The following is a 57,671-nucleotide window of genomic DNA, read 5'->3' on the forward strand; positions in this document are numbered from 1 at the left end:
CGCGCTCTGTTCCAGCAATTCCATGCACTTCTGCCGCATTTCCGGGTCGCGTTCCTCGGCCAGCAGTTCCAGCCCGTTGGTAAGCGCGCCCACCGGGCTCAACAGGTCGTGGCAAAGCCGCGAGCAGAGCAGGCTGGCGAGATCAAGCGTGGCAATGGTCATGGCAGATTGGGAAGCCTTCCGGGGTATGCAATGCGTCGGGATCGGCTGCTGCTGCATCCTCTCCCCAGCAATGCGCCTTAACCGTCTGCGACGTGATAGGAAAGCGCCTGAAATACAGATGGCGCATCGCGCCACAGGCTCACCTGTCCCTGCGCCACGATTGCCCATATCCTGCCATCGCCCGCCGCCTGGGCAGAATCAGTGGCAGAAGGACGCGCCAAACCATTGGGATGCGAATGAAAATAGCCGATCAATGCCGGCCCACCGGCACGCGCGGCGCGGTGCGCGGCGATCAATCCGGCCGGATCGATCTCGAAATGATGCGACGGATCTGGTGCCACATTGGTGCATTCCTGCGCCAAGGCGATATGATTTCCATGGCCGAACAAGAGCCCGCATGCCTCAAGCGGGTGCGCCCGCGCCGCTGCGTCGAGCATGGCGGTAAGGGCGGCGGGGGATAGGGTCATATCAAGCGTTGCGCTGGCGCCCTTCGACAAGCTCAGGGCGAACGGCGTTTGGGTGACAACAACTTCATTATCCCCCCCTCCGTTCGGGCTGAGCCTGTCGAAGCCCCCTGGCTGAACCCCACTGCCTTGCCGATTGCGCGCCAAAATCTTCAACCGATCCCAGTCACCGTCGATCAAGGCCTGTTTCTTTGCGCGAGACCATCTTTTGATTCGCAACTCAGCCGACAACGCCTCGTCCCGTGTGGCAAAGTCCTGCTGCCAGACCAGTCGGACTGGGCGGCGCTTTGCCGTATAGCCGCTTATGCCGTGTTGGTGCTGCGCCATGCGCGCCTCCAGATCGTCTGTATGCCCAGCATAAAACGATCCGTCGGCGCAGAGCAGCAGGTAGGCATGAAAGGCCATAGCGCTGTGAGATAAGGGGCCAACCATACTTGGTCTATCCCTATCGCCTACCCCCTTGTTCCCATGCCAAAGAATACCCATATCCTCAATCCAATGGGGGAATTAGACGACATTCTGACCGGCACGATCGCCGCGCCCGGCCGCCTTGACAAGGCTCTGGCCGACGCCAGCGGCCTGTCGCGCGAGCGGGTCAAGGCGCTGCTCGACGAGGGGCGCATTACGCTGGATGGGCAGGGCGTTCGCCAGGCCTCGCTCAAGGTTGCCGCTGGCGCTGCATTCGTCGTGCGCGTTCCCGCCGCGGTCCCGGCAGAGGCGGTGGCGCAGGATATTCCGCTATCGGTCACCTACGAAGACGATGCCTTGATCGTGGTGGACAAGCCGGCCGGGCTGGTCGTTCACCCGGCCGCCGGCAATCCCGATGGCACGCTGGTCAACGCGCTGCTGCATCATTGCCGCGGGCAGCTTTCGGGTATCGGCGGTGTGGCACGGCCAGGCATCGTACACCGGATCGACAAGGATACCTCGGGCTTGCTCGTCGTGGCAAAGAGCGATGCCGCGCACGAGGGGCTGGCCCGCCAGTTTGCCGATCACTCGATCGTGCGCGCCTACAAGGCGGTTACCGCCGGCCGGCCCATGCCCGCTGCTGGCACGATCCGTGGCGCGATTGCGCGTTCGGTGCATGATCGCAAGAAGATGGCCCTGGTCGATGATGGTCGCGGCAAGCATGCGGTAACGCACTATCGGACGCTGTCGCCCCTTGATGGCGCGGCCTTGGTCGAATGCCGCCTGGAAACGGGGAGAACCCACCAGGTCCGCGTTCACCTTGCATCAATCGGCCATTCGCTATTGGGTGATCCTGTCTATGGACGCGCACCCGCACGAATTCGCCCCATTCTGGCCCGGATCGGCTTTGCCCGGCAGGCACTGCACGCGGCAGAATTGGGTTTCATTCACCCCATTAGCGGTGAAGCGCTCCATTTCACCAGCTCGACGCCCGTCGATATGACGGAACTGATTGTCGAACTGGGCGGTTCTTGAGCTTGATCATGGTATAAATCGATTACTGTGTACCAAAAGGATGTGTGGCCCCACCGGGGAATGCTCGCTAGAGGTTCTTCATCGGGGAACTGACGCGACGAAAGGATGTGTTCAGGTGAGCAACAAGACAGCAGTGGCCAAAGCCCCCGCGACCGTTCCGGCCTTGGGCGGGGAAGCTAGCCTCAACCGCTATCTCTCTGAGATTCGCAAATTTCCGGTGCTTACGGCTGAGCAGGAATACATGCTCGCCAAGCGCTATCAGGAACATGCCGATCCTGAAGCCGCAGCGCAGCTGGTGACCAGCCATCTGCGACTCGTGGCCAAGATCGCCATGGGCTATCGCGGATATGGCCTGCCCGTGTCCGAGCTGATTTCCGAAGGGAACATCGGCCTGATGCAGGGCGTCAAGAAGTTCGAGCCCGATCGCGGCTTCCGTCTGGCAACCTATGCCATGTGGTGGATCAAGGCCTCGATGCAGGAGTTCATTCTGCGCTCGTGGAGCCTCGTCAAGATGGGCACCACCGCTGCGCAGAAGAAGCTGTTCTTCAACCTGCGCCGCATGAAGAAGAACCTCGAGGCGTTCGAAGACACCGACCTGTCGCCCGAAGACGTCAAGAAGATCGCCACCGACTTGGGCGTGCCCGAGCAGGAAGTGATCAACATGAACCGGCGCATGATCATGGGTGGCGATGCCAGCCTGAACGTGCCGCTGCGCGAAGACGGCGAGGGCACTTGGCAGGATTGGTTGACCGACGATCGCCCCTTGCAGGACGAGACGGTGGCCGACGCCGAGGAAGCGCACTATCGCCACGACATGCTGGTCGAAGCGATGGGCAGCCTCAATGATCGCGAGCGTCACATCCTGACCGATCGCCGCCTGGTAGATGACCCCAAGACGCTGGAAGAACTGAGCCAGGTCTATAACGTCAGCCGCGAACGCGTGCGCCAGATCGAGGTGCGCGCCTTTGAAAAGCTGCAAAAGGCGATGCAGCGCATCGCCGGCGAACGGCACTTGCTGCCGGCAAGCTGATTGATTTGAGTATGATGGAAAAGCCCGGTTGTCCAAAGGGATGGCCGGGCTTTTTTGTTGGCATTCGAGGTTGCGTGGGGCCGCGGATCAAGTCCGGGGCGACGATTGTTGGATCGTTCGTCAGTTTAAAGTCTCCCGTCGCCCCGGACTTGATCCGGGGCCCTACGCGAGGTTTGCCCCTCAATGAAAATCCCGTGATCTCGGCAACACCCGCACCTGTCGCGGATGCCGTGCCATGGCGGGATCGGGCGCTGGCACTCCACCATCCTCTTGCAACTGTGCCAAAGCAGCACTGGCATCATGAACGCAAGACACCATCAGGTGCACCACGCCTTCCTTGCTGCGTTGCACTTCTCCATCGATCACCATGAGCCGCGCCGCCATGACGGGGCGCCGCTGCTTCTCGAAATCGCGGGCCCACATCAGGGCATTGACCACGGCGGTTTCGTCTTCGATCGTAATGAAAATGGCGTTGCCCTTGCCGGGCCGTTGCCGCACCAGCACCACGCCGGCCACACGCACCTTGTGCCCGTCACGCGCGGCGTTGACGTCGGCACAGGATATCGCGCCGCGCGCGGCAAAGCTGTCGCGCAAAAACTGCATCGGATGGCCTTTGAGCGAAAGCCGCTGGGTCTGGTAATCGGCCACGACTTCTTCGGCCAGGGGCATGGCGGGTAAGGCCGCATCGGGTTCGGCCGCCAGTTCGGGCGCATCCAGCGCGGCAAACAGGGGCAGTTGCCTGGGCGGCACGCGGCGCACGTCCCAGCCCGCCTGGCGCCGATCGCGGCCCAGGGAGACCATGGCATCGGCATCGGCCAAAAGCGCCAGCGCGCGCGGCGGCAGTTCGGCACGGCGCGCCAAGTCTTCGGGAGAGCCGAACACGCCAGCCAGACGGGCGCGCACGATCGCGGCGGCCCATTCTTCCTTGAAGCCATCGATCATCCGCAGGCCAAGGCGCAGGGTGCGGGCATCGTCCAGCGTGCAATCCCACCAACTGCGGTTCACATCGGGCCCGTGCACCACCACGCCGTGTTCGCGCGCATCGCGCACCAGTTGGGCCGGGGCATAGAACCCCATGGGCTGACTGTTGAGCAGGGCGCAGGTAAAAACCCCGGGATAGTGGCATTTCAGCCATGACGAAACATAGGCCAGCCAGCCAAAGGCCTGGGCGTGGCTTTCGGGAAAACCGTATTCGCCAAAACCCTTGATCTGTTCAAAGCAGCGCTCGGCAAAATCCGGCGGATAGCCGCGCGAAACCATGCCGGTGATGAACTTCTCCTGGTAATTGGTGACCGTGCCATGGTTGCGGAACGTGGCCATGGCACGGCGCAGGCCATCGGCCTCGGGCGGGGAGAAGCCGGCGGCCACGATGGCCAGCTTCATCGCCTGCTCCTGAAACAGCGGCACGCCCAGGGTCTTTTCCAGAACCTCTTGCAATTCACCTTTCGGGCCGGGGTACTCCACCTTCTCTTCGCCATTGCGGCGGCGCAGATAGGGATGAACCATGCCGCCCTGGATCGGCCCCGGTCGCACGATCGCCACCTGGATCACCAGGTCATAGAGCTTGCGCGGTTTCATCCGGGGCAGCATCGCCATCTGCGCGCGGCTCTCCACCTGGAACGTGCCCACGCTGTCTCCCCGGCACAGCATGTCGAACGTCGGCACGTCGTTGCGAGGCACGGTGGCCAACGCATAGCGCCCCAGGTTCAGCCGCTCCATCAGGTCAAAGCTCTTGCGGATGCAGGTGAGCATGCCCAGCGCCAGCACGTCCACCTTCATCAGCTTGAGAACGTCGATGTCGTCCTTGTCCCATTCGATGAACGTGCGATCGGGCATGGCGGCATTGTGGATCGGCACCAGTTCATCCAGCCGGCTCTGGCACAGCACAAAGCCGCCGACATGCTGCGAAAGGTGGCGCGGGAACGTCAGCAACCGATCGACCATGTCGCGTAGGCGGGCGATCTCGCGGTTTTCAGGGTCGAACCCGGCCTGCGACAGGCGCTCTTCGGGCAGCGAGCCGCGCCCCCAACTGCCCCACACCGTGCCGGAAAGCCGCGCCGTGACATCTTCCGACAGGCCCAGCGCCTTGCCCACGTCACGAATGGCGCTGCGCTGGCGATAGCGGATCACCGTGGCGACGATCCCGGCGCGCTCGCGGGTGTAGCGGTGGTAGATATATTGCATCACCTCTTCGCGCCGCTCATGCTCGAAATCCACGTCGATATCGGGCGGCTCATGGCGCTCTTCGGAAAGGAAGCGAGAGAACAGCAGCTTTTCCTGAACCGGATCGATCGGCGTGATGCCGAGCAGATAACAGACGAGGGAATTGGCCGCAGATCCACGACCCTGGCACAGGATCGGCGGGGAAAGACTGCGCGCATAGCGCACCACATCGTGCACCGTCAGAAAATAATAAGCATAATTTTTTGAAGAGATTAGGCGAAACTCTTCATCCAGAACCTCTTGGTATCCAGGCGGCAGGCCATGGGGGAACTGGCGTGCTGCATTCTCCCGCACCAGATGTTCGAGCCAAGCCTGCGGGTTCCAGCCTTCCGGTACCGGCTCGTGCGGGTATTCATATACGATCTGGTCCAGCGTGAAATCGATGCAATCCAGCCAGTCGCGTGTCGCTTCCAGGGCCTCTGGGCACAGGGTGAAAAGACGGGCCATTTCGGCCGGCGGCTTGATATGCCGCTCGCCATTGGCGGCAAGGCGGCGCCCGGCGGCATGCACGGTGGTGCCAAGCCGCGTGGCCGTCAGCACGTCATGCAGGGGGCGGTCTTCGGGCACGGCATAGCGCGGATCATTGCTGGCAATCAGCGGCACGCCGGCGCTTTGCGCCAAGGCCATCCGCCGGGCAAGATCGCGGCCATCGGCCCCGGCACGCGGCATCGTGGCCGCCAGCCAGAGGTGGGGCGCAGCCTCGGCCAGGCGGGCGAGCAGATCGGCACTGCCGTCCATCGCGATCAGGGCCACGCCATCGGTATGGTCCAGCAGATCGGGCAGGGTAAGGTGGCACTCGCCTTTCTCCACGCGGCGATTGCCCATGGTGAGCAGGCGCGTCAGCCGCCCCCATGCCGCGCGCGTGGTGGGATAGGCGGCGATATCGGGCGTGCCATCGGCAAAGCACAGCCGCGCGCCAACCTTGAGGGCAAAGCCACCTGCCTTGCCGCCAATCTCTTGCCACGCGGCATGGGCACGCACCACACCGGCCACGCTGTTGCGATCGGCGATGCCGATGCCTTTGAGGCGCAGTCCATGCGCGCGCGCCACCATTTCCGCCGGATGGGCCGCCCCGCGCAGGAAGCTGAAATTGGTGGCAGCGACAGGTTCTGCAAAGAACGGAACCCCGGTCATGGAAACAGCCCGTGGACATACCAGGCCGGCGTGGTTTGCGTGCCATAGAGGCCGCGCCGGAACACCCACAGGCGGCGGCCGCGCCCATCCTCGATCCGGTAATAATCGCGCGTGGTGCGGTCTGCGCCGGTGCCCATATGCCCGCCGCGCTGGCGCCACCATTCTGGCGCGATGCGCTCGGGCCCTTCGGCGTGGACCACTTCATGCACCGTGCCGCGCCAGCGCAGCCGCAGCGGCGGGCCATCAGGCACTCCGGCGATCACCTCGATCCCCTGCGGCGGATCGAACAGCAGCAGGGGGCGGGGCATGGCGGCAAGGGAAAACGAAACGGTTCCGTTCCATTTGGCGGCCGGCGTCTGAACCTGTGCCTGCTCGGGCATGTGGCGATCGGCCGGGATCAGGCGCAACACGGAATCCTGGCCCAACCGCACACCCAGCCGATCGATCAGCGCCTGCAGATTGTCCTGGTTTTCCTCCGCCTGGTCCAGTCCGGTCTGTCGCGCAGCCAGGGGTTCGGCCCGCTTGACCGCCAGGGTAATGGCATCGAACCCGAAGCCGGGATCGATCGGATCAGCCAGGTTGTCGATCCGCTCGCGCAGCAGGCGCACCACGAGTGGCGGATCGCGCGTGGGCTGGCCGGTTTCCACCGTCAGCACCCGCCGCGCGCCATCGCTGCGATGCAGGGTCAGGACAAAGCGCCGCCCGCCCAGCCCGCGCTGTTCCATCTGCGCGGCAACCTGGCGCAAGAGATTTTCGGCCACCTCGAGCACGTCATCGGTGCGGGCGATAGGTTCGGCAAAGCGGGCCTCGGCCCGGATCGGAGCCTGCATGGGTTGCGGGGCCAAGGGGGCGGCAACGTCTCCGGTCAACTGGCGCAGGCGCAGCACCACTCCTTCGCCAAAGCGGGCAGCCAGGGCTGGGGCCGGGCGTGTGGCCAGATCGCCCAGACGCTTGAGCCCGGCGCGGCGCAGTGCGCTGGCGGCCTCCTCGCTCAGGTCCAGCGCGGCCACTGGCAGGGCCGCCACGTCCTCCGCGCGGCGTTGCGCCGGGGTGCCGTGGCGGGCCAGCGCGCGCGCCGCAACTGGATTGCAGGCGAGTGCATGGATCGTGGAAAGTGCTGTTATTTCATAAGCTTTTTCCACCATGTTGGCTTCCGATCCAAAGAGGTGCGCGCAGCCACTGATATCCAGCAGCAAGCCATCGGGGGGATCGGGCATGACGCTGGGGGTCAGCGCGTGCATCGCTGTGGCCAGGTGCGCCAGCAGCGTGGCATCGGCGGCCGGATCATGGGGCAGGGTGAGCAGATCGGGGCAGCGGGCGCGCGCATCAGCCAGGGTCATGCCAGGGGCGAGGCCGTGTCGAGCGGCGTCGCGCTCTACCGCCATCAGGCGCAAGGCCTGGCCACTGCGCGCCACCAGGGCCAGCGGCACGCCTGCGGGCAGCGGGTCTGCCGATGTGGCCCTAACCCGCTCGCAGGGCAGCCAGGGGAAGTACAGCGCCAGATGGCGCCGCCTGTCCGTTTTCGCTCCGGTTGGAGGTGCCGGTGGTGTCCCGGAAACCGCCATGTTGTTCATCCCATTGCAAATGCCACGTTTGCCCCGCCGGCCCACCCCGCCAGCGCAGCGCCTCTACCGCCAAAGCCGGCAAGCCGGGCGGACGCACTTGCGCACCCGGTGGCGCTGCGAGGGGTTGGGATGGCGCACTGGCAACCTGCCAGCGGGTATGTGCGGCGCTGGGCTGCGCCTTGGCGGCATGGCGCAACAGCACGACCGGCGTTTGCGTGCGTTCGGCAGCCAGCACGAAGCGCCGGCTGGCCGTCAGGTCATAGCCTTTCAAGGGCCCCTCGCTTTCCAGCAAGACCAGCGCCAGGCCAGGGCAGCGTGCGCCCTCCAGCCCGGCGCGCAGCAGAGTGGCAGCGTCGCCTGCCTCTACCAGCAGCAGCCGCGCCGGATCGATACCCAGCAACATCAGTCCTTCACCGTAAAGCGCCAGTGACGGGCGCCCGCCACTGCGCACCATCAGCACGGTGCCACTGCGATTCGCCGCGCCCAGCCCCAAGGCAAAGGCAAGCCCCGCCGCGCGATCATCACCTTGCCCATGCACTTCATGCACTTGGCCCGCCGCCAGCACAGGCACGGGACGCTGCAAGGCCGGGCGCAGGCGCCAGGCCGGGGTGGTGAGGATCGAGGCGGAAACACTTTCCATGTTCCTATTATGTTCCATTTCTCACTCCCTGTCGAGGCTGGCCGTTGGAACAGGTGGGGATAGGGTTGCGATTGTATTGACATTGTACATACAAAGGCGGATATTCACGCCATGGACCAGTCTCCCCAAATGATCCCAAGCAAGGGCAGCATCAATCTGCGGATCGAGGCTGCCACCCGCCAGCTTATTGACGAAGCAGCGGCCATTCTGGGCAAGACCCGCACCGAATTCATGATCGAAAGCGCGCGCCAACAAGCGATCGACGTCTTGCTCGATCAGCGATTGTTCGCACTGGAAAGCCAGGACCATGCGGCCTTCATGGCCGCGCTGGACAATCCGCCCGAGCCTGGCCCGAGGCTGAAGGCACTGATGCGGCGGGTGCCGACATGGCAACGGGAAGACTGACTGCGCCAGTCCCTCTGGCCGATGACCATGATGTTGACGAGTTCGATTGCGGAGAGCCGGCGCTCAATGCCTGGTTGCAACAGAGGGCGCGTCGCAACGAGGGGCGCTTCGCGCGTACCTATGTGGTATGCGATGATCGCAGAGTGGCGGCCTATGTGTGTATCCTGGCAGGTGCAGTAGAGCGGCGGGAAGCACCATCCCGCCTGCGCCGAAACGCGCCTGATCTGATCCCGGTATCGATCATCGGGCGCCTTGCGGTGAATCGGCGCCATGCCGGCCAGGGCTTGGGAAGCGATTTGCTGGCCGATGCCCTGCGCCGCATAGCCTTGGCGGCACAAAGCATCGGCATCGGCGCGGTGATGGTTCACGCCAAGAATGAGCAGGCTCGGCGCTTTTACCTGAAATGCGCCGACTTCCTGGAATATCCGGCCGATAGCCGAACCCTGTTCCTGCCCATAGAGACGCTGATCGCGGCTCTACCGTGATGCTTCACTTCATCGTCGGGATCACGAAGCTCTGGTCCACCACATCGCCCGAGGTGCTGGGCCAGCGCTGGGTCACGGTCTTGGTGCGGGTGTAGAAGCGCACGCCGTCCATGCCGTATTGGTTGAGATCGCCAAAGCCTGAGCGCTTCCACCCGCCAAAGCTGTGATAGGCGACCGGCACCGGGATCGGCACGTTGATGCCAACCATGCCCACTTCCACCTTGGCGGCAAAGTTGCGGGCGGCGGCGCCATTGCGGGTGAACATGGCCACGCCATTGCCATAGGCGTGGTTGGTGGCTAGCGCGATGGCTTCATCGACATCTTGCGCACGCACGATCTGCAGCACCGGGCCGAAGATTTCCTCCTGGTAGCTGCGCATTTCCGGCGTCACGCGGTCAAACAACGTAGGCGCCAGGAAATTGCCGTTTTCATAGCCTTGCAGCGAGAAGCCGCGGCCATCGACGACCAGTTCGGCGCCTTCGTCCACGCCCATCTGGATATAGCTTTCGATCCGCGCCTTGTGCTGGGCGGTGACGACCGGGCCATAGTGGGCGGCTTCGTCGGTGGAAATGCCCACCTTGAGGCCGGCGATCCCGTCGATCAGGCGGGCGCGCAACTCGTCGGCGGTCTTGTCACCCACCGGCACCACCACGGGCAGAGCCATGCAGCGTTCGCCTGCCGAGCCATAGGCGGCGCCGAGAATGTCGCTGACTACCTGGTCGAAATCGGCGTCGGGCAGCACGATGCCGTGGTTCTTGGCGCCGCCCATGCACTGCATGCGCTTGCCCGCCTGGGCACCGCGCTGATAGACATAGTTGGCGATGTCGGACGAGCCCACGAAGCTGACCGCCTTGATGCGCGGGTGATCGAGCACGGCATCGACCGCCACCTTGTCACCATGCACCACGTTGAACAGGCCGGCTGGGCCGCCCGCCTCGATGAACAGTTCCGCCAGCATTACCGGCACCGAGGGATCGCGTTCCGACGGCTTGAGAATGAAGGCGTTGCCGGTGGCGAGCGCCGGACCGCACATCCACAGCGGGATCATCGCGGGGAAATTGAACGGAGTGATGCCGGCGACCACGCCCAGCGGCTGACGCATCGAGAACACGTCGATCCCCGGCCCGGCGCCTTCGGTATATTCGCCCTTGAGCAGGTGGGGAATGGCGCAGACGAACTCGATCACTTCCAGCCCGCGCTGCACATCACCCTTGGCGTCGGCGATCACCTTGCCATGTTCGGCGGAGAGAGCATGGGCGAGCTTGTCCATGTCACGTTCGATCAGGCGCTTGAATTCGAACATCACGCGGGCACGGCGCTGCGGATTGAGCGCGGCCCATTCCGGCTGCACGGCGGCAGCGAGGGCAACGGCCTGATCCACATCGGCTTCGCTCGCCAGGCCAACCTGGGCCTGCACTTCGCCGGTGTTGGGATCGAAAACGTCGCTCTTGCGGCCAGAGGTGGCGGCAACGGCGGCACCGTTCAGGAAATGGTCGATCTGGCGCATGGCAACACTCCTGGGAAAAGTCTGATGCCTGGTTGTAGAACGTGCAGGAATATCCTGATACAGGCAATTTTGCCAAACAGGCCGTGCAAATTTACAGGAACACCATGCGCATTCGCCAGTGGGACGATTTAAGGATTTTTCTGGAAGTGGCCCGCCACGGCCGCCTGACCGGGGCGGCGCGGGCGCTGGGGCTGGATCATTCCACCGTCTCGCGCCGGCTCGATGGCCTGGAAAGCGGGCTGGGCGCACGCCTGGTCGATCGTTCCCCCAGCGGCGCACGGCTGACCGAGGCGGGCCGGGCGCTGCTGCTGCATGCCGAGCGGATCGAGGCAGAAACCCATGCGGCAGACAGCGCGCTGGGCGGGGTGGATACCGAATTGACCGGGACAGTGCGGGTAGCGACCCCGGCCGCCTTTGGCACCTATCTGGTGGCGCCGCGCATTCCGCTGTTCATGGCCCGCCATCCCCGGATCGAGCTGGAACTGGCGCCCGAAACCCGCGCGGTCAGCCTGTCCCAGCGCGAGGCGGATCTGGCCGTGACGCTCAAGCGACCACCGCGTGGGCGGCTCTATGCCCGGCAACTCGCTGCGTTCACGGTGGGGTTCTATGCTGCGCCAGCCTATCTGGAGCAGCATGGTGTGCCCAGCAGCGTGGCTGAGCTGTCACAGCACCGGCTGATTTCCTATATCGACGATCTGATCGATTGGCCCGAACTGCGCTATCTCGATGAAGTGGCGCCGGGCGTGCAGGCACAGTTCCGCTGCACATCGGCCACGGTGCAACTGGCCGCCGTCCAGGCCGGCGGGGGTATCGGCCTGCTGCACACCTTTGCCGCCGATGGCGATCCTGGCCTGGTGCGGGTCTTGCCCGAGGTGGCCGTGCCGCGCGCCTACTGGCTGGTGGTGCATGCCGAACTGCGGCGCCTGCCGCGTGTGCGGGCGGTGGCGGAATTCCTGGAAGAAGCCGCACATGCTGCCGGATACGGGGCCGCGCGCAACGCAAAATAAGCAGGTGCCGGGGCAGACAAGCGCAGATGGCCTTCCTATCTAGGCCGCAAGACACCTTGCCGGAGCGCACCTTTGACCGATACTGCCACGCTCGACGCTGCCTTTCCCCTGCTGGCCACGCATGGCCAACCGCGCTTTGCGCAAATCCACGCCGATGACATCGTGCCGGCCGTAACCGCCGCGATCGCCGATCACCAAGCCGCCATGGCCGCGTGCGTGGCACGGGCCGGCGATCCAGCCATGCTGGCGTTCAAGGAAGAGGCCGATCGCCGCATCAGCGAGGCGTGGGGCGTGGTCGGCCATCTGCTGGCGGTGACCAACACCTCGGAGTTGCGTGCCGCGCAGGCACAGGCGCAGCCGCTGATCGCCGCGCATTTTGCCGCCGTGGGCCAGGATCGCGCGCTCTATGAAGCGATCCGCGCGATCGATCCTACGGCGCTTGATCCGCTGGCGGCACGCGCCTGCGAACTGGCGCTGCGCGATTTCGAGCTTTCGGGCGTGGCGCTGGATGGCGATGACGCGCGCGACTTTGCCGAAAACCAGGTGGAGCAGGGCCGCCTGGCGACCGAATATGCCAATGCCGTGATGGACGCGACCGAGGCTTGGAGCCTGCACGTGACCGATGCCAGCCGCCTGGCCGGCATTCCGGAGGCTGACCTTGCCGGCATGGCAGCAGCGGCGCGGGCGAAGGGCCATGACGAGGGCTGGCTGATCACGCTGCATGCCCCGGTGGTGGTGGCGGTGCTGACCTATGCCCAGGATCGCGCGCTGCGCCACGAGGTACAGCAAGCCTATGCCACGCGCGCATCGGACCAGGGGCCCAACGCCGGCGAGTTTGACAACGGGCCGCGCATGGCCGCGCTGCTGGCCTTGCGCGCCAAGGCGGCGCAGCTGCTGGGCCAGGGCGATGCCGCAAGCCTGTCGCTGGCCACCAAGATGGCCGAAAGCCCCGATGCAGTGGAAGCGTTCCTGACCGACCTGGCCGCGCGCACCCGCCCGCTGGCCCAGGCCGAACTGGCCGATCTGGCCGAATTTGCCCGTAGCGAGCTGGGCATCGAGACGCTCGAACCCTGGGATATGGGCTTTGCCACCGAGCGCGCGCGCCTTGCCCGCCATGCGCTCGATCAGTCCGAGGTGCGCCGCTACCTGCCGCTCGACAGGGTATTGCCGGCGCTGTTCGGCCATGTGGAGCGGCTGTTCGGCGTGGTGTTCAAGGAAGTGCCGGGCAGCGGCCTGTGGCATGATGACGTGCGCCAGTTCGACCTGTTTTGCGCCGGCGCGGATGCTCCGTTTGCCCGGCTCTATGCCGATTTCTTTGCGCGCGAGGGCAAGCGCGGCGGCGCCTGGATGAACGTGTGCCGCTCGCCCAGCCGGGCCGCCGATGGGGCGCAGATGCCGGTGGCCTACCTCATCACCAATTTCGCCCAGGCCGCGCCGGGCAAGCCGGCGTTGCTCCAGCATGCCGACGTGGTGACCCTGTTCCACGAGATGGGGCACTGCCTGCATCATCTGCTGGGCGAGGGCGACATGCCCTCAATCGGCGGGATCAGCGGGGTGGAATGGGATGCGGTTGAACTGCCCAGCCAGTTCCTGGAAAACTTTGCCTATGATCCTGCCGTGCTCAAGGCGGCATCCGCGCACGAGGAAACCGGCGAACCGCTGCCCGATGCCTTGATCGAGCGCCTCAACGCCGCGCGCGGTTTCATGGGCGCGCTGGCGGTGCTGCGCCAGATCGAGTTCGCGCTGTTCGATATCCGCCTGCACCGCGCCGCTGCCGATGCGCCCGATGTGCAGGGCCTGCTCGATGCCGTGCGGGCCGAGGTGGCGGTGATGCGCTATCCGGCGTGGAACCGCTTTGCCCATGCCTTCAGCCATATCTTTGCCGGCGGCTATGCGGCGGGGTATTATTCCTACCTCTGGGCCGAACTGCTCTCGTCCGACGCCTACGAGCAGTTTGCAGCGGCGCCAGAGCGGCAGGCTGAACTGGGCGCCGCGTTCCGGCGCGAAGTGCTGTCGCAAGGCGGTGGCCGCCCGGCGATGGACAACTACGTGGCGTTTCGCGGCGGCGCGCCCGATCCTGGCGCGCTGCTGCGGGTGCGTGGCTTGGCGGCTTGAGCGATTGATTTGTAAGTAATTATCGTCGCCCCGGGCTTGACCCGGGGTCCCGCTTCTTTGGACGGTGGAATAGTAAAGCGGGACCCCGGATCAAGTCCGGGGTGACGAAGAATAAAGTTATCGCAAAGGCCGCTTTTCCAGCTTTCTTGCCAGGGTGCGGCGGTGCATGCCCAGGCGCCGGGCGGCTTCGGAAATGTTGAAATCGCATTCCACCAGGGTGGAGTGAATATATTCCCATTCCACCGTCTTGATCGAGGTCTTGCGCGTATCGAGCGGCACGGTGGGATCGCCGCCGACGCGGCCAAAGGCTTCCTCGATATCGTCGGTGTTGGCAGGCTTGGCCAGATAGTGCGCCGCACCCAGCTTGATCGCTTCCACCGCCGTGGCGATCGAGGCGAAGCCGGTAAGGACGACGATACGCGTTTCGGGATCGCGTTCGGCCAGCATCTGCACGCAGGTGAGGCCAGAGCCAGTGCCGAGCTTCAGGTCCACCACGGCGAACTGGAAATCGTGCGCATCGAGCAGCACTTCCAGTTCATCGGGGCTGGCGGCATGCTCTACCGCATAGCCGCGCCGTTCGAACGAGCGACGCAGGGTGCGGGCAAAGGCAGGATCGTCTTCGACGATCACCAGGGGCAGGGCTTCGTCCTGCGCGGTGAGTTCCAGTTCGGGATCGGGCATGTTCATTCCCCCGTGCGATAGGCAAGCGAGGCCATCGGGATTTCCAGGCGCACCATCGCGCCGCGTGCCGTGCGGTTCTTCACCTCAACCCGGCCGCCCAGCTTGCGCACGACGTTGACGACTAGGAACAGTCCCAGCCCGCCGCCGTCGCGGCCCTTGGTGGAGTTGTAGGGGCGGCCGATCGATTCCAGCATGTCGGGCGCGAAACCGGGGCCGAGATCGAGCACGGTCAGCACGATGTCACCCCCGGTCATCTCGGCGCGGATTTCCACGAAATCGGGCGATACTTCCAGGGCGTTGTCGATGACATTGCCGATGATCTGGCGCAGCGCGGGATCGGCCACGATCGGGTGATCGGTCTCCACCATGTTGCGCAGGCGGATCACGCCATGGCCGCGCTCGTTCCATTCAGCCGCGATGGTGGCCAGGAAGTCGCCCAAGGTGGTGATCTGCGGGTTTTCGCCGCGCGCTTCCCCGGCACTGAGCAGGATGCCCGAGAGGATCGATTTGCAGCGCTTGAGTTCGGAAGCCATGTCCTGCAACTCTTCGCGCAGGTCCTGGTCGGCCATGATTGCGGGATGGCGCTGCCAATCGCCCAGGATGACCGACATCGTCGCCATCGGCGTGCCCAATTCGTGTGCAGCGCCCGAGGCGAGCAGGCCCAGACGCACGATGTGTTGTTCCTCGGTGGCCTGCTGGCGTAAGGCGGCCAGCGCCGTCTCGCTCTGCCGCCGGTTGCGGTCCATGCGGATCACGAAGAACACCAGCAGCGCGGCGACCAGCGCAAAGCAGACGAGATTGCCCAGTTGGAACAGCTCGATCGTGCCATCGAAAGTGCCGGTGGGCAGATCGAGCGGGCGATGGACGAAGGCCAGCCGGGTGACGATCAGCGCGGCCATGCCCGCCACGATCGCGCTCCAATTGGGCGGCAGCAGGATTGCCGCGATCACGATCTGCATGAGAAACAGGAAGGTGAAGGGGTTGGACGTGCCGCCGCTGAAATAGAGCTGCCAGGCCAGCGCCAGCATATCGAGCGTGAGCGCGCCGAGCAGTTCGACATGGCTATATCCCTCGCGCCCGCGATCGAGCAGCAGGGTCAGGCCATTGATCACCACCATCAGCACCGGCACGGCCACCAGCGGCGCCACATCGAGCTTGACGCCCAGCACCCGCACGCTGACCCAGATCGCCACGAGCTGGCCCACGGCAGCAACCCAGCGCAGTTGCACCAGCAGCGCCATGTTGCGCGCGCTGGCCGCGGGATAGATCGGACGGGTGGAGGAAAGGGGCGGGGTGGCGCTCATCGCGCCTTGCGCCATACCATGATTGCCGCGCCAAGCGAGAGGGCGCAAAGGGCAAACCAGGTCAGCGCATAGGACAGGTGATTGTTGGGAAACGCGATGACCGTGAGGCCGGGCACCGGCACGGGCTGGGCTGTGGGACGCGGCGTTTCCACTTGCGCGTCGAGGAAATAGCGCGGCTCTGCCACGACCCCGCGGCGCATGTTCATGACCGGCAGATCGCGCGCATACCAGCGCTCTGCCTCGGGCCGGTTGGCGCGAAGGAACGTGCCCTTGGGCTCGCTCGGGCGGATCAGGCCGATGATGGAAACGGGGGTAACGGGAACGGCGCGGCGGGCGGTATCGAGCCGGGTGCCCATCGGCACGAAGCCACGGTTGATCCACACCGGGGCCTGGCCGGGCGTGGCCAGGGGCACCATGACCCAATAGCCATTGCCCAGCGTGCTGGTGGCCGTGGCCAGAACGGTGGCGGCGGGGATGAACCGGCCGGTGATCGCCACGCGATGATAGGCAAGCCGATCAATGGCGCCAGCGGGCACGGCGGCGATGGAGACAGGCGCTGCATGCACGGCGCGCGTCACATCGGCAATCAGCGCCTCTTTCCAGGCGAGGCGCTTTACCTGCCAGATGCCCAGGCCGGCAAAGGTCAGCGCCAGGACCAGCAGAATCGAAACGGGCAGCAAGCGCTGCCTGCTGCCCGTTTGCGAAGTCATGATCAGTCCATCTGCTCGGCGTGCATCGGCATCATGTTGTGGTTCATATGGTACATCACCCACATCGAACCAGAGATGACGATCAGCACGACCACGGCGGTGAAGATCAGGGCCAGCATGTTCCAGCCCCCTTCGGCCTTGCCGTTCATGTGCAGGAAGTAAATCATGTGGACCACCACCTGGACCACGGCAAAGGCCGCGATGACGATGGCAGTGGTGTTCTTGTCGGCAATGGCGCCGCTCATCACCAACCAGAACGGAATGGCGGTGAGCACCACCGACAGCACGAAGCCGATGACATATTCGCGCAGCGAGCCGTGCGGTTCGTCATGGTGGTGGCCGATGGCGTGGGGATTGGCATCCCCGTGCGCGTGGCGGTGGGCCAGGTCGGTATAGTTCTTCGCGCTCATCGCAGCATCCCCATCAGGTAGACGAAGGTGAAGACGCCGATCCACACGACGTCGAGGAAGTGCCAGAACAGCGACAGGCACATCAGGCGCCGCTTGTTGGCCTGGATCAGGCCCTTGCGCGAAACCTGCACCACCAGCGTGAACAGCCAGATCAGGCCGAACGTGACGTGCAGCCCGTGGGTGCCGACCAGCGTGAAGAACGCCGAAAGGAACGCGCTGCGCTGGGGCGTGGCGCCTTCGTGGATAAGGTTGGAGAATTCGTAGAGCTCGATCGACAGGAACGCCGCGCCGAACACGGCGGTGACCAGCAGCCACATCTGCGTCTGGCTGACCGAGCCGCGCTGCATCGCCAGCATGGCAAAGCCATAGGTGATCGACGAGAACAGCAGCATCGAGGTGTTCACCGCCACCAGGGGCAGCTCGAACAACTCGCGCGGGCCGGGCCCGGCGGCATAGTTGCCGCCGAGCACGCCGAACGCTGCGAACAGCATGGCGAAGATGAGACAGTCGCTCATCAGGTAGATCCAGAAGCCCAGCATGGTGCTGTGGCCTTCGGGATGGTCATGCTCGTTCAAGTCCCAGAACTTGCCCAGCTTGGTCAGCGAGGCAGGCAGGGGAGCCGAATGGCCCGAGCTATGGATAGCATCGCTCATGCGGCGGCTCCCTGGTTCTGGGCAACGCGTTCCAGCTGGGCCGTACGCTGCGCCTCGACGGCGGCAACGTCTTCGGCCGGGATGTGGTAATCGCGCTTGTAGTTGAAGGTGTGGGCGATGGCGCTCACGAGCAGTGCCACGAAGCTGGCCCCGGCCATCCACCAGATATGCCAGATCAGGGCAAAGCCAAGCGCCGTGCTGATGCCAGCCAGGATCACGCCTGCACCCGTGTTGCTGGGCATGTGGATCGGGCGATAGCCATCAAGCGGACGGCCGACGCCGGCGCGCTTCATGTCTTCCCAGGCATCGAGATCGTGCACGATCGGGGTGAAGGCAAAGTTGTAGGCCGGCGGGGGCGAGCTGGTGGCCCACTCCAGCGTGCGGCCATTCCACGGATCGCCGCTTTCGTCCTTGAGCTCTTCGCGCTTCCAGATCGACACGCCATACTGCACGACCATCGCGCCGATGCCGGCGGCGATCAGCACCGCGCCCAGCAGGGCAACAATGAAGTAGGGCTGCAGGCTGGGATCGTCGAACACGCGGGTCCGGCGGGTCACGCCCATCAGGCCCATGATGTAGAGCGGGGTGAACGCCAGCCAGAAGCCCGGCACCCAGCACCAGAAGCTGACCTTGCCCCAGAACTGGTTGAGCTTGAAGCCAAAGGCCTTGGGCCACCAGTAGTTGATCGCGGCAAACGTACCGAACACCACGCCGCCGATGATCACGTTGTGGAAGTGCGCGATCAGGAACAGCGAGTTGTGCAGCACGAAGTCGGCCGGAGGCACGGCCAGCAGCACGCCGGTCATGCCGCCGATCGTGAAGGTGAGCATGAACGCCACCGTCCACATCATCGGCAGGTCAAAGCGGATGCGGCCGCGGTACATCGTGAACAGCCAGTTGAACAGCTTGGCCCCGGTGGGGATGGAGATCACCATGGTGGTGATGCCGAAGAAGCTGTTGACGCTGGCGCCCGAACCCATCGTGAAGAAGTGGTGCAGCCACACGACGTAGGACAGGATGGTGATAACCACGGTGGCGTAGACCATCGAGGTGTAGCCGAACAGGCGCTTGCCCGAGAAGGTCGAGGTGACTTCCGAGAACACGCCGAAGATCGGCAGGATGAGGATGTAAACTTCCGGGTGGCCCCAGATCCAGATGAGGTTGACATACATCATCGGGCTGCCGCCGAAGTCGTTGGTGAAGAAGTTGGTCCCCACGTAACGGTCGAGCGAGAGCAGCACGAGAACGGCGGTCAGCACCGGGAAGGAGGCGACGATCAGCACGTTGGTGCACAGCGCGGTCCAGGTGAACACCGGCATGCGCATCAGCGTCATGCCCGGGGCACGCATCTTGATGATCGTGGCAATCAGGTTGATGCCCGACAGCGTGGTGCCGACACCTGCCACCTGCAGCGACCAGATGTAGTAGTCCACGCCGACGCCAGGGCTGTAGGCCAGGCCCGACAGCGGCGGGAAAGCCAGCCAGCCGGTCTGGGCAAATTCACCCAGGAACAGCGAGGCCATGACCAGCACGGCGCCGCCGGTGGTCATCCAGAAGCTGAAGTTGTTGAGGAACGGGAACGACACGTCGCGCGCACCGATCTGCAGCGGCACAACATAGTTCATCAACCCGGTCACGAACGGCATCGCGGCAAAGAAGATCATGATCACGCCGTGGGCGGTGAAGACCTGATCATAGTGATGCGCGTTGAGATAGCCGTCGCTGCCGTTGAACGCCATCGCCTGCTGCAAGCGCATCATCAGCGCGTCGGCAAAGCCGCGCATGAACATCACCAGGCCCAGGATCATGTACATGACCCCGATCTTCTTGTGATCGACGCTGGTGAACCATTCTTTCCAGAGATAGCCCCAGAGGCGGAAATAGGTGAGGGCCCCCACCAGCGCGATCCCGCCAAGGATCACACCAACGAAGGTGACCGCCACGATCGGTTCGTGGAGGAAGGGAAGCTGCTCAAGGGAAATGCGTCCCAGGAGCGGAGACCACGGCGGTGGGGCAGTGGCGGGAAGGGGGACAGCGGTCATCGCAATATCCATCGGTCAGAAAAATGGGGCCGGATCAAATCTGGTGCGGCGTATCGGATCGGCAACCTGCCTCAAGAGGCAGGCTGCAGTAGCGGGCCGGCCAGGCTGACCCGGGGACCAGTTGCCTGGTTGATCCCGGCGCCACGCAGGCGATCGAGCGTCTTGGGCAGAGGCGCGTCACCGCTGGGTGCGGCCATCGGGCGGTTGTCGCTGCAATAGGCCTTCACGAAGCGGTCGGTCTGGGCCACGACGCTGCCAGGCAGGACCGGCGTTTCGGTGGCGCGGCCGTTCTTGTCATAGGTCAGCGCGGCCACGTTGAGGCGCGCGGCTTCCTTGCCCACGCCGCCCTTGGCGTCGAGCATGGCCATCTGGCTCATGCAGATCTTGCCGGGCTGCACGCAGAGATCGACAACGGCGTTGAACAGATCGGGAGCGACGCCGGCATAGTGACGCACCGGATCGGCAATGCTGGGCTTGTCGAGCTGGAGATAGGCATCGCGGCTGAGCATGCCGTCGTTCTTGCCGGCCTTCACGCTGGCCACCCACTGGTCGAACTGCGCATCGGACACGGCACGCGTGGCAAAGTGCATCTGCGAGAAGCCCGCGCCGCTGAAGTGTGCGGAAATGCCCTTGAACGCGCCTTCCTGGTTGAACACGGCGTGCAGCTTGGTTTCCATGCCGGGCATGGTGTAGATCATGCCGGCCAGCGCGGGGACATAGAAGGTGTTCATGACGGTGGACGAGGTCATGCGGAAGCGCAGCGGCCGGCCGGCGGGAACCACCAGTTCATTGACCGTGGCGATGTTCTGTTCGGGATAGATGAACAGCCACTTCCAGTCCATCGACACCACTTCCACCTCTACCGGCTTGGCATTGGCGGCGACCGGGGTCTGCGCATCAATGCGCGAAATCGCGCGATAGGGATCGAGCAGGTGAGTGCCGACCCAGGTGACCGCGCCCAGCGCGATGATGATCATCAGCGGTGCGGCCCAGATCATCAGTTCCAGCTGGGTGGAGTGGTTCCAGTCCGGATCGTACTTGGCCTCGGTGTTGGTGGCGCGGTAACGCCACGCGAAAATGACAACCGTGGCCATGACAGGCACGACGATCAACAGCATGAGCAACGTGGCCACAATGACCAGATCGCCCTGCTGGCGAGCGACATCGCCCGCGGGGTTGAGCACGACCCAGTCGCAGCCGGCAAGCGGCAGGGCCAGGAGCGGGACGATGGCGCAGCGCAGCAGGCGCGCCCGATTCAAGAGTTTCGCACGCATGTGGCGCACCTAGAAGCGCTGGGCCGTGCAAACGATAGGACATTTTGTCCAATCCCCTTCGCGGCTGCACAAAGACAATAGGGCACATAAGGGCAGGTCGCATGCGTGCGGCCGGCCGGTCGGCGCGTTTGCGAGAAATGCGCGGGATCCAAGGAGTTTGTGTCAGTCATGACTGCTGCCGTAGTCGATAATCACGAAGGGCTGGGGAGCGATTCCCACGCCGGGCACGGTTCGATTTCCCCGGGCGAGATCGCCATCGGCGTGATCATCGGGCGGACCTCGGAGTTCTTCGACTTCTTCGTCTATGCGATCGCTTCGGTGATCGTGTTCCCCAAGGTCTTCTTTCCTTACCTGGACCCGCTCAACGCCACGCTGGCGTCGTTTGCGGTGTTCCCGCTGGCGTTCATCGCCCGCCCGGTCGGCTCGCTGTTCTTCATGTGGCTTGACCGTGCATTCGGCCGTGGCTTCAAGCTGACGGTGGCGCTGTTCGGCCTGGGTGGCTCGACCGCGGCGATCGCGTTCCTGCCCGGCTATGCCGAAATCGGCCACAACGCGGTGCTGCTGCTCGCGCTGTTCCGCCTGGGCCAGGGCTTTGCGCTGGGCGGCACGTGGGATGGCCTGGCCTCGCTGCTGGCGCTTAATGCGCCGGCGGGCAAGCGTGGCTGGTATGCCATGATCCCGCAGCTGGGCGCGCCGCTCGGCCTGATCGTGGCCAGCCTGCTGTTCGCGTTCTTCACCGCCTCGCTGCCGGCTGACGATTTCCTGTCGTGGGGCTGGCGCTTCCCTTTCTTCGTGGCCTTTGCGATCAACGTGGTGGCGCTGTTCGCGCGCTTGCGCATCGTGGTGACGCCGGAATTCCAGCGCCTGTTCGAATCGCGTGACCTTGTCGCCGAAAGCGCGCTCGTCACCATCCGCGAACAGTGGAAGACCATCCTGATCGGCGCCTTTGCACCGCTCGCCAGCTTTGCGCTGTTCCACATGGTCACGGTGTTCCCGCTGTCGTGGGTGTTCATCTTCACCTCGGAAGAGCCGACCCGCTTCCTTACCATCGAAGCCATCGCCGCTGCCGTGGGCGTGGCCGCGATCGTCATCTCGGGCCTGGTGGCCGACCGCGTTGGCCGCCGCACCCTGCTGGGCTTCTCGGCCGCCGCGATTGCCGCGTTCTCGGGCTTTGCCCCGCAGTTGCTGGGCATTGGCGTGGCCGGCGAAGTGTCGTTCATGCTCACCGGCTTCGTGCTGCTGGGCATTTCGTTCGGGCAGTCTTCGGGTGCCGTGGCCGATGCCTTCGAAACCCGCCACCGCTACACCGGCTCGGCGCTGACCAGCGACTTGGCCTGGCTGCTGGGCGCGGGCTTTGCGCCCTATGCGGCGCTGTGGCTGTCGGCCAACTATGGCCTGCTGGCTTCGGGTGCCTACCTCCTGTCGGGTGCGATCGGCACGATCGTAGCACTGTGGGCCAACCGCACCGCGGCGACCAACTGAGCCATCTGGCAAAGCAACAAAAAGGGGCGGTTCGGATCAATCCGAACCGCCCCTTTTTTGTGTTCACCAACGGTGATCAGGCTGTTCTCCCCCTCCTCGTCAGAGGAGGGGGCGGGGGGGTGGTGGAAGCCTTGCGCTTTGCCTCGCACCCCCAACCCCCTCCTCTGAAGAAGAGGGGACTTTTTACGATCAGGCGTGCCGTGCGGCCTGCACCGTGTTGCTCAGCAGGCAGGCGATGGTCATCGGCCCGACGCCACCGGGCACCGGCGTGACGGCACGGGCATGGGCCATTTCGTGCGCGGCGCAATCGCCCACCAGCCGCGTGGTGCCATCGGCTTGGGCCACGCGGGTAATGCCAACGTCAATCACCACCGCGCCCGGCTTGATCCAATCCCCCTTGACCAGTTCGGGCGCGCCGGCGGCGGCCACCACGATATCGGCCTTGCGCACGATATCGGGCAGGCCCTGGGTGGCAATGTGGGTGACCGTCACGGTGCACTCGCGCTCCAGCAGCAGCATGGCCACCGGCTTGCCGACGATGTTGGACTTGCCGATCACCACGGCATCGAGCCCGCGATAGTTGTCGATCACCGTATCGAGCAGCATCATGCAGCCCAGCGGCGTGCAGGGCACCAGGCCGCCGGTGCCGGTGGACAGGCGCCCGACATTGACCGGATGGAACCCATCCACGTCCTTGGCCGGATCAATCGCGTCGAGCACCTTGCCGGCATCGATCTGCGCCGGCAGCGGCAGCTGCACCAGGATGCCATGCACCGTGGCATCGGCATTGAGCGCGGCGATCAGGGCGAGCAGGTCTTCCTCTGCGGTATCGGCGGGCAGGCGATGCTCGATCGAATGGATGCCGACCTTGGCACACTGGCTGATCTTGCGCCCGACATAGACCTCGCTGGCCGGGTCATTGCCGACCAGCACCACGGCCAGGCCAGGAGCGCTGTGGCCTGCAGCCACCATCTGCGCCACCGCCTCTGCCGTCGTGACCGACAGTGCGCGGGCGATTGCCTTGCCATCGATGAGCGTTGCCATGTTCTCTCCCTTGACAGTTTGCCAATGCGGCTTGGTGCAGCACGCGCTCCTATCGCAAACATTGTATGTGTTGCATACAAATTTCGCCATCTCGCGCAGGCTACGGACAAAAAAAGGGCCGGTCGGAAATCCGATCGGCCCGGGAAGTTTTGGGAGAGGATGCCTGAAAGGCCTTATCTGGATGACCCAATCGCCGCGGCGAGGCAAATGCGTTTCACGCAACGCAACATGCATTTAATGCAATTCACTTCCTTGAAAACGCTGGATTGACAGCGGCAGCCAAGCAGAATCCCTGAAAATGCAAACGATTTTATGATTTTGCAGCGCAGCGCTGTCAGACCGCGATCCAGCCCAGAAAAAATACCAATCCAAAATGCATTGGTATGCATCTGTGGCCGCAACTGGCCGCAACGGCCTTGCAGGATGGCTCCTGCCGTCGCGCACCGTCGCCAAGGCCACGAATCACCCGGCCAAAAGGTCCTGCGCCAGCGCTTCTGCCGCGCGAATGCCGTCGACCGCCGCCGAAAGAATGCCGCCGGCATAGCCAGCGCCTTCGCCTGCCGGATAGAGCCCCCGGGTATTGAGGCTTTGCAGATCCTTGCCGCGGGTGATCCGCACTGGCGAAGACGTGCGCGTTTCCACCCCCGTCATCACCACATCGGGATGATCATAGCCCGCCATCTGCCGACCGAAGACGGGAAGCGCCTCGCGCAGCGCGTCGGTGACGAAATCGGGCAGGCATTCTTCCAGCGCGGTTAGATGCACGCCCGGCTGATAGGATGGCACGATGCTGCCGAACGCGCTGCTGGGCTTGCCGGCCAGGAAATCACCCACCTTCTGGCCCGGCGCCTGATAATTCGATCCGCCGGCCACGAAGGCCCGCTCTTCCCAATGGCGTTGCAGCGCAATGCCGGCCAGCGGATGGCCAGGGAAATCGCGCTCGGGCGTGATGTCCACCACCAGGCCCGAGTTGGCGTTGAATTCAGCGCGGGAATATTGGCTCATCCCGTTGGTCACCACGCGGCCTTCCTCGCTGGCGGCAGCGACCACGCGCCCGCCCGGGCACATGCAGAAGCTATAGACCGAACGCCCATTGCTGCACTGGTGCGCCAGGGCATAGGCCGCCGGCCCCAGGATGGGATGCTTGGCACAGGCGCCATAGCGGGCCTGATCGATCAGGCTTTGCGGATGCTCGATCCGCACGCCGATGGCAAAGGGCTTGGCCTCGATATGCACGCCGCGCTGATACAGCACTTCGAACGTATCGCGCGCCGAATGGCCGACCGCCATGATGACGCGGCGCGCGGGCAGGTATTCACCGTTGGACAAGTGCAGGCCGGCAAGGCGGCGCTCGCCGGCGGCGTCGGTCTCGACCGCAAAATCGTCCACCCGCGTGCCAAAGCGGTATTCGCCGCCCAGCTTCTCGATCGTCTCGCGCATCGACATGACCATCGTGACCAGGCGGAACGTGCCGATATGGGGGTGCGCTTCGGTCAGGATATCATCGGGCGCGCCGGCTTTCACGAACTCCACCAGCACCTTGCGGCCCAGGTGGCGCGGGTCCTTGATGCGGCTGTAGAGCTTGCCATCGGAAAAGGTGCCGGCGCCGCCTTCACCGAACTGCACGTTGGATTCCGGCGTCAGCACCGATTTGCGCCATAGCGCCCAGGTATCCTTGGTGCGTTCGCGCACGGCCTTGCCACGCTCGATGATGATCGGGCGCAGGCCCATCTGCGCCAGGATCAGCCCGGCCAGCAGGCCGCACGGGCCAGCACCGATCACCACCGGGCGCTCGCCTTCGCCCGCCTGCCACCCTTCGGGTGCGCGCACGGGAAAGCGGTAGGAAGTGTCGGGCGTGGGGCGCACATGATTGTCGCCAGCCAAGCGGACAAGCACTTCGGCCTCGTCCTGCGGGCTGAGCGTGACGTCAACCGCATAGACCAGCTGGATCGCGTTCTTGCGGCGCGCGTCGTTGCCGCGCTTGGCCACGGCATGGCGCAGGATCTGCGCTTCGGCCACGCCAAGCCGCGCGGCGATGGCCGGCAGCATGGCTTCGGGGGCGTGGTCGAGCGGCAGCTTGAGTTCGGTAAGGCGCAACATGGGGTGCGCCTCTACCCCTTGCGCCGCCAGAGGGAAAGCCGGATGAAGGGCCATGCGCTTCCTCCCCCTCGCGTTCGCTCCGCTTGCCGCCCTGCTGGCCTTGCCGGCCATGGCCGATGCCCCTGTGCCCACCAAGGCAGAGCGCACGCTGCACGAACGCCTGCTGACGCTCGATACCCACCTCGATACGCCGGCCTCGCTGGTCTTGCCGGGGTGGTCGATCGTGCAGCGCCACAGCGCCGGCGATGATTATACCCAGGTTGACGTGCCGCGCATGGTCGCGGGCGGGCTCGATGGTGGGTTCTGGGCGATCTATACGCCGCAGGGACCGCTCGATCCGGCCAGCACGCGCGCCGCGCGCGATTATGCGCTGCGCCGTGCCGTGGCGATCCACGCGATGGTCGCGGCCCATCCCCAGGACTTTGCCCTGGCAGACCGCGCCGCCGACGCCGCGCAGATCGCCGCCGGTGGCCGCCGCGTGGTCTATCTGTCGATCGAGAATGCCTGGCCGCTGGGCGATGATCCCACGCTGCTCCAGGCGTTCTACGCGCTGGGTGTGCGCATTTCCGGCTTTGCCCATTTCAAGACCAACCAGTTTGCCGACAGCAGCACCGACACGCCCAAGTGGGACGGGCTGAGCCCGGCAGGGGTGCAACTGCTGGCGGAAATGAACCGCCTGGGCGTGGTGCCCGATCTTTCGCACAGTTCCGACGCCGCGCTCGACGATGCGCTGCGCCTGTCAAAGACGCCGATCATCCTGACCCATTCGGGCTGCAAGGCGGTCTATGACCATCCGCGCAATATCGACGACGCGCATTTGCGCGCGCTGGCAGCGCAGGGTGGCGTCATCCAGATCAACTCGGTCTATGTCAAAAAGCTGGTGCAAAGCCCGCAACGCAAGGCCGCGCTTGATGCGCTGGAGCAACGCTTTCCCGAAGACCGCGTGTTGAGCGCGGCAGAGCGGGCCGATTATCTGGCGCAGCGCCATGCGATCGACAGGCAGTGGCCCGAGGTGCGCGCGGGCTTTGACGATGTGATGGCCAATCTGTTGCACGCCCTGAAAGTGGCGGGTGTCGATCATGTCGGCATCGGGCTGGATTGGGACGGCGGCGGCGGGGTGGCCGGCCTGGATGATGTGGCCGATCTGCCCAAGCTGACGGCTGCGCTGCTCCATGCCGGCTATAGCGAGGCGGACGTGGCCAAGATCTGGTCGGGCAACGTGCTGCGCGTGCTGGCCGCTGCACAAGCGGAGGCTGCGCGCGAACAGGCAATGGCCGGCGCTACCCTGCGCTAATTTTTGCAACGATCCGTTCCGATCATTGCGTTGGATCGATAGGGGGGTGGCAGCTATCATCGCCACCGACATGGCCGATCCCGTCCCGAACCACCGCGCCGCAGCGCCGCACGACGCCCAAGCGCTGCCCCGTACCGAGGCAGAGGCGCAAGCCCGCGCCGGGCAAGACGGGTGGCAGATTCCGGCGCCCTGCCTGCCCGGCGTTGTGGCGAACCTCGCGCTGCTGGCCCGCCATGCCGCGATCTTTGCCGGGGACGACCAGGCATGATTGCGGCGTTGGAGCAGGCGGCGGCAGTACGCGCCGGGCGCGTGCGCGCGCTCGATCTGGCGCAGGCGGCGCTTTCGCGCCTGGCGGCCGATCGCCATGTTGCCGTTACCCGCCTGTTGCCCGCCCGCGCGCTGGACGAAGCCGCGCGGATCGACGCACACGTGGCGCAAGGGATCGATCCTGGCCCGCTTGCCGGGGTGCCCTATGGCGTCAAGGATCTGTTCGACGTGGCGGGTGAGGTAACCACGGCCGGTTCGGCGGTGCGCGCCAATGCCGCGCCGGCCGCCAGCGATGCCGTGGCGATCACGCGCTTGCGCGATGCCGGGGCCGTGCTGGTGGCGACGCTGAACATGGACGAGTTCGCCTATGGCTTTGCCACGATCAACGCTCACCATGGCACCACGCGCAACCCGCACGATCCCACGCGCCTGGCGGGGGGATCATCCGGCGGATCGGCGGCCGTGGTGGCGGCCGGGCATCTGGCCTTTGCGCTGGGATCGGACACCAATGGCTCGATCCGCGTGCCGGCCAGCCTGTGCGGGCTTTATGGGCTGAAGCCCACGCATGCCGATCTGCCCGTGGATGGCACCTTTCCCTTTGCCCACAGCTTTGACGACATCGGGCCGTTTACTGGCAACCTGGCCGATCTGCGCGCGATCTGGACGATCCTGTCGGGCCATGCCGACGCCGCGCCGTTGGCGCCGCCGCGTGTGGGCATGCTGGGCGGTCGCTTTGCCGAAAACCTAGATCCGGCACAGCGCGTGGCGATCGCCGCTGTCGTGGGGCAGGGGCCGTGCCTCACCTTGCCCGATCTGGCGCGGTATCGTTCGGCGGCGTTCCTTATTACGGCCTATGAAGGCGGCAACCTGCACCGCGCCGACCTGGCGCGCGCGGCACTGGAATACGATCCCGCCGTGCGCGACCGGCTGATTGCCGGAAGCCTGCTGCCCCGCGCGCTCTATGATGCGGCGCAGGCGTTGCGGGCGCAGGCGCGGGCCGATATCGACGCGCTGTTCGAAGCGCAGGGCGTGGATGTGCTGGTCGCGCCCGCCGCACCCTGCGTCGCGCCGCTTATCGCCGATCCGCGCATCCTGATCGATGGCGCCATGGTGCCGGCGCGGGCCGATCTGGGCATTCATACCCAGCCGATCACGTTTCTGGGGCTGCCCGCGTTGTGCGTGCCCTTGGCGCGGCCCGGGCAATTGCCGCTGGGGCTGCAACTGATCGGCAGGCGCCATGGCGAAACGGCTCTTTTCGCGTGTGCACAAATGCTGGAAGAACAGGGCGTGGTCGGGGCAACCGCGCCGGGGGCACTCGCGCCGCAAGATTTCGCAGGGGAACGGCAATGACAGGTGGCATGGCGCAGCGGATCGGCGCCTATTTCGATTTTTCCGGGCGCGGCACGAACCTGCGCACCGAAGTGGTGGCGGGGGCCACCACGTTCCTGACCATGGCCTATATCGTGCTGGTCAATCCTTCGATCCTGGGTCAGGCGGGAATGCCGGTGGCGGCCGTGGCGGCGGCGACATGCTTTGCCGCGGCCTTTGCCTCGATCCTGATGGGGGTTGCCGCCAATACGCCGCTGGCCCTGGCACCGGGCATGGGCCTCAACGCCTATTTCGCGTTCACCGTGGTGGGGCAGATGCACGTGCCGTGGCAGGTGGGCCTGGGCTGCGTGATGATTTCGGGGCTGGTGTTCCTGATCCTGACGCTGACCGGGGTGCGCCAGCTGATCGTGGCAGTTATCCCGAATTATCTGTTTGCCGCCGTGGCCGGGGGCATCGGCCTGTTCATCGGCTTCATCGGGCTTAAGGATGCGGGCATTGTCGTGGGCAATCCGGCCACGCTGGTGGCGCTGGGCGATCTCAAGAGCGCGGGGCCGGCACTGGCGCTGCTGGGGCTGCTGATCATCGGCGTGCTGTCGGTGTGGAACGTGCGCGGCGCCATGCTGCTGGGCATCGTTGCCACCACGCTCGTCGGGTGGTTTGCCGGCATGGTTCACGTGGCGCCGCAGCCCTACTCGCTCGATGCGCTGACGGCCACCGCCTTCCAGCTCGATCTGCCCGGCGTGCTCAAGCTGTCGGGCGGGGTGGTCGAGATCGTCTTCGTGTTCCTGTTCGTCGATCTGTTCGACAATATCGGCACGCTCGTGGCCGTGACCAAGCGCGCCGGCCTGATGGACAAGGCGGGGCGCATTCCCGGCCTCAACCGCATTCTCATCACCGATGCCGTGGCTACCATGGTGGGCGCGCTGGCCGGCACCAGCACGGTGACGTCATACGTGGAAAGCGCGGCCGGCGTGCAGGCTGGCGGGCGCACCGGCCTGACCGCGATCGTCACCGGCGTGTTGTTCTTTGCCACGATGTTTGTAGCGCCCTATGCCCAGCTCGTGCCGCTGGCGGCCACCGCCCCGGCGCTGATCATCGTGGGCGGCCTGATGCTGCTGCCGTTGACCGAGGTGGAATGGGAAGACCCGATGGCGGCGATCCCGGCGTTCCTGACCGTGGCGATGATCCCGCTCACCTTCTCGATCGCCAATGGCCTGGCGCTGGGCATCACCGCCCATGCCGTGCTGACCCTGCTGCGCGGCCGGGCGCGCAAGAGCGACTGGTTCCTGTTCGTGCTGGCGGCGCTGTTCGTCGCCCGCTTCGTGTGGATGGGGGCAGCGTGATGCGGCGGATGAAAGCGATCCTGGCGGCCGCTGCCGCGCTGCTCGCCCTGCCGCAGGCCGCCCACGCCACGGCCACTGTGCTCGATCCCACGCCGCGTACGCTGGTACTCACCGCCTATGCCCCCGAATGGGAAGCCATGGCGGCGGTGATCACCCATGGCCGCCGCGTGAAGATCAACGATCGCGAGATCGTGCTGGGTACGCTGGCGGGGCGCCCGGTGATCCTGATGTCGAGTGGCGTCAGCATGGTCAATGCGGCGATGAACACCCAGCTGGCGATCGACCATTTCAAGGTCAAGCGCGTGGTCTTTTCCGGCGTGGCCGGCGGGGTGGACCCGGCGCTCAATATCGGGGACGTTGCCGTGCCCGAACACTGGGGCCAGTATCTGGAAGTGATGTTTGCCCGCCAGACCGACCACGGCTGGCAGACCCCGGCGCCAAGCCCGGCCGGCGCGCCGGAAAATTGGCAGTTCATCTTTCCCAATGGCACGCGCGTGGGCAATGCGGCGCAGCCTGCTACCAACCACATCCTGCTCGACGCTGATCCCGCGCTTGTCGCGCTGGCCCGCAAGGTGACTGCCGGCCTCACGCTCAAGCGCTGCGTGGCGCCTTCGTCCGGGATGAGCGCGGAGGCCAAGCTGTGCCTGCCGCATGATCCCAAGGTTGAGGTGGGCGGCACCGGCGTTTCGGCCGGCGTCTATGCCGACAATGCCCAATTCCGCGAATACCTGTTCCGCGCCTGGCATGCCCGCCTGCTCGACATGGAAAGCGCCGCGGTGATCCAGGTGGCCTATGCCAACCGCGTGCCGGCGATCGTGTTCCGCTCGCTGTCTGACCTGGCGGGCGGGGACGCCGATCGCAACATGGAATATGTGTTCGATCACCTGGCATCGGTAAACGCGGCCACGGTAGTACGCGCTTTCGTCGCTGGCCTGCCGGATTGAGCGGCGCCATGGCACGAACTCTTCACACCGTCAGCGGACGTGGCGGCATCGTGACGGCACCGCATTACCTGGCTGCAGAGGCCGGCCTCGATGTGCTGAAAGACGGCGGCAGCGCTGCGCAGGCGACAATCGCGGTCGCCGCGACGCTGGCGGTCGTCTATCCGCACATGACCGGGATCGGCGGCGATGGCTTCTGGCTGATCCGCGAGAGCGACGGCCGCGTTCATGGCGTGCATGGCGTGGGCGGCGCGGCGCAAGCGGCTGATCTGGCGCGCTATGCGGGGCATGCCACGGTGCCGTGGCGTGGGCCGCTGGCGGCGAATACCGTGGCGGGCACGCTGTCTGCCTGGCAGGCCGTGCTGGCCAGCGAACCGGCGCCACTGCCGCTCAGCCGCCTGCTTGCCCCGGCCATTGCCCTTGCCGAAGCCGGCGTTGCCGTCACTGCCGGCCATGCCGCGCTGGCCCTGGCCAAGGGGCCGGAACTGCGCGCGCAGCCTGGCGCCTACGCGGCCACGTTCGAGCCAGACGGACGCCCGCTGAATGAGGGCGAGGTGCTGCGCCAGCCCGCCCTGGCGCAGACACTGCGCCGCCTGGCCGAGGCGGGGATCGAAGATTTCTACACCGGCGCGCTCGGCGATCTGGTGGCGGCCGATCTTGGCGCGTTGGGTAGCCCGGTGGGCGCCGCAGACCTGGCCGCCCATCGCGCGCTGCGGCCTGCGCCGCTCTCCGTGGCGACCCAGGCCGGGCGACTTTACAACAGCGCGCCGCCCACGCAGGGTATCGCCTCGCTGCTGATCCTGGCCCTGGCGGAACAGGCCGGCTGCGGCCCTGGCGAAAGCTTTGGCCATGTCCATACGCTGGTGGAAGCGACCAAGCAGGCCTTCCTGTGGCGTGACGCGCACTGCGGCGATGCGGCCTATATGGCGCGTGATGCGCAAGGCCTGCTCGATGATGCCGACGCACGCGCCGCGATGGCCGCGCAGATCGATCCGGACCGCGCGCTGCCCTGGCCGCAGCCTTCGCAATGGGGCGATACCTGCTGGTTTGGCGCGGCCGATGCGCAGGGGCAGGTGGTTTCGGCGATCCAGAGCACCTATTTCGAATTCGGCTCTGGCCTTGTGCTGCCGCAAACCGGGATCACCTGGCAGAACCGGGGCGCATCGTTCCGCCTGGCCGAAACCGGCTGGAACGCGCTCAAGCCTGGGCGCAAGCCGTTCCACACGCTCAACCCCGCATTGGCCGAACTGACCGACGGGCGGGTGATGGCCTATGGCACGATGGGCGGGGAAGGACAGCCGCAGACCCAGGCCGCGCTGTTCTCGCGTCATGTCTGGCACGGCATGGACCTGCAGGAGGCCATATCGGCGCCGCGCTGGCTGCTGGGCCGCACCTGGGGTGAGGACAGCACCACGCTCAAGATCGAAGACGGGCTCGATCCGGCCGTCTATGCCGCGCTGGAGCAAGCCGGCCATGTGGTGGAACGCGTCGGCCCGCTGACCGCGATGATGGGCCATGCCGGGGCGGTGGTGCGCGAGGCCGATGGCGCGCTGTATGGCGCGACCGATCCGCGCAGCGACGGGGGTGTTGCCGCATGGTGAGCGGCGGTGGGATGCGCGCGGTGGAGCGCTGCCGGGCGCTGGGCCAGGCGCCCTTTTCCGACATGGCCGGCGGGCTTTATCGCGGGTGGCTGTCCCCCGCGCACCGCGCCAGCCTGGCACAGCTTGCTGCGTGGATGGCAGAGGCCGGCATGACCACCCATGTGGATGGCGCGGCCAACCTCATCGGGCGCTATCCCGGCACCGGCAATGGGCCGCCGCTGATCATTGGCAGCCACATCGACAGCGTGCGCGATGGCGGCGTCTATGATGGTCCGCTTGGCGTGATGCTGGGCATCGAATGCATCGCCGCGCTTCATGCCGCCGGACGCCGGATGCCCTTCGCGATCGAGGTGATCGCCTTTGGCGACGAGGAAGGCAGCCGCTTTCCCGCCGCGATGTTGACCAGCAAGGCACTCGCCGGCCTGCTCGATACGGTGCCCGAGATGGCCGATGCCCAAGGGGTTGCACTGGCCGAGGCACTGGGCGAATGGGGCCTTTCCCCGCAAACCCTACTGGCTGCGCGCCATCGCGGCGCCTTGGCCTATCTCGAGGCACATATCGAGCAGGGACCGGTGCTGGAAGCCGAGGGGCTGGCGCTGGGCGTGGTAACCGGCATCGCCGCGCAACTGCGCTACGAGGTAACGGTAACGGGCCTGGCCGGCCACGCCGGAACATCGGCCATGCCGCTGCGCCGCGATGCGCTGGCAGGTGCGGCCGAGATGATCCTGGCGATCGAGCGCATCGCCCAGGCCGACGCCAGCGATCTGGTGGCCACGGTGGGCCGGATCGAGGCGGCGCCTGGCGCGGCCAACGTCATCGCCGGGCACGTGTGCTTTACCATCGACGTGCGTGCCGGCGAGGCCGTGCGGCGTGACCGCGCGGCGGCGGCCATCCTGGCCGAGATCGCGACGATTGCCACGCAACGCGGCCTGGGCGTCAGCCACCGCCTGATCCACGATCTGCCGCCTTCGCCCTGTGATCCGGCGCTGATGGAGCAGTTGGAATCCGCGCTGGTGGCCGCCGGCCATCCTCCGCGCCGCCTGGTTTCCGGTGCTGGGCACGATGCCATGAACCTGGCGCATCTGGCCCCCACGGCCATGCTGTTCATCCGCTGCCGCGACGGCATCAGCCACAACCCTGCCGAGCATGTGGAACCGGCCGACGCGCAAGGCGCCTTGGCGGTGATGCTGGGCTTTATCGACAATCTGGGAGCGTCCTGTGCTTGATCCCCTGCTTTTTGGCGAAATCGACCCGCCGCAGCGCCTGTTGATGGGGCCAGGGCCGGTCAATGCCCATCCGCGCGTGCTGCGGGCGATGAGCGCAGATCTGCTGGGGCAGTTCGACCCGGAAATGACCGGCTACATGAACCAGGTCATGGCGCTCTATCGCCCGGTCTTCGGCACGCAGAACCGCTGGACGATGCTGATCGACGGGACCGCCCGTGCCGCCATCGAGGCATCGCTTGTCAGCCTGATTCAGCCCGGTGAAACCGCCTTGGTAATCAATTTTGGGCGCTTTGGCCTGCTCTTGCAGGAAATCCTGCTGCGAATTGGCGCGCGCTTCGAAACGGTGGACGCGGCCTGGGGTGAAGTCGTGCCGGCGGAGGCGATCCGCGCTGCTGCGCTGCGGGTGCGCCCGCGCCTGATCTGCACCGTGCATGGTGATACCTCTACCACCATGGCCCAGCCGCTGGACGATATCGGCGCGATCGCGCGCGAGGTGGATGCGCTGGTCTATGTCGATGCCACGGCCACGCTGGGCGGGATGGAAATCGCCGCCGATCGCTGGGGCGCCGACGTGATCACCGGTGGCCTGCAGAAATGCCTGGGCGGCCCATCAGGCAGTGCGCCGATCACCGTGTCGGATGCCGCGGCGCAGGCGATCTTTGCCCGCCGCCACGATGAAAAGGGCATCCGCGCTGCCAATGCGGTGGATGGCGCGGGGCCGCGCATCCCGTCGAACTATTTCGACCTGGCGATGATCATGGATTACTGGAGCGAAAAGCGCCTCAACCACCATACCGAGGCGACGACCATGCTCTATGGTGCCCGCGAATGCGCGCGGGTCGCGCTGGGTGAGGGGCTCGACGCGCGGTTCCGCCGCCACCGGGCCGCCGGCGCCGCGATGAGCGCGGGCCTGCGCGCCATGGGCCTGACGCTGTTTGGCGACGACGCGCACCGCATGACCAACGTGACCGGCGTCTATATTCCGCAAGGTGTGGATGGCGAGGCGGTACGCCGGGCGATGCGCGAGCAGTTCGAGATCGAGATCGGCACCGCGTTCGGCCCGCTGATCGGCAAGATCTGGCGCCTCGGAGCGATGGGCTACAATGCGATGAAGCACAAGGTGCTGATCACCCTGGCCGCGCTCGAAGCCTGCCTTGCCGCCCAGGGCGTGGCCCTGCCGCTGGGCGCGGCCGTGCCCGCCGCGCTGGCCGCCTGGGACGCGGTGATGGCGGCATGACGCGCGACCTGATCGGTCATGGCCCGGTGCCGCCAGCGGCCAACTGGCCTGGCGGCGCGCGCGTCGCGGTGAACTTTGTCATCAACTATGAAGAGGGTGCGGAAAACTGCGTGCTCAACGGGGATGCGCTGTCGGAAGGATTCCTGTCAGACATGGTCGGCGCCGCGCGTCATCCCGGCCGGGCCATGGCAATGGAAAGCCTCTATGAATATGGCAGCCGCGCCGGGTTCTGGCGGCTGCACCGCCTGTTTGCCGAACGCGGCGTGCCGGTAACGGTGTTTGGCGTGGCAGCGGCCATGGCTATGAACCCGGTGGCGGTTGACGCCATGCTGAACGCCGGATGGGAAGTGGCCAGCCACGGCTATCGCTGGATCGACTACCAGGACGTGGCGGCAGAGGTGGAGGCCTCGCACATCGCCCAGGCCATCGCCATTCATACCCAGCTGACCGGCAGCCGGCCGCTGGGCTGGTATCAGGGCCGCACCAGCCCCAATACCGCGCGCATCGTCGCCGAGGAAGGCGGGTTTGTCTATGATGCCGACAGCTATGCCGACGACGTGCCCTATTGGGACGCCAGGCACGGCCGGGCGCAGCTGATCGTGCCATATAGCCTTGACGCCAACGACATGAAGATGGTCGCGCTCAATGGTTTTACCGAGGGCGAGCAGTTCTTCCGCTATCTGCGCGATACCTATGACCAGCTGGCCGAAGAAGGCGGCCGGATGATGAGCGTGGGCCTGCATGGACGCATTGCCGGGCGGCCGGGCCGGGCGCGGGCGGTGGCGCGGTTCGTCGATCATGTGATGGCCGACGGGCGCGCGTGGATCGCCACGCGGCTCGATATCGCCCACCACTGGATCGCCACCCACCCTTGTGCGGAGCAACCGGCATGACGATCAACGATCCCGTCCTGCTGGCCGAGGTGGAGGCTGCCTTTGCCGCCTATGAGCGCGCGCTGATGGCCGATGACATTCCGGCGATGGACGCGCTGTTTCACGATGCGCCCACCACCAACCGCTTTGGCGTGGGCGAAGTGCTTTATGGCATCGACGCGATCCGCGAATTTCGCAAAGGGCGCGGCGGATCGCCGCAACGCCGCCTGGGGCGCGTGGCGATTACCGTCTATGGCGATGGGTTTGCCACGGCCGACGCCGAATTCTTTCGCGAAGGGTCTGAACAGCGCGGCCGGCAGAGCCAGGCCTGGGTCAAGTTTGCCGATGGCTGGAAAGTCGTGTCGGCCCATGTCAGCCTGGAAGGGAACAGCCATTGACCGCCCTGTTCGAGCATTCGCCCTGGGTTGAGGAACGCGCCGATGCCGCGCCAGCTTCGGGCGATCGCCATGCCGACCTGATGGCGGTGGTATATGCCGCCACGCGTGAAGAGCAGCTTGCCCTGATCCGCGCCCATCCCGAACTGGCCGGCAAGGCCGCCATCGATGGCAGCCTGACGCAGGCTTCGGCGGCAGAGCAGGCCTCGGCCGGGCTCGACCGGCTGACCCCGGAGGAATTCGCCCGCTTCCACACGCTCAACGCTGCCTATCGCGCCGCGCATGACATGCCGTTTATCATCTGCGTGCGGCTAACCGACAAGGCCGGCATCCTGGCCGCGATGGCCGCGCGGACGCAGCACGACACCGATACCGAAATCGCCACGGCGCTTGCCGAAATCGGCAAGATCACCCGGCTCCGACTGGAGGACATGGCATGACCGACCTGCACGCGATCGATACCCAGGCGCTTGCCGCGCTGGAAGCCGAACTGGCACGCCAACTGGCACTGGTCGATTGCTTCGGCCCGGACTGGACGCGCCCGCGCACGGCACCGCAGGGCCATGTCCATGACGTGGTGATCGTGGGCGGCGGGCAGAGCGGCCTGGCCACCGCGTTCGGGCTGCGGCGCGAGAGGATCAACAACATCCTGGTGCTCGACGAAAACCCCGAAGGGTTTGAAGGGCCTTGGGAAACCTATGCCCGGATGATCACGCTGCGCACGCCCAAGGGGTTGACGCCTATCGATTACGGCATTCCGGCTTTGACGCCGCAGGCCTGGTTTAGCGCGTGTTTCGGCGCATCGGCATGGGATACGCTCGACAAGATCCCGCGCGGAGTGTGGATGGAATACCTGCGCTGGTATCGCCGCGTGCTGAACCTGCCGGTGCGTAATGACGCCAAGGTCACGGGCATCACGCATGTGGGCGATGGCCTTTATGGCGTGGAACTGGGGGATGGAAGCATGGTGCTCGCCCGCAAGGTCGTGCTGGCTACCGGCATCCAGGGCGGCGGGGAATGGCACACCCCGGCGATGATCCGTGAACACCTGCCGCGCCACGCCTATGCCCACACCAGCGAGCCGATCGACTTCGCCACGCTCAAGGGCAAGCGCATCGGCATTCTGGGCGGAGGCGCGAGCGCGTTCGACAATGCCAACTGGGCGCTGGGCGAGGGCGTGGGCGAAGTGCACGTGTTCATGCGTCGCAGCGTGTTGCCGCGCATCAACCCGATCCGCTTCATGGAGCGGGTAGGCTTTACCGCGCGCTATCCCGCGCTGTCTGACGCCGAAAAGTATCGCGCGATGGCGGCATTCCTGTCGCACAACCAGCCGCCGACCAACGATACGTTCAACCGCGCGGCAAGCTGGCCGGGCTTTGCCCTGCATCTGGCCAGCCCGTGGGAAAGTGTCGCCTATGAAGACGGGCAGGTGATCGTGACGACGCCGCACGATCGCTTTGCCTTCGACTTCGTGATCCTTTCGACCGGCCTCGTTTCAGACCCCCGCCTACGGCCTGAACTGGCCGCACTGGCGCCGCATATCGCGCTGTGGGGCGATGTCGTGGCCATGCCCGACGGCGAGCGTAACGCGCTGATCGACGCGCATCCCTATCTGGGGCCCGCGTTCGAATTTACCCCGCGCCACGCGGCCGATGCGCCGCTGCTGCACGGGCTGTTTGCATTCAACTATTCGGCGCTGATCAGCCTGGGGCTGTCCGCTTCGGCGCTGTCGGGGATGAAGAACGCGCTGCCCCGCCTGGTGCGTGGCATCGCCGACCAGCTGTTCCTGGACGACCGCGAGGAACTGCTCGCGCAATTCGTCGCCTATGACGAGGAAGAGTTCGTGGGCCAATGGCCACGCCCGGCCTCTGTGGCGGAGGCAGCGGCATGACGACGCTATCCACCCATGTGCTCGACACCACGAGCGGCCGCCCGGCGCAGGGGATGCGCGTGATGCTGTGGTCGGCAGACAGCCTGCTGGCCGAGGGCGAGACCGACGCTGACGGTCGCCTGCGCGATTTTCCCGCGCTGGAGCAGGGCGCCTATACCCTGGCATTCCACGTCGCCGACTATTTCCGCGCGCAGGGCGCAGAACTGCCCGATCCGCCGTTTCTCGATGTCGTGCCGATCCATTTCGGGGTGAGCGTGCAATGGCATTATCATGTACCCTTGCTGGCTTCACCCTATGCCTATTCCACCTATCGGGGCAGCTGACATGGCGTTGCGCTTTGTCTGCGATGGTCAGTTGGTAGAGCTCGATGATGTCGCGCCCGGCGACACCGTGCTCGATTTCCTGCGCGGGCGGGCCGGCAAGACCGGCACCAAGGAAGGGTGCGGCGAGGGCGATTGTGGCGCCTGCACCGTGCTGGTGGGCACGCCGCTGGCGCGCGAGGATCGGCTGATCTGGCGCGCGGTCAATGCCTGCATCCAGTTCCTGCCAATGCTGCATGGCAAGGCGGTTTTGACCGTGAACGGGCTCGGAACCGGCCTCAACCCGTTACAGCAGACCATGGCCTGCAACGGCGCATCGCAATGCGGGTTCTGCACGCCCGGCTTCGTGATGTCGCTGCATGGACGCGCCATCGGCGCGGTGGGGGCAGAGCTGCCGGTGGGCGACGTGCTGGCCGGAAACCTCTGCCGCTGCACCGGCTATGGCCCGCTGCTGGACGCTGGCGCACAGCATTCGCGTCTGGCGCAGGATGATGCCGCGCTGCTCGCGCTGTTGCGCCAGGCGGCGGTATCCGGGCCGGCGTGGGGCCAGGCGCGGCTGCCCAATGGCGGCACGGCGGGCTGGTTCATTCCCGACAGTGCCGATGCCCTTGCTACGCTGCTGGCACAATATCCCGAGGCGCGCATCGTCGCCGGTGCCACCGACGTGGGCCTGTGGGTGACCAAGAAGCTGATCGATCTGGAAACGGTGATTTTCGTGGGCGACGTCGCCGAACTCGGCACGATCGCGGAAACCGACCAGGGCCTGACGATCGGCGGCGCGGTGCGCTATGCCGATGCCCACGCGGCGCTGGCCCGGCTCAGTCCCGATCTGGGCGAACTGGTAAGGCGCATCGGCGGTTTGCAGGTGCGCAACGCCGGCACCATCGGCGGCAATATCGCCAATGGCTCACCGATCGGCGATGGCCCGCCAGCGCTGATCGCGCTAGGCGCCATGCTAACGCTGCGATCGGTGCGCGGGCGGCGGACCATGCCACTCGACGATTTCTTCATCGCCTATGGCCAGCAGGACCGCAGCCCCGACGAATTCGTCGAAAGCCTGTTCATTCCGCGCCCCGGCCCGCAGGATATCATACATATTTCCAAGCTTTCGAAACGCTTTGACAGCGACATCTCGGCCGTGTGCGGTGCCTTTTGCCTGCGCGTGGAACAGGGCGTGATCACCGCTGCGCGCGTGGCCTTTGGCGGCATGGCAGCCACCCCGCGCCGCGCACACCAGGCCGAGGCGACATTGACCGGCGCGCCCTTTGCGGCAGAGACGATCGCCGCTGCGGCCGAGGCGATCCGTAGCGATTTCGCGCCGCTGAGCGATGTGCGCGGCAGCGCGGCCTATCGGCTGGAAGCGGCCGGCAATCTGGTGTGGCGCCTGTGGCATCAGGCCCAGGGTTTGCCGGTCCGCGTGCAGGAGGTGGCCCATGGCTGACACTCTGACACGCCCACCCGCCGGCCCGGTAGTCGGCATGGGCCAGCGCCACGATAGCGCGCATCTGCACGTCGCGGGCCAAGCGCGCTATATCGATGACGAGCCGGAACTGCCCGGCCTGCTGCACCTGGCATTCGGCACGTCCACCAAGGCGCGGGCGCAGATCGTGGCGATGGATCTTGCCGCCGTGCGCGCGGCGCCGGGCGTGGTCGCGGTCTATACCGCCGCCGATATCCCTGGCGCGAACGATGTTTCACCCGTGGCCGGGGACGATCGCCTGCTGGCGCAGGACGGGGTGGTATGGCTGGGCCAGCCGGTGTTCCTGGTGGCCGCGACGAGCCGCCGCGCGGCGCGCCAGGCCGCCCGCTTGGGCAAGATCATCTATGCCGCGCAAGAGCCGATCCTGACGGTCGAGCAGGCCCGCACCCAGCACAGCCTGATCGAGCCGACCCAGCGCATGGCGCGGGGCGATGCTGCCGCCGCGCTGGCTGCCGCGCCGCATCGCCTTGCCGGGCAACTGGCGATGGGCGGACAGGATCATTTCTATCTCGAAGGGCAGATTGCTCTCGCCCGGCCACTCGAAGACGGCCAGGTCCACGTGCTGTCATCCACCCAGCATCCCAGCGAGGTGCAGCATCTTGTCGCCCACCTGCTCGGTCGGTCTTCGGCCGATGTCACGGTAGAGGTGCGGCGCATGGGCGGCGCGTTTGGGGGCAAGGAAAGCCAGGCCGCGCTCTATGCCGCCGCCGCTGCGCTGGTGGTGCATCACACTGGCCGCCCGGCCAAGTTTCGCGCCGATCGCGACGATGACATGGTCCAGACCGGCAAGCGCCACGATTTCGTGGTGGATTACGAGGTCGGCTTCGATGGCGAAGGGAAGATCGCCGGCCTGCACTTGCGCCTTGCCTCGCGCTGCGGCGCCACGGTTGATCTTTCACCAGCGATCAATGATCGCGCGATGTTCCATGCCGACAATTGCTATTTCCTGCCGGCGGTGGAAATCGTTTCGGAACGGCTGAAGACCAACATGGTCTCGGCCACGGCGTTTCGCGGCTTTGGCGGGCCGCAGGGCATGCTGGCGATCGAGCGGGTGATGGATGCCGTGGCCGGGCATCTCGGCCGCGATCCGCTCGCGGTGCGTGTCGCCAATCTCTATGGCCCCGGGCGCGACGTGACGCCCTATGGCATGGTCGTGGCCGACAATATCGCGCCAGACCTGATCGCGCGGCTGCGGGCAGAGGCCGGGTATGACGAGCGGCAGGCGGCCATTGCGCGGTTCAACGCCACAAGCCCGATCCTCAGGAAAGGGCTCGCGCTCATCCCGGTGAAATTCGGGATCAGCTTTACCACCACCCACCTCAACCAGGCGGGCGCGCTGCTGCACGTCTATGCCGATGGCTCGATCCAGATCAACCATGGCGGCACCGAGATGGGGCAGGGCCTCTATACCAAGGTGGCGCAGGTGGTGGCGCAGGCCTTTGGCGTGGGGCTGGATCAGGTGCGGATCACCGCCACGCGCACTGACAAGGTGCCCAATACCTCGGCCACGGCGGCCTCTTCGGGGGCCGATCTCAATGGCATGGCAGCGCTGAATGCCGCGCAGACGATCCGGGGGCGGCTGGCCGAGTTCTGCGCGCGGACCTTTGGCGGCGCGGCGCACGACGTGGTCTTTGCCGATGGGCAGGTTTGCGCCGGCGGCGAGACGATCCCCTGGCCGGTGCTGTGCCGCCGCGCCCATATGGCGCGCATTTCGCTATCGTCCACCGGCTTTTACGCCACACCGGATCTGCATTATGACCGCGCGGCGCACCAGGGGCAGCCGTTCTATTACTTTGCTTATGGCGCGGCGCTGGTCGAAGTGGTGATCGATACCCTGACCGGCGAACACCGCGTGCTGGCCGCCGATATCCTGCACGATTGCGGACGATCGCTGAACCCGGCGATCGACAAGGGCCAGATCGAGGGCGGCTTCATCCAGGGGCAGGGCTGGCTGACCAGCGAGGAACTGGTCTGGAACGACGAGGGCGCGCTTTTGACGCATGCGCCGTCCACCTACAAGATCCCCACTGCCAACGACCGTCCCGACCGCCTGACTGTTGCCCTATGGGACGGCGCCAACCACCGGCCGACGATCCATCGCTCCAAGGCAGTGGGAGAGCCGCCGTTCATGCTGGCCAACGCGGTGTTCTCCGCGCTGGGCGCAGCGATTGCCGCCTGCAACCCGGCGGTGGGCTGGCCCACGCTCGATGCCCCGGCCACGCCAGAGCGCATCCTTGCCGCGCTGGCGCGGCAGCGGGGCACGGCGCCATGATGTGGTGGGACATGGCCCGCGGCTGGGCGCAGGAAGAGCCGCTGGCGATGATCACCGTCCTGGCGTGCGAAGGATCGGCGCCGCGCGGCCCGGGTACGCGCATGCTGGTCAGCGCCACGCGCGCCTGGGGCACGATCGGCGGCGGCGCGCTGGAATTCCAGGCGCAGGAACAGGCGCGCCGCGTGCTCGAACTGCCGGCCGGCGCCTGGCGCATCCAGGATTATCCGCTCGGCCCCTTGCTGGGCCAATGCTGTGGCGGGCGGGTGCGGCTGCTGGTCGAACACCTTGATGCGCAAGGTCTGGTGCCGTTGAAGGGCATGGTTGAAGGCGCGCTGCTGGTCAGCCAGTTCGGGGCGGCACGGATCGACCGGCACTGGATTATCGAAGGGCAGCCCAGCGCGCTTTCCGCGCGGGGCGAGCGGCCCACAGCCGGCACTCGCATCCTCGAGGCAGTGGGGCAGTGGCGGCGGCCGGTCTATCTGTTTGGTGCAGGCCACGTGGGCCAGGCGATCGCCCGCCACATGGCTGGCCTGCCGTTGCGGCTGTGCTGGTTCGATACCCGGCCGATGTTCGAAAGCCTGGACGGTGTCACCATCGTGCCGGAAGACGCGATCGCCACCTGCGTGACCGAGGCACCGGCGGAAGCGGCGATCGTGATCCTGACGCATGATCATGCGCTGGACTATCAATTGACCCGCGCCGCGCTGCAGCGGCCATCGCCTGGCTTCGTCGGCCTGATCGGCTCGGCCACCAAGCGGGCGCGCTTCGTGTCGCGTCTCCAAGCCGAAGGCCTGGATGCAACCACGCCCGGCCGGCTCACCTGCCCGATCGGCATGGCCGGTATCACCGGCAAGGAGCCGGACGTGATCGCGATTGCGGTCTTGGCACAGCTTCTTCAATTGCCGCAGGAAGCGGCCGAAAAGAAAGAGAAAGTTTCGATCCTTGGGTAACCTGCGCGCCTTTCGTGGCGAAATCCTGAGCGTGGGCGATGATCCGCTGCACACGCCCGATGCCGTCGCCTACCACGCCGATGGCCTGTTGGTGGTGGAAGACGGGATCATCGTCGCACGCGGCGATCATGCCATGTTGGCTGCGCGTTTTGCCGATGTGCCGGTGACGCCGATCGCAGGCCTGATCGTGCCCGGCTTCATCGATGCCCATGTGCACTATCCGCAAATGGATCGCATTGCCTCGCACGGCGAACAGCTGCTCGATTGGCTGGAGCGGCACATCTTTCCCGCCGAAAAGGCCTTTGCCGATCGGGCCCATGCCGATGCCCTGGCCACGGCGTTCCTCGACGAACTGCTGCGCCATGGCACCACATCGGCGCTGGTGTTCCCCACCGTCCACGAAGGTTCGGTCGATGCGCTGTTCGAAGCAGCGCTGGCCCGCAGGATGCGCGTGGCGACGGGCAAGGTGTTGATGGACCTCGGGCCTGATGGCCTCAAAGACACCGTGGAAAGTGCCCGCCGCGAGACCGAGGCGCTGATCGAGCGCTGGGCGGGCAAAGGGCGCTTGTCTTATGCCATCACCCCGCGCTTTGCGTTAACCTCCTCCGACGCGCAACTCGCCATGGCCGGCGCGCTCCTCGCCGCGCACCCGGATGTGCTGTTGCACACCCACCTGGCGGAAAACCGCCACGAGTGCGCGGCGGTGGCAGCTCGCTTTCCCCAGGCCAGCGATTACCTCGACGTGTATGATCGCTTTGGCCTGGTGGGCGAACGCAGCGTGTTTGCCCACGGCATCCACCTGTCAGACGCCATGTGCACGCGCCTGGCGCAAAGCGGGGCGGGGATTGCCGTTTGTCCATCGTCCAACCTGTTCCTGGGATCGGGCTTCTTTCATTTTGGCCAGGCAGACCGGCACGGGGTAAAGCTGGGCCTGGGCACCGATATTGGCGCCGGCACCAGTTTTTCCATGCTCTACACCCAGGGGCAGGCCTATCAGGCGGCCTTGGCGCGCGAAGAACGGCTCGATCCGTTCCGGGCGCTCTACCTTGCCACGGCGGGCAGCGCGCGGCTGCTGCATATTGCTGACAAGGTGGGCGCCCTGGCGGTGGGGCAAGAGGCAGATTTCGTGGTGCTGGATGCGGCAGCAACCCCGTTGCTGGCACGGCGCTGCGCCGGGGCGAGCCTGGCTGAGCGGCTCTTTGCCATGCAGATCCTGGGGGATGACAGGGTGGTTGCGCAAACCTGGATCATGGGCGAATGCGCGTGGGACAAGCGCGCCGCCCCCGCGCGCCAGGAAGGAGCATTGTGTGGTTGATCTTGAAGCCTTTGTGCGCGGCCTGCCAAAGGCGGAACTGCACCTGCACATCGAAGGCAGCCTTGAACCGGAGCTGATGTTTGCGCTGGCCAAGCGCAATGGCATCGCGCTACCTTACCCCAGCGTGGAGGCCGTGCGCGCGGCCTATGCCTTTTCCAACCTCCAGGATTTCCTCGATATCTATTATGCCGGTGCCGGTGTGTTGCAGACCCGGCAGGATTTCCACGATCTGGCCATGGCCTATTTCGATCGCGCGGCGGCCGATGGCGTGCGCCACGCCGAAATCATGTTCGATCCGCAGACCCATACCGATCGCGGCGTGCCCTTTGCCGAAGTGATCGAAGGCCTGCTTTCGGCCATGGCCGAGGCGCAGGCGCGCCACGGCATGACCAGCGCCCTGATCATGAGCTTCCTGCGCCATCTCTCGCAAGATGCGGCCTTTGCCACGCTGGCCATGGCCGAACCCTGGCTGGACCAGATCACGGCCGTGGGGCTGGATTCCTCGGAAGTGGGGCATCCGCCACGCAAGTTCGAGCAGGTCTTTGCCGCTGCGGCCGCCAAAGGCCTCAAGCGCGTGGCCCATGCAGGGGAAGAAGGCCCGCCGGCCTATGTGCACGAAGCGCTGGACCTTTTGCATGTCGACCGTATCGATCACGGCAACCGCGCGCTGGAAGACGAAGGCCTGGTCGCCCGCCTGGCCGCGCAGGGCATGACGCTGACGGTGTGCCCGCTGTCGAACCACAAGCTGTGCGTCGTGGAAGACCTGGCTGATCATCCGCTCGATCGCATGCTGGCCCTGGGCCTTGCGGCCACGGTCAATTCCGATGATCCGGCCTATTTTGGCGGTTACGTGGTCGACAACTACCTCGCCGTGGCGCGGGCGCGCGGCCTGTCGAATGAACAACTGACGCAGCTGGCGCGCAACAGCTTTGCTGGGTCATTCCTGCCGCAAGAAGTGATTGCCGGCCATATCAAGGATATCGATGCCTATGCTGTTGCAGCGCATTAAGCAGGGCGCGGCGCGCCTTTTGGCAGCAAGCGTGCTGCTGCTGGTGGCCAGCGCCGCCCACGCCGCGCCGGAGCGCCGCAAGGTGATCATCGACGATGATGGCTTTGGCCTGATGCAGGTCATGCTGCTTTCATCGCCCGATGTGGAGGTGCTGGGCCTGACCACGGTGTCTGGCAATGCCTGGGCCAACCGCGTGACGGCGCAGGCGCTGCGCGGGCTGGAATGGATCGGCCGCACCGATGTGCCGGTGGTGGCGGGCGCCACGTTTCCGCTGCTCAATTCGGAGGTAGCGACCGAGCGATGGGAGCAGGCGCACGGTCCGCTGGTGTTCAAGGGCGCGTTCATGAAACGCTGGGTGGAAGACACGCAGCAAACCCCGCCGCCCTATCACGGCCCGTTCGATGCCGTGGACCTGCCCGGCGGCAACCCCAAAACCCATGCCACCGACGAGATCGCCGCCAATTTCCTGATCCGCATGGTGCACAAGTATCCCGGCCAGATCACCATCGTTGCCTGCGGCCCGATGACCAACCTGGCCCTGGCGCAGCGGCTCGATCCCGCCTTTGCCGGCCTGGCCAAGGAACTGGTCTATATGGGCGGCAGCCTTGCCCCGCGCCAGGTGCTGAACAACCGCGCGGCGGCCGATTTCGCCCGTGAGTTCGTCAACAACCCCCGGCGCGAGTTCAACATTCGCTTCGATCCCGAAGCAGCCAGCATCATGGCGCGATCGCCTTGGCGCAAGATCACCATGGTGCCGGTCGATCCGTCGACGGCGACGCAATTGAGCCCGGCCCTGATCGCCCGGCTGGGCCAGGCTGCGCGCACGGGTGTCGATCGCTTTATCAAGCAGTTGGAGCCCGGCTTTCCGCTGTGGGACGAGATTGCCGCCGCAGTCTGGCTCGATCCCGCCGTGGTTGCCACGCACCGCAGGCTATGGATAGATTTCGAAAGCCAGCAAGGCGCCGGTTATGGCGACACGCTGAGCTGGGACGAAGCCTATCATCCCGGCCTGGGCGAACAGGCGCAGGACGTGGTGCTGGCGATCGACGTGCCGAAAATGGAAACGATGCTGGCGCGGCTGGTGGGCAAGTAAACCGGGCGGCCCAGGTCAGGCCAGGCGCTCGGGCACTTCGTTCGCCTGGCCGGTGAGCGTTTCGGCGGTGGCAACCGCTTCCCACGGGAACACGAACCAGCGCTTGTCGGTGGTGCGATCGATCGTCTGCACCGCATAGTCGACCGTTTCCTGCGACACCGCGTTGTTGATCATCACCGCAAAACGCAGATTGTCTTCCACCGTGTCGTGCGCGCGCAGCAGGCGGCGGACCTGGGCAATGGTCCGGCCGGAATCGTTGATGTCATCGATGATCAGGATGCGCTGGCCGGCCTTGGTCATCGTGGCCAACTTGACCAGCAGTTCATCGGCAAAACCGGGAACCTTGGCCGACTGGTCGATCGACAGCATCGGTACGTTGAGAATCTGGCTCATGTAAACCGCCGGTACCAGGCCGCCGCGGCCGATGCCGACGACGAAATCCGGCTTCCAGTCACCCGTGCCCACGGTTTGCGACAGCGTGAGCACGATCGCCAGGAAATCGTCATAGGCGATATAATCGAAAACCGGCTGGGTCATGGCGCATGTCCGCGTGGAAAGGGAAGGTCTGGTGGCGGATGCCTGCCGATGCGGCGGCCCCCGATTCGAAGAAGCCGCCCTTACAGGCTTGCTCAACTCGGGTCCATATAGTCCAGCGCGGCAAAGCTGTTCTGGATTTCCTGCAGCACGACATCGGCGGCATAAGACGTGGCGCGCGATGTGGCGGTACATAGCGCCAGCGTCATCGGCTTTAGCACCGGATCGGTGAGTGGCACGAACGCCAACTGGCCAGCGCGCACTTCGTTGGCGACGTCGAGCGAGGTCAACAGGCCGATGCCGACCCCTTCCAGCACCAGCGAGGTGATCATCTGGATATTGTCCGACGAAGACTTGCGATCCAGCGGCATCTTCGATGTTCCGGCCAGCACCTGGACCTGCTGGGCCACCGCGAGTGGCGGGGCGGGCAGGATCATCGGCATGCCGGCGCAGGCGGAAAACCGGGCGGAACCTTGCCGCGCAAACGGATGATCGGCCGGCACGACAAAACCCAGGCGGATATTGGCATAGGCCAGCACGGTGAGATCGCGAAACGTCTGCGGATCAAAGCAGATGCCGAAATCCACCTCGCCACTGGCGATCGCCCCGCGAATGTGTTCGTTGGCCATGACCCGCACATCCACCGAAATGCCGGGATAGCGGTTCTGGATCGCGCGGAGGCGCGCCGGGATATAGCCCTTGGTCAGCGCGTCCATGATCGCCAGCGTAACATGCCCGCGCTTGAGCCCGCGCAGATCCTCGATCTGGGCGCGCACCTCGCTCAGCCCCTTTTGCCAGCGGGCGCCGGCGGCCATGACGATTTCACCCGCTGCCGTCAGGCGCAGGCCGGTGGGCAGGCGTTCGAACAGCGGCATGCCCAATTCCGCCTCGGCATTGAGGATCTGGCGGTCGATGGCCGAGGCCGAGACATTGAGCTCGTCGGCCGCCTTGCGGATCGAGCCGAGCCGGCCAACGGTCATGAAATAGCGCAGGAAGCGGGAAAACGCTGGCATCTAGGGCTCTCTAATTTTTGCAACGCTCTGTCAAATTCATTGTGATTGATTGCAACACACTATGTCCTTTAGCAAGTTCCAGACACAAAATATCATTCAGGGAACGTGTTTTGGGGCGTATCACGGCAAGACTCTCCGGCAGGCAGGCCGGGGGCAGGAAAAGGCTTGTGGCCAGAAGCCGTGCGGTCTGCGCGGCGCTGGCCCTGGGTCTTTTTGCCGCTGCGCCTGCCGTGCGCGCGGCGGAGCCGGCGCTGCCGGTGGTGCCGGCGGTGCAGCCGATCCCGGTCAAGGTCATGGTCATCGCCAACTTCGAACCGGGCGCCGACGTTGGCGATGCCCCCGGTGAGTTTCAGCTCTGGGCCGAGCGGGAGCATTTGGACGAGGTGATCCCGGTGCGTGGCGCGTTGCACCCGCTGCGCCGCAATGCGGCTGGCCTCTACGGCATGGTCTGGGGCGACGCGCATTCGCTGGTGGTGACGCCAGAGGTGCAGCTGATGGCCCTGCTGCTCGATCCGCGCTTTGATTTCACCCACACTTATTGGCTGTTCACCGGCATTTCCGGCGTCGATCCGCAGGCCGCCTCGGTCGGCAGCGCGGCTTGGGCGCGCTGGGTGGTGAGCGGCGACGCATTGCGCGAATTTGCCGAGAGCGAGGTGCCCAAGGGCTGGCCCTATGGCCTGTTCGCCATTGGCGCCAAGGCGCCCGGGCAATTGCCACAGGCGGCAGACAGCTTTGCCGGAATGAGCGATACCGGTTCGCTGGGCATGGCCGTGCCGCTCAACCAGGGCTTGGCGAACTGGGCCTTTGCGCTGAGCAAGGACACACCGATCCCGGATACACCGGCGCTCAAGACGGCGCGTGCGCAGTGGAAAGGCTTTCCCCAGGCGCAGCGTCCACCGTTCGTGCTGATGGGCGAAACGCTGGGCACGCTGCGCTATTGGCCAGGCGCCGGGCGCACGCAGTGGGCGCGCGACTGGGTCAAGCTGTGGACCCACGGCCAAGGCCGCTTTGTGATGACCAACATGGAAAGCCAGTTGATGGCCGGCACCATGCTCGCCGCCAGCCAGGCTGGCGTGGTCGACATGAAGCGGGTGATGGTGCTGCGCAGCGCCAGCAACCCGTCGATGCCGCCGCCGGGCCATTCGCCGCTCGCCAGCGTGGGTGACGAAGGGCCGGGGCAGGTGGCGGCGTACGAGGCGAACTATCGCGTGGGCGCCGTGGTGGTGCACCGTCTGCTTGCCGACTGGGTCCGTTATCGTGACAGCGTGCCGGATGCGGCCCAGCCATGAACGGCACACGGTGACCCACCGACGCGCCATGGTGTCGCTGGCCCTGGCCGGCATGGCATTGGCCCTGGGCAGCGCGGCGCCCGTCGCGGCGCGTTCGCTTGGTGGCGATGCCACGCGCAGCGCGCAGGTTGCGGCGATCATGGCCAAGGCCGCGCGCGATCCGGGCGAATTGCGGCTGTTCCTGCACCCCATGCCCAAAGGCGGCGATCTGCACAATCACCTGTCAGGCGCGCTCTATGCCGAAGACATGATTGCCTGGGCGGGCGCCAAGGGGCTGTGCCTGTCTGCCGATGGCAGCGGGTTTGCCGCGCCCCCCTGCGCGCCCGATGCCGATATCGCGACGCTGACCCGCACCGAGCCGGCGCGTTATGCCCGGCTGGTGGACAGCCTATCCACGCGCGGCTGGCAGAACGGCGTGGGCGCCCCTACCATCAGCGGGCACGACCAGTTCTTTGCCACGTTCGATCGCTTCACCCCCGCGTTGCTGGGGCAGGAGGCCGAGGCGATGATCGCGGCGCGGCGCCAGGCGGCGGGCGAGAGATTGCTCTATCTGGAGCTGGATCACAACCCGCCAGGCCTGCTCGAGACCGCCCTGGCCGCGCCATTGCCGCCGCTCGACAGTGCCGGCCTTGCCGCGTTCCACGCCGCCGAGGCGCCGCGCCTGCTGGCCCAGCTGCCCGCGCTGCGCGCGCAGATCGATGCCGAGGAAGCTGCTGCGCGCACCGGCATGCACTGTGCCACGCCGCAGGCCGAGCCTGGCTGCGGCGTGGCGGTGCACTATCTTGCCTGGGCGCTGCGCGACGTGGCGCCGGCCGCCGTGTTTCGCGCGCTGATCCTGGCGTTTGCCTTGGCCGAAGCCGATCCGCGCTTTGTCGGCGTCAATATCGTCCAGCCCGAAGACTGGCCGGTGGCGCGCGCGGATTACGATCTGCACATGGCGATGTTCCGCTTCCTGGCGCAGCGCCATCCCGGCGTTGCCATTTCCATGCACGCCGGTGAACTCGCCTTCGGCCAGGTGCCGCCGGCAGACATGCGCGATCATATCGCAAAGGCGGTGGCGGCCGGCGCCCGGCGCATCGGCCACGGCGTGGATATCGCGTTTGAAGACCAGGGCCGCGAGACGCTGGCGCAGATGGCGCGCCAGGGCGTGGCGGTGGAGATCAACCTCACCAGCAACGCCGTGATCCTGGGCGTGAAAGGGCCGGCGCATCCGCTCTCGCTCTATCGCCGCCACGGCGTGCCGGTGGTTCTTGCCACCGATGATCAGGGCGTGCTGCGCACCGACATCACCAACGAGTTCCAGCGCGGCGTGCAAGAGCAGGGCCTGACCTATGGCGATCTCAAGGCCATGGCGCGCGCTTCGCTGGAATACAGCTTCGTGCCCGGCGCCAGCCTGTGGCGCGATCGCCATGTCGGGCAATGGGCCGCGCCGTGCAGTGGCACGGGGCAGGCTACCTCGGCCTCGCCGTGCCGCGCACTTCTGGCTGCCAGCGAAAAGGCGCGCCTGCAGATGGCGTTGGAACAGCGGCTGGAGGCGTTTGAGGACGACGCCATCAAGGCCGCCGCAATGAATAATAAAAAGTCATAAAAACAATATCATGCCCAGGGAGGGGCGTGAAGGCAGAAAAACAGCAACGGACGGCACGCCCACAGTGGCGTGGCCCGATCATGGGGGTTACGAAGAATGAGCACGTTTCAAGCACGGCTGCACAAGCCCAAGCCCGCGCGCCGCGCGATGGTCGCTCTCGCTCTGCTGGCGGGAACCGCGCTGGCCCGGCCGGCCCTGGCCGACCAGGCGGCACCAGCACCCGAAGCCGGCGATGAAAAGCCCGAAATCGTCGTGTCGGGCTCGCTCGGCGCGCTGCCGCTGAAGGATGTCGGCTCGGTTTTCGGGTTCGACAAGACGCTGGCCGAAACGCCGCGCGCGGCATCGTCGGTAAGCTCGGAACAGCTCGAACGCTTTGGCATCACGCAGATCTATGACCTGGTCAGCCAGGTACCCGGCACGTTTACCAGTTCGTTCTTCGGCACCGGCGGCGCGCTCGACATCCGCGGCACGCCCGGCGAAGTCTATTTCCGCGGCATGCTGCGCCTGGAAAATCCCGGCAACTATCCCACCCCGATTGCCGCCGCTGATCGCATCGACATCGTGCGCGGCCCGGCCTCGCCGATCTATGGCCCGTCAAAGACCGGCGGCTATATGAACTTCGTGCCCAAGACGGCGCGCGCCGCCAATGGCACCTACGCGCCCGATCCGCATGGCTTCATCGCCTATGACACCGGCAGCTGGGCACGCAGCGTGCTCAAGGGCAGCATCACTGGACCGGGCCGGATCGGCGATCACCAGTTCGGCTACAGCCTCTATGCCGAATCCGAGGATTCGGGCAGCTATTACCGCAACATCCACCCGCGCAACCTGGTGCTCTCGGCCGCGTTCGACACCGACATTACCAGCAACCTGCGCACCGAATTCGGCGGCATGTATCAAAAGTTCCGCGGCCAGCAAAACGGCGGCTGGAACCGCCTGTCGCAAGACCTGATCGACAACGGCAATTACGTCACCGGTAATGCCAGCAATTACATCACTGACAAGAATGGCAACCTGGTCAATATCGCTGCCGACGGAATGATCACGCGCGCCGAAGCGCGGGCGGCCAACGGCGGCAAGGGCCTGAGCATCTTCGGTTCGTTTGGCTGCGGCGGCGGCATCGGCGCTTCGGGCTGGACCGACGCCTGCCTCAAGGCCAACTATCCCGACCTCGCGCTCGTCAACCCCGGCACCACCAAGCTGAGCAAGCGCGACACGCTGACCGGCCCCAACGACAAGCTCAACAACGATCAGAAGACCTTCTATTTCGACCTGATCTGGACCGGGCCGGGCAAGCTGGAGATCAAGAACCAGGTCTTCTACGACGGCACCAAGAACCTCAACGAGAACTACTACGGCTTCTCGCAAAAGATCGATTCCTACGTTCTGGAAGACAAGGTAGTGATCAGCGACAGCTTCACCACGTCTGCCGGCAAGTTTTCGATCCAGGCAGCCCCCTCGCTGCGCTACACCAAGTTCAACTTTGCCGATGACTTTGGTGTCGAACTGTGGAACCGTCCCGATATCACCACGGGCTATACCGCCGCATCCACCCGCCAGCTTTCCACCGACTGCGATTGCAACTATTCCGACTATCTCAAGGGCCACTATCTCGACGTCGGTTTGGCCGGGCTGGTCGATGCCGATTTCGATTTCGGCCTCGACGTGATTGCCGGCCTGCGCTGGGACCATGTCCACGCCACGTCCACCGCGCTGCTTACCAAGTATGATCCGGCCGATTACCCCAGCGTGGCCCAAGCCACCGGCAACAACAGCGGCCTGTCGTGGAACGCCAGCGTTTCCTACAAGACGCCGATCGGCATCATTCCCTATGTCACCGCGTCGCGCCAATCGACGGTGGTGGCCGGTGAAGGCGCCGAAATCCAGCCGACCGCGATTGCCGGGGGCACGTTCCTGTCGGCCTCGCGCCTCTATGAAGCCGGCATCAAGGGTGAGTTCCTCGACAAGCGGCTCTATGCGGCGCTGTCGGTTTACAAGCAGGAGCGCACCGACGTCGTCTCCGATAGCCCGCTGACCAACCAGTCGATCCGCACCAAGGGCGTGGAAGCGGAACTGCGCTGGGCGATCGACAAGCACGCGCTGGTCACCGCGAACTACACCTATATCGACGTGGTGAATATCTCGGCGCTCACCAGCGGCGGCTATTTCAACTACTTCGGCATCGGTGACATGGTGAACGTCAAGGATCCGTCGCTCTATCTCGGCGGCAGCCAGATCGGTTACCTGTTCCCCTCGACCAACGCCCAGGCGCGGCGTCCCGGCATTCCGCACAACGTGGTGTCGGCAACCGGCACCTATGCCTTTGACAACGGCATCGCGATCAACGCCGATGTCAGCCACGTGGACTCGGTGTTCTCCAGCTATAGCCAGACGGTGCGCCTGCCGGCCTATTGGCTGGTCAATGCCGGCGCTTCGTTCACCACGGGCCACTGGATGTTCCGTGCCGTGGTCAAGAACCTCAACAACGCGCGCTATTTCCGGGCCGGTGGCCAGGATCTGTTCGGGGCCGATATCGCCCTGCCGCAGGTGCCGCGCAATTTCCAGGCGACCATCCAGTACAAGTTCTGATCCTCAGTACAGGGCGGCAATATTTTGCCGCCCTGTCAATTGCCTATCGGATATTCATGATGTTGCAGATGAAGGGCCTGCGCCACGCGGCCATCGCCTTGGCGCTCGCTGGCATGGCCACTGGCGCCCGTGCCGCCACTACTCCGGCCGTTCCGCCTGCGGTGGCCAAGGCCTTGCGATGTGCGCCGGGCGCAGCCTGCGCGGCCAAGATTCCAGTCAAAGTGGTGATCGTCACCATGTTCGAAGTGGGGCAGGACACGGGTGACGCGCCGGGCGAATTCCAGTTCTGGCGCGAGCGGCGCAAGCTGGACGTGCGCATTCCGTTCCCGCAGTCGCACCATGATCTCTATTACAATCCCGACAGCCAGATACTGGGCATTGTGACGGGCATGGGCTCGATCCGCTCGGCCACGGCCACGCTGGCACTGGGGCTCGATCAGCGGTTCGACCTGTCGCACGCCTATTGGCTGGTCGCCGGCATTGCCGGGGTTGACCCGCACCAGGCGACGATCGGCTCGGCCGTGTGGGCGCATTATCTGGTCGATGGCGATCTGGCGCACGAGATCGATGCCCGCGAAATCCCTGCCGATTGGAAGAGCGGCTATTTCGCGCTGCATTCCAATGGGCCCAATGACACAGTGCGCGACAAGCGGCCGCAGCAGGCGAACGAGGGCGAGATGTTCGCACTCAACCCCGCGCTGGCCGATTGGGCCTATGGCCTGACCAAGGACATCGCGCTGCCCGACAGCGCGCAACTGGCCGCCGCGCGCGCGCCGTTCACCGGCATGGCCCCGGCGCAGTCTCCGCCGCGCGTGATGACCGGCGACAATCTGGCCGCGATGACCTTTTGGCACGGCGGCATGATGACGCAGTGGGCGCACGATTGGGTCGATTTCTGGACAGGGGGGAAGGGCGTGTTCGTCACCTCTGCCATGGAAGAAACCGGCACGTTCCAATCGATCGATTATCTCGCGCGGATCGGCCGGGCAGATCGCAACCGGGTGATGGTGCTGCGCGGCGCGTCCAACTTCACCATGCCGCCGCCCGGCGTGGCGCCGGCCGACTATCTGCTCAAGGAAAACAACAACTATTCCGGCATGCGCGCCTCGCTCGAAGCGCTCTATACCGTGGGATCGAAAGTGGTGGATACGCTGCTGGCAGATTGGCCACGCTATGCCAAGGCGCCGCCCAAGTGAGCAACGGCGGCCTGCATAGCGGGGCGATCATCCATGCCGATGTGCTGGCAACGATGGACGATGCCGGCACCGAGATTGCCGATGGCGCGCTGATCTGGCGCGACGGCGCCATCGTTGCCTGCGGCCCCACTGCCGAGCTGGCGCCGCAACTCGCCGGAATCGAGGCAATCGACGCGCGTGGCTGCGTCGTCACGCCTGGCCTGGTCAACACGCACCACCACCTCTACCAGTCTCTCACCCGCGCGGTGCCGGGCTGCCAGGATGCCTCGCTGTTCGGCTGGCTCAAGACGCTGTACCCGATCTGGGCGCGCTATACGCCCGATGATGTCTTTGCCGCCACGCGGCTGGGCCTGGCCGAACTGGCGCTATCAGGCTGCACCCTGTCTTCCGATCACCTCTATCTCTTTCCCAACGGCGTTCGGCTGGAAGACACGATCGCCGCGGCGCAGACCATCGGCATCCGCTTTCACCCCACGCGCGGGGCGATGAGCGTGGGCGAAAGCCTGGGCGGCCTGCCGCCAGACAGCCTGGTCGAGGCCGAACCGGCCATCCTCGATGACATGATCCGCGTGATCGATGCGTTCCATGATGCCGGCGAGGGCGCCATGGTCCGCGTCGGCGTGGCGCCGTGCTCGCCCTTTTCGGTAAGCCGTGAACTGATGCGCGATGCCGCGATCCTGGCGCGCGACAAAGATGTGATGATGCACACCCACCTGGCCGAAGACGCCGACGACGTGCGCTATAGCCTGGAGAAGTTCGGCTGCCGCCCGGGCGACTATGCCGAGAGCCTGGGCTGGACCGGGCCGGATGTGTGGCATGCCCATTGCGTGCAGCTTGATCCCAGCGAAATCGCGCTGTTTGCCCGCACCCGCACCGGGGTGGCGCATTGCCCCTGTTCGAACTGCCGCCTGGGATCGGGCATCGCGCCCGTGCGCGCCATGCTCGATGCCGGAGTGCCGCTGGGCCTGGGCGTGGATGGTTCCGCCTCCAGCGACAGCGGGCACCTTTTGGCCGAGGCGCGCCAGGCCATGCTGCTGCAACGCGTGGCTGGCGGGGCCGGTGCGCTTTCCGCGCGCGAGGCCCTGCGCATGGCGACGCGCGGCGGCGCCGAAATTCTCGGTCGGTCCGATTGCGGCCAGTTGCAACCGGGCAAACGCGCCGACCTGGCCATCTGGCCCGTGGCGCAGATCGCCTCGACCGGCAATTGGGACGCGCTGGCAGCGCTGGTCTTTGCCCCGCCGGCAGGGCCGCGCGATGTCTTCGTCGAAGGGCGCGGCGTGGTGCGCGGCGGCGAACTGGTGCTGTCGGCCCAGACAGAGGTCGTGGCCGGCGCGCAAGCGGCGCTCGCCCGGCTGATGGCATAGGAACGGATGATCGGCATGACGGAGGCAGCCATGGCAACAGCAGCGATACCCGAAAGCGCCGCGCCCCTATCCGGGCCGACCGAAAGCGAGCGGCGTGATCCTGCCTATGTGCCGCCGCTGCCCATGGCCGTGGCACTGGGCGTGCAGCACGTGCTGGCGATGTTCGTTTCCAACATCACGCCGCCGATCATCGTGGCCGGGGCGGCCGGGTTCGGCTTTGGTTCGGCCGATCCCTCGGCGCTGATCTACATGATCCAGGCGGCCATGCTCTTCGCTGGCGTCGCCACGCTGTTGCAGACCGTGGGGCTGGGGCCGATCGGCGCGCGCCTGCCGCTGGTGCAGGGTACCAGCTTTGCCTTCATTTCGGTGATGATCCCGATCGTGGCCGGCAAGGGCGTGGAGGGCATGGCCGCGCTGACCACTGCCGCGTTCCTGGCTGGGTTGCTCCATGCCGGGCTCAGCCGCCTGGTCGGGCCGATCCGCTTTGCCCTGCCGCCGCTCGTCACCGGGCTGGTCGTGCTGATGATCGGGCTGTCTTTGGTGCGCGTGGGCGTGGAATATGCCGCAGGCGGGGTGACGCTGCGCGGGCTGCCGGCCTATGGAGCGGCGTCGAGCTGGCTGCTGGCCGGGGTAGTCGTGTTCGCCACGCTTGGCCTCAAGTTCTTCGGGCGCGGCGTGCTCTCAACTGCTGCCGTGCTGCTTGGCCTGCTCGCTGGCTATGGCGTGGCGCTGGCTATGGGCCGCGTGGATTTCGCCCCCGTCGCGCAGGCGCACTGGCTGATGCTGCCGCGTTTCCTAGCGTTTGGCTGGGAACTGTCACCCTCGGCCATCCTCGGCTTCTGCCTGATCGGCTTCGTCTCGTCGATCGAATCGATCGGTGATGTCGAGGCGATCTGCGAAAACGGGGCAGGGCGGCGCGCCACCGATCAGGAAGTGATGGGCGCGGTGGCCGCCGACGGCGTGGGCACGGCGCTCTCTGCCCTGTTCGGCGCCATGCCCAACACCACGTTCAGCCAGAACGTGGGCCTGATCGCCATGTCGGGCCTGATGAGCCGCTTCGTGGTGACACTGGGCGCGTTGTTCCTGATCCTGTGCGGCCTGCTGCCCAAGATCGGCGCGGTGATCACCACTGTCCCGATCGAAGTGCTGGGCGGGGGCGTGATCGTGATGTTCGGCATGGTCGCGTCCTCCGCGCTCGCCATGCTGTCGAGCGTCGCATGGAACCAGCGCAACATGCTGGTGGCCGGCACCGCGCTCTCGGTCGCGCTCGGGCTCCAGCTTGAGCCAGAGGCACTAGGCCACCTGCCGGAAACGGCGCGGATACTGCTGTCATCGGGCGTCATGCCGGTGGCCGTGATCGCGCTGGTGCTCAACCTGGTGCTG

General features: G+C 65.8%; 49 protein-coding genes (2 of these 49 only partly in view). 32 read left to right on the forward strand and 17 right to left on the reverse strand.

All coding sequences use genetic code 11. The features are described from left to right. On the reverse strand, positions 1-162 hold the 5' portion of the coding sequence (locus IP65_RS06025) for a histidine phosphotransferase family protein (RefSeq protein WP_022675467.1). It extends 480 nt beyond the left edge of the window; the window shows 162 of its 642 coding nt (coding positions 1-162); its start codon is at positions 160-162; the stop codon falls past the left edge of the window. Positions 163-239: 77 nt separating this feature from the next. Beyond that, positions 240-1,031 (reverse strand): Mov34/MPN/PAD-1 family protein, encoded by a 792-nt coding sequence (locus IP65_RS22190; RefSeq protein ID WP_369801234.1) that lies wholly within the window; start codon positions 1,029-1,031, stop codon positions 240-242. A 93-nt stretch (positions 1,032-1,124) separates the two neighbouring features. On the opposite strand from IP65_RS22190, the gene IP65_RS06035 reads away from it, so the two are divergent. Next, entirely contained in the window at positions 1,125-2,069 is a 945-nt protein-coding gene (locus IP65_RS06035; RefSeq protein ID WP_022675465.1) for an RluA family pseudouridine synthase, read from the forward strand. Between the two features lie 115 nt (positions 2,070-2,184). After that, a complete protein-coding gene (gene rpoH, locus IP65_RS06040) occupies positions 2,185-3,099 on the forward strand; it encodes an RNA polymerase sigma factor RpoH (protein ID WP_022675464.1) in 915 nt (304 codons plus the stop codon). A 180-nt stretch (positions 3,100-3,279) separates the two neighbouring features. Here the strand turns inward: rpoH and IP65_RS06045 are convergent, their stop codons facing one another. From IP65_RS06045 to IP65_RS06055, 3 genes are read right to left on the reverse strand one after another with little or no spacing between them, the layout of a single operon-like run. After that, positions 3,280-6,456 carry an error-prone DNA polymerase gene (locus IP65_RS06045; RefSeq protein WP_022675463.1) on the reverse strand — a complete coding sequence of 1,059 codons (3,177 nt, stop codon included), beginning with the start codon at positions 6,454-6,456 and terminating at the stop codon, positions 3,280-3,282. Further along, positions 6,453-8,030, reverse strand: a complete 1,578-nt coding sequence (locus tag IP65_RS06050; protein ID WP_369801235.1) for a DNA polymerase Y family protein — start codon at positions 8,028-8,030, stop codon at positions 6,453-6,455. The genes IP65_RS06045 and IP65_RS06050 overlap by 4 nt, the downstream gene beginning before the upstream one ends. Next, positions 7,918-8,661, reverse strand: coding sequence for an ImuA family protein (locus IP65_RS06055; RefSeq protein ID WP_054131121.1), 744 nt, complete (start codon positions 8,659-8,661; stop codon positions 7,918-7,920). Before IP65_RS06055 ends, IP65_RS06050 begins: the two co-directional genes overlap by 113 nt. A 111-nt stretch (positions 8,662-8,772) precedes the next feature. Between IP65_RS06055 and IP65_RS06060 the strand changes: the two genes are divergently transcribed. Both IP65_RS06060 and IP65_RS06065 read left to right on the forward strand, forming a co-directional pair. After that, a complete protein-coding gene (locus IP65_RS06060; protein ID WP_043609985.1) occupies positions 8,773-9,066 on the forward strand; it encodes a DUF1778 domain-containing protein in 294 nt (97 codons plus the stop codon). Next, a complete protein-coding gene (locus IP65_RS06065) occupies positions 9,048-9,551 on the forward strand; it encodes a GNAT family N-acetyltransferase (protein WP_054131122.1) in 504 nt (167 codons plus the stop codon). The genes IP65_RS06060 and IP65_RS06065 overlap by 19 nt, the downstream gene beginning before the upstream one ends. Before the next feature lie 4 nt (positions 9,552-9,555). Here the strand turns inward: IP65_RS06065 and IP65_RS06070 are convergent, their stop codons facing one another. After that, a complete protein-coding gene (locus IP65_RS06070) occupies positions 9,556-11,058 on the reverse strand; it encodes a CoA-acylating methylmalonate-semialdehyde dehydrogenase (protein WP_054131123.1) in 1,503 nt (500 codons plus the stop codon). Between the two features lie 104 nt (positions 11,059-11,162). Here IP65_RS06070 and IP65_RS06075 point away from each other — a divergent pair, with 104 nt between their 5' ends. Both IP65_RS06075 and IP65_RS06080 read left to right on the forward strand, forming a co-directional pair. Further along, entirely contained in the window at positions 11,163-12,065 is a 903-nt protein-coding gene (locus IP65_RS06075; RefSeq protein ID WP_054131255.1) for a LysR family transcriptional regulator, read from the forward strand. Positions 12,066-12,137: 72 nt separating this feature from the next. Continuing rightward, complete coding sequence (locus tag IP65_RS06080) at positions 12,138-14,180, forward strand: M3 family metallopeptidase (RefSeq protein ID WP_054131124.1); 2,043 nt, start codon at positions 12,138-12,140, stop codon at positions 14,178-14,180. A gap of 117 nt (positions 14,181-14,297) precedes the next feature. Here IP65_RS06080 and IP65_RS06085 read toward each other — a convergent pair whose 3' ends face one another. The 7 genes from IP65_RS06085 to cyoA all read right to left on the reverse strand — a co-directional run bounded on the left by IP65_RS06085 (position 14,298) and on the right by cyoA (position 21,254). Then, the gene (locus IP65_RS06085; protein WP_022677275.1) at positions 14,298-14,867 is read right to left on the reverse strand and encodes a response regulator transcription factor; all 570 of its coding nucleotides are present in this window, start codon (positions 14,865-14,867) and stop codon (positions 14,298-14,300) included. Beyond that, the gene (locus tag IP65_RS06090) at positions 14,864-16,165 is read right to left on the reverse strand and encodes an ATP-binding protein (protein WP_051146404.1); all 1,302 of its coding nucleotides are present in this window, start codon (positions 16,163-16,165) and stop codon (positions 14,864-14,866) included. Before IP65_RS06090 ends, IP65_RS06085 begins: the two co-directional genes overlap by 4 nt. Further along, on the reverse strand, positions 16,162-16,875 hold the full coding sequence (locus tag IP65_RS06095) for an SURF1 family protein (RefSeq protein WP_054131125.1): 714 nt from the start codon (positions 16,873-16,875) through the stop codon (positions 16,162-16,164). The genes IP65_RS06090 and IP65_RS06095 overlap by 4 nt, the downstream gene beginning before the upstream one ends. A gap of 2 nt (positions 16,876-16,877) precedes the next feature. Further along, the gene (gene cyoD, locus IP65_RS06100) at positions 16,878-17,285 is read right to left on the reverse strand and encodes a cytochrome o ubiquinol oxidase subunit IV (RefSeq protein WP_022677272.1); all 408 of its coding nucleotides are present in this window, start codon (positions 17,283-17,285) and stop codon (positions 16,878-16,880) included. Beyond that, positions 17,282-17,938, reverse strand: a complete 657-nt coding sequence (cyoC, locus tag IP65_RS06105) for a cytochrome o ubiquinol oxidase subunit III (protein ID WP_054131126.1) — start codon at positions 17,936-17,938, stop codon at positions 17,282-17,284. The genes cyoD and cyoC overlap by 4 nt, the downstream gene beginning before the upstream one ends. Continuing rightward, positions 17,935-19,980 carry a cytochrome o ubiquinol oxidase subunit I gene (gene cyoB, locus IP65_RS06110; RefSeq protein WP_054131256.1) on the reverse strand — a complete coding sequence of 682 codons (2,046 nt, stop codon included), beginning with the start codon at positions 19,978-19,980 and terminating at the stop codon, positions 17,935-17,937. Before cyoB ends, cyoC begins: the two co-directional genes overlap by 4 nt. Positions 19,981-20,051: 71 nt before the next feature. Further along, positions 20,052-21,254 carry a ubiquinol oxidase subunit II gene (cyoA, locus tag IP65_RS06115; RefSeq protein ID WP_054131127.1) on the reverse strand — a complete coding sequence of 401 codons (1,203 nt, stop codon included), beginning with the start codon at positions 21,252-21,254 and terminating at the stop codon, positions 20,052-20,054. A 168-nt stretch (positions 21,255-21,422) separates the two neighbouring features. Here cyoA and IP65_RS06120 point away from each other — a divergent pair, with 168 nt between their 5' ends. Then, a complete protein-coding gene (locus IP65_RS06120) occupies positions 21,423-22,736 on the forward strand; it encodes an MFS transporter (RefSeq protein WP_022677268.1) in 1,314 nt (437 codons plus the stop codon). 189 nt (positions 22,737-22,925) lie between these two features. On the opposite strand, the gene IP65_RS06125 is transcribed toward IP65_RS06120, so the two are convergent. Both IP65_RS06125 and IP65_RS06130 read right to left on the reverse strand, forming a co-directional pair. Then, positions 22,926-23,780, reverse strand: coding sequence for a bifunctional 5,10-methylenetetrahydrofolate dehydrogenase/5,10-methenyltetrahydrofolate cyclohydrolase (locus IP65_RS06125; RefSeq protein WP_022677267.1), 855 nt, complete (start codon positions 23,778-23,780; stop codon positions 22,926-22,928). Between the two features lie 462 nt (positions 23,781-24,242). Continuing rightward, positions 24,243-25,880, reverse strand: a complete 1,638-nt coding sequence (locus IP65_RS06130) for an NAD(P)/FAD-dependent oxidoreductase (RefSeq protein WP_022677266.1) — start codon at positions 25,878-25,880, stop codon at positions 24,243-24,245. Positions 25,881-25,932: 52 nt separating this feature from the next. On the opposite strand from IP65_RS06130, the gene IP65_RS06135 reads away from it, so the two are divergent. Genes IP65_RS06135 through IP65_RS06225 form a run of 19 tightly spaced genes read left to right on the forward strand, consistent with a single transcriptional unit; the run spans position 25,933 to position 46,715 of the window. Beyond that, positions 25,933-27,174, forward strand: a complete 1,242-nt coding sequence (locus IP65_RS06135) for a dipeptidase (RefSeq protein ID WP_022677265.1) — start codon at positions 25,933-25,935, stop codon at positions 27,172-27,174. 46 nt (positions 27,175-27,220) lie between these two features. Next, the gene (locus IP65_RS06140) at positions 27,221-27,442 is read left to right on the forward strand and encodes a hypothetical protein (protein WP_022677264.1); all 222 of its coding nucleotides are present in this window, start codon (positions 27,221-27,223) and stop codon (positions 27,440-27,442) included. Next, the gene (locus IP65_RS06145; protein WP_054131128.1) at positions 27,439-28,791 is read left to right on the forward strand and encodes an AtzE family amidohydrolase; all 1,353 of its coding nucleotides are present in this window, start codon (positions 27,439-27,441) and stop codon (positions 28,789-28,791) included. Before IP65_RS06140 ends, IP65_RS06145 begins: the two co-directional genes overlap by 4 nt. A gap of 8 nt (positions 28,792-28,799) precedes the next feature. After that, a complete protein-coding gene (locus IP65_RS06150; protein WP_022677263.1) occupies positions 28,800-30,113 on the forward strand; it encodes a solute carrier family 23 protein in 1,314 nt (437 codons plus the stop codon). Between the two features lie 8 nt (positions 30,114-30,121). Continuing rightward, positions 30,122-31,057, forward strand: coding sequence for a 5'-methylthioadenosine/S-adenosylhomocysteine nucleosidase (locus tag IP65_RS06155; RefSeq protein WP_028658121.1), 936 nt, complete (start codon positions 30,122-30,124; stop codon positions 31,055-31,057). 8 nt (positions 31,058-31,065) lie between these two features. After that, entirely contained in the window at positions 31,066-32,655 is a 1,590-nt protein-coding gene (locus IP65_RS06160; RefSeq protein ID WP_054131129.1) for a gamma-glutamyltransferase family protein, read from the forward strand. Beyond that, complete coding sequence (locus IP65_RS06165) at positions 32,649-33,881, forward strand: allantoate amidohydrolase (RefSeq protein ID WP_022674656.1); 1,233 nt, start codon at positions 32,649-32,651, stop codon at positions 33,879-33,881. The genes IP65_RS06160 and IP65_RS06165 overlap by 7 nt, the downstream gene beginning before the upstream one ends. Positions 33,882-33,924: 43 nt before the next feature. Continuing rightward, positions 33,925-35,118 (forward strand): alanine--glyoxylate aminotransferase family protein, encoded by a 1,194-nt coding sequence (locus IP65_RS06170; RefSeq protein WP_082349895.1) that lies wholly within the window; start codon positions 33,925-33,927, stop codon positions 35,116-35,118. Next, positions 35,115-36,011: an allantoinase PuuE gene (gene puuE / locus IP65_RS06175; protein WP_054131131.1), complete on the forward strand. Its 897-nt coding sequence runs from the start codon at positions 35,115-35,117 to the stop codon at positions 36,009-36,011. The genes IP65_RS06170 and puuE overlap by 4 nt, the downstream gene beginning before the upstream one ends. Then, positions 36,008-36,388, forward strand: coding sequence for an oxalurate catabolism protein HpxZ (gene hpxZ, locus IP65_RS06180; RefSeq protein ID WP_022677848.1), 381 nt, complete (start codon positions 36,008-36,010; stop codon positions 36,386-36,388). The genes puuE and hpxZ overlap by 4 nt, the downstream gene beginning before the upstream one ends. Further along, positions 36,385-36,825, forward strand: coding sequence for a 2-oxo-4-hydroxy-4-carboxy-5-ureidoimidazoline decarboxylase (gene uraD, locus IP65_RS06185; protein ID WP_022677849.1), 441 nt, complete (start codon positions 36,385-36,387; stop codon positions 36,823-36,825). The genes hpxZ and uraD overlap by 4 nt, the downstream gene beginning before the upstream one ends. After that, positions 36,822-38,276, forward strand: a complete 1,455-nt coding sequence (locus tag IP65_RS06190) for an NAD(P)-binding domain-containing protein (protein WP_022677850.1) — start codon at positions 36,822-36,824, stop codon at positions 38,274-38,276. Before uraD ends, IP65_RS06190 begins: the two co-directional genes overlap by 4 nt. Next, complete coding sequence (gene uraH, locus IP65_RS06195) at positions 38,273-38,599, forward strand: hydroxyisourate hydrolase (protein ID WP_028658268.1); 327 nt, start codon at positions 38,273-38,275, stop codon at positions 38,597-38,599. The genes IP65_RS06190 and uraH overlap by 4 nt, the downstream gene beginning before the upstream one ends. A gap of 1 nt (position 38,600) precedes the next feature. Then, on the forward strand, positions 38,601-40,037 hold the full coding sequence (xdhA, locus tag IP65_RS06200) for a xanthine dehydrogenase small subunit (protein WP_022677852.1): 1,437 nt from the start codon (positions 38,601-38,603) through the stop codon (positions 40,035-40,037). Beyond that, positions 40,030-42,348: a xanthine dehydrogenase molybdopterin binding subunit gene (gene xdhB, locus IP65_RS06205; RefSeq protein ID WP_028658269.1), complete on the forward strand. Its 2,319-nt coding sequence runs from the start codon at positions 40,030-40,032 to the stop codon at positions 42,346-42,348. Before xdhA ends, xdhB begins: the two co-directional genes overlap by 8 nt. Further along, positions 42,345-43,298, forward strand: coding sequence for a xanthine dehydrogenase accessory protein XdhC (gene xdhC, locus IP65_RS06210; RefSeq protein WP_054131132.1), 954 nt, complete (start codon positions 42,345-42,347; stop codon positions 43,296-43,298). The genes xdhB and xdhC overlap by 4 nt, the downstream gene beginning before the upstream one ends. After that, a complete protein-coding gene (gene guaD / locus IP65_RS06215) occupies positions 43,291-44,613 on the forward strand; it encodes a guanine deaminase (RefSeq protein WP_022676739.1) in 1,323 nt (440 codons plus the stop codon). Before xdhC ends, guaD begins: the two co-directional genes overlap by 8 nt. Continuing rightward, positions 44,606-45,622, forward strand: a complete 1,017-nt coding sequence (locus tag IP65_RS06220) for an adenosine deaminase (protein ID WP_022676738.1) — start codon at positions 44,606-44,608, stop codon at positions 45,620-45,622. Before guaD ends, IP65_RS06220 begins: the two co-directional genes overlap by 8 nt. Continuing rightward, entirely contained in the window at positions 45,603-46,715 is a 1,113-nt protein-coding gene (locus tag IP65_RS06225; protein ID WP_022676737.1) for a nucleoside hydrolase, read from the forward strand. The genes IP65_RS06220 and IP65_RS06225 overlap by 20 nt, the downstream gene beginning before the upstream one ends. Positions 46,716-46,730: 15 nt before the next feature. Here the strand turns inward: IP65_RS06225 and IP65_RS06230 are convergent, their stop codons facing one another. Both IP65_RS06230 and IP65_RS06235 read right to left on the reverse strand, forming a co-directional pair. Continuing rightward, entirely contained in the window at positions 46,731-47,252 is a 522-nt protein-coding gene (locus IP65_RS06230) for a phosphoribosyltransferase (RefSeq protein WP_022676736.1), read from the reverse strand. 92 nt (positions 47,253-47,344) lie between these two features. Continuing rightward, positions 47,345-48,262 carry a LysR family transcriptional regulator gene (locus tag IP65_RS06235; RefSeq protein WP_022676735.1) on the reverse strand — a complete coding sequence of 306 codons (918 nt, stop codon included), beginning with the start codon at positions 48,260-48,262 and terminating at the stop codon, positions 47,345-47,347. A gap of 167 nt (positions 48,263-48,429) precedes the next feature. Between IP65_RS06235 and IP65_RS06240 the strand changes: the two genes are divergently transcribed. The 6 genes from IP65_RS06240 to IP65_RS06265 all read left to right on the forward strand — a co-directional run. Continuing rightward, complete coding sequence (locus IP65_RS06240; protein ID WP_054131133.1) at positions 48,430-49,551, forward strand: purine nucleoside permease; 1,122 nt, start codon at positions 48,430-48,432, stop codon at positions 49,549-49,551. Then, positions 49,535-51,139 (forward strand): adenosine deaminase, encoded by a 1,605-nt coding sequence (locus tag IP65_RS06245; RefSeq protein WP_231627577.1) that lies wholly within the window; start codon positions 49,535-49,537, stop codon positions 51,137-51,139. Before IP65_RS06240 ends, IP65_RS06245 begins: the two co-directional genes overlap by 17 nt. 96 nt (positions 51,140-51,235) lie before the next feature. Next, positions 51,236-53,728 carry a TonB-dependent siderophore receptor gene (locus tag IP65_RS06250; protein WP_054131134.1) on the forward strand — a complete coding sequence of 831 codons (2,493 nt, stop codon included), beginning with the start codon at positions 51,236-51,238 and terminating at the stop codon, positions 53,726-53,728. 56 nt (positions 53,729-53,784) lie between these two features. After that, on the forward strand, positions 53,785-54,924 hold the full coding sequence (locus IP65_RS06255) for a purine nucleoside permease (protein WP_231627578.1): 1,140 nt from the start codon (positions 53,785-53,787) through the stop codon (positions 54,922-54,924). Continuing rightward, positions 54,921-56,288 (forward strand): 8-oxoguanine deaminase, encoded by a 1,368-nt coding sequence (locus IP65_RS06260; protein ID WP_231627579.1) that lies wholly within the window; start codon positions 54,921-54,923, stop codon positions 56,286-56,288. Before IP65_RS06255 ends, IP65_RS06260 begins: the two co-directional genes overlap by 4 nt. Before the next feature lie 30 nt (positions 56,289-56,318). After that, positions 56,319-57,671, forward strand: the 5' portion of a protein-coding gene (locus IP65_RS06265) for a uracil-xanthine permease family protein (protein ID WP_054131260.1). The gene runs 15 nt beyond the window's last position; the window shows 1,353 of its 1,368 coding nt (coding positions 1-1,353); its start codon is at positions 56,319-56,321; the stop codon falls past the right edge of the window.

Source organism: Novosphingobium sp. AAP1, from assembly GCF_001295765.1.
GTDB lineage: Bacteria > Pseudomonadota > Alphaproteobacteria > Sphingomonadales > Sphingomonadaceae > Novosphingobium > Novosphingobium capsulatum.

Bases quoted from the DNA above. Each gene is read 5' to 3' on its own strand.
- IP65_RS22190 (WP_369801234.1), bottom strand. From the start codon at position 1,031: ATGGCCTTTCATGCCTACCTGCTGCTCTGCGCCGACGGATCGTTTTAT.
- IP65_RS06035 (WP_022675465.1), top strand. From the start codon at position 1,125: ATGGGGGAATTAGACGACATTCTGACCGGCACGATCGCCGCGCCCGGC.
- IP65_RS06045 (WP_022675463.1), bottom strand. From the start codon at position 6,456: ATGACCGGGGTTCCGTTCTTTGCAGAACCTGTCGCTGCCACCAATTTC.
- IP65_RS06050 (WP_369801235.1), bottom strand. From the start codon at position 8,030: ATGAACAACATGGCGGTTTCCGGGACACCACCGGCACCTCCAACCGGA.
- IP65_RS06055 (WP_054131121.1), bottom strand. From the start codon at position 8,661: ATGGAAAGTGTTTCCGCCTCGATCCTCACCACCCCGGCCTGGCGCCTG.
- IP65_RS06060 (WP_043609985.1), top strand. From the start codon at position 8,773: ATGGACCAGTCTCCCCAAATGATCCCAAGCAAGGGCAGCATCAATCTG.
- IP65_RS06065 (WP_054131122.1), top strand. From the start codon at position 9,048: ATGGCAACGGGAAGACTGACTGCGCCAGTCCCTCTGGCCGATGACCAT.
- IP65_RS06070 (WP_054131123.1), bottom strand. From the start codon at position 11,058: ATGCGCCAGATCGACCATTTCCTGAACGGTGCCGCCGTTGCCGCCACC.
- IP65_RS06075 (WP_054131255.1), top strand. From the start codon at position 11,163: ATGCGCATTCGCCAGTGGGACGATTTAAGGATTTTTCTGGAAGTGGCC.
- IP65_RS06085 (WP_022677275.1), bottom strand. From the start codon at position 14,867: ATGAACATGCCCGATCCCGAACTGGAACTCACCGCGCAGGACGAAGCC.
- IP65_RS06090 (WP_051146404.1), bottom strand. From the start codon at position 16,165: ATGAGCGCCACCCCGCCCCTTTCCTCCACCCGTCCGATCTATCCCGCG.
- IP65_RS06095 (WP_054131125.1), bottom strand. From the start codon at position 16,875: ATGACTTCGCAAACGGGCAGCAGGCAGCGCTTGCTGCCCGTTTCGATT.
- cyoD (WP_022677272.1), bottom strand. From the start codon at position 17,285: ATGAGCGCGAAGAACTATACCGACCTGGCCCACCGCCACGCGCACGGG.
- cyoC (WP_054131126.1), bottom strand. From the start codon at position 17,938: ATGAGCGATGCTATCCATAGCTCGGGCCATTCGGCTCCCCTGCCTGCC.
- cyoB (WP_054131256.1), bottom strand. From the start codon at position 19,980: ATGACCGCTGTCCCCCTTCCCGCCACTGCCCCACCGCCGTGGTCTCCG.
- cyoA (WP_054131127.1), bottom strand. From the start codon at position 21,254: ATGCGTGCGAAACTCTTGAATCGGGCGCGCCTGCTGCGCTGCGCCATC.
- IP65_RS06120 (WP_022677268.1), top strand. From the start codon at position 21,423: ATGACTGCTGCCGTAGTCGATAATCACGAAGGGCTGGGGAGCGATTCC.
- IP65_RS06125 (WP_022677267.1), bottom strand. From the start codon at position 23,780: ATGGCAACGCTCATCGATGGCAAGGCAATCGCCCGCGCACTGTCGGTC.
- IP65_RS06130 (WP_022677266.1), bottom strand. From the start codon at position 25,880: ATGTTGCGCCTTACCGAACTCAAGCTGCCGCTCGACCACGCCCCCGAA.
- IP65_RS06135 (WP_022677265.1), top strand. From the start codon at position 25,933: ATGCGCTTCCTCCCCCTCGCGTTCGCTCCGCTTGCCGCCCTGCTGGCC.
- IP65_RS06145 (WP_054131128.1), top strand. From the start codon at position 27,439: ATGATTGCGGCGTTGGAGCAGGCGGCGGCAGTACGCGCCGGGCGCGTG.
- IP65_RS06150 (WP_022677263.1), top strand. From the start codon at position 28,800: ATGGCGCAGCGGATCGGCGCCTATTTCGATTTTTCCGGGCGCGGCACG.
- IP65_RS06155 (WP_028658121.1), top strand. From the start codon at position 30,122: ATGAAAGCGATCCTGGCGGCCGCTGCCGCGCTGCTCGCCCTGCCGCAG.
- IP65_RS06160 (WP_054131129.1), top strand. From the start codon at position 31,066: ATGGCACGAACTCTTCACACCGTCAGCGGACGTGGCGGCATCGTGACG.
- IP65_RS06165 (WP_022674656.1), top strand. From the start codon at position 32,649: ATGGTGAGCGGCGGTGGGATGCGCGCGGTGGAGCGCTGCCGGGCGCTG.
- IP65_RS06170 (WP_082349895.1), top strand. From the start codon at position 33,925: ATGGGGCCAGGGCCGGTCAATGCCCATCCGCGCGTGCTGCGGGCGATG.
- puuE (WP_054131131.1), top strand. From the start codon at position 35,115: ATGACGCGCGACCTGATCGGTCATGGCCCGGTGCCGCCAGCGGCCAAC.
- hpxZ (WP_022677848.1), top strand. From the start codon at position 36,008: ATGACGATCAACGATCCCGTCCTGCTGGCCGAGGTGGAGGCTGCCTTT.
- IP65_RS06190 (WP_022677850.1), top strand. From the start codon at position 36,822: ATGACCGACCTGCACGCGATCGATACCCAGGCGCTTGCCGCGCTGGAA.
- uraH (WP_028658268.1), top strand. From the start codon at position 38,273: ATGACGACGCTATCCACCCATGTGCTCGACACCACGAGCGGCCGCCCG.
- xdhA (WP_022677852.1), top strand. From the start codon at position 38,601: ATGGCGTTGCGCTTTGTCTGCGATGGTCAGTTGGTAGAGCTCGATGAT.
- xdhB (WP_028658269.1), top strand. From the start codon at position 40,030: ATGGCTGACACTCTGACACGCCCACCCGCCGGCCCGGTAGTCGGCATG.
- xdhC (WP_054131132.1), top strand. From the start codon at position 42,345: ATGATGTGGTGGGACATGGCCCGCGGCTGGGCGCAGGAAGAGCCGCTG.
- IP65_RS06225 (WP_022676737.1), top strand. From the start codon at position 45,603: ATGCTGTTGCAGCGCATTAAGCAGGGCGCGGCGCGCCTTTTGGCAGCA.
- IP65_RS06230 (WP_022676736.1), bottom strand. From the start codon at position 47,252: ATGACCCAGCCGGTTTTCGATTATATCGCCTATGACGATTTCCTGGCG.
- IP65_RS06235 (WP_022676735.1), bottom strand. From the start codon at position 48,262: ATGCCAGCGTTTTCCCGCTTCCTGCGCTATTTCATGACCGTTGGCCGG.
- IP65_RS06245 (WP_231627577.1), top strand. From the start codon at position 49,535: ATGCGGCCCAGCCATGAACGGCACACGGTGACCCACCGACGCGCCATG.
- IP65_RS06250 (WP_054131134.1), top strand. From the start codon at position 51,236: ATGAGCACGTTTCAAGCACGGCTGCACAAGCCCAAGCCCGCGCGCCGC.
- IP65_RS06255 (WP_231627578.1), top strand. From the start codon at position 53,785: ATGATGTTGCAGATGAAGGGCCTGCGCCACGCGGCCATCGCCTTGGCG.